The 49,729-nt window shown below is 62.9% G+C and carries 39 protein-coding genes, 5 pseudogenes and 1 riboswitch; of the genes and pseudogenes, 25 read left to right on the forward strand and 19 right to left on the reverse strand.

What is annotated here, in order from left to right:
• Positions 1-432: 432 nt before the first annotated feature.
• From ago to IP86_RS14580, 4 genes are all read left to right on the forward strand, one after another.
• Positions 433-2,739, forward strand: a complete 2,307-nt coding sequence (gene ago, locus IP86_RS14565) for a protein argonaute (protein WP_054163257.1) — start codon at positions 433-435, stop codon at positions 2,737-2,739.
• Positions 2,736-3,935 (forward strand): PD-(D/E)XK nuclease domain-containing protein, encoded by a 1,200-nt coding sequence (locus IP86_RS14570; RefSeq protein ID WP_156332513.1) that lies wholly within the window; start codon positions 2,736-2,738, stop codon positions 3,933-3,935. The genes ago and IP86_RS14570 overlap by 4 nt, the downstream gene beginning before the upstream one ends.
• A gap of 97 nt (positions 3,936-4,032) precedes the next feature.
• Entirely contained in the window at positions 4,033-6,006 is a 1,974-nt protein-coding gene (locus IP86_RS14575) for an ATP-dependent nuclease (RefSeq protein ID WP_054163259.1), read from the forward strand.
• Between the two features lie 2 nt (positions 6,007-6,008).
• The gene (locus IP86_RS14580) at positions 6,009-7,913 is read left to right on the forward strand and encodes a UvrD-helicase domain-containing protein (RefSeq protein WP_054163260.1); all 1,905 of its coding nucleotides are present in this window, start codon (positions 6,009-6,011) and stop codon (positions 7,911-7,913) included.
• A gap of 373 nt (positions 7,914-8,286) precedes the next feature.
• On the opposite strand, the gene IP86_RS28070 is transcribed toward IP86_RS14580, so the two are convergent.
• A complete protein-coding gene (locus IP86_RS28070) occupies positions 8,287-9,450 on the reverse strand; it encodes a DUF6551 family protein (RefSeq protein WP_082364013.1) in 1,164 nt (387 codons plus the stop codon).
• A gap of 399 nt (positions 9,451-9,849) precedes the next feature.
• On the opposite strand from IP86_RS28070, the gene IP86_RS14590 reads away from it, so the two are divergent.
• The 8 genes and pseudogenes from IP86_RS14590 to IP86_RS29385 form a co-directional block, all read left to right on the forward strand.
• Complete coding sequence (locus IP86_RS14590; protein ID WP_054163261.1) at positions 9,850-11,301, forward strand: hypothetical protein; 1,452 nt, start codon at positions 9,850-9,852, stop codon at positions 11,299-11,301.
• Positions 11,288-12,013, forward strand: coding sequence for a hypothetical protein (locus IP86_RS14595; protein WP_054163262.1), 726 nt, complete (start codon positions 11,288-11,290; stop codon positions 12,011-12,013). Before IP86_RS14590 ends, IP86_RS14595 begins: the two co-directional genes overlap by 14 nt.
• Positions 12,006-16,352: a coiled-coil domain-containing protein gene (locus IP86_RS14600; RefSeq protein WP_156332514.1), complete on the forward strand. Its 4,347-nt coding sequence runs from the start codon at positions 12,006-12,008 to the stop codon at positions 16,350-16,352. The genes IP86_RS14595 and IP86_RS14600 overlap by 8 nt, the downstream gene beginning before the upstream one ends.
• Before the next feature lie 127 nt (positions 16,353-16,479).
• Positions 16,480-17,382, forward strand: a complete 903-nt coding sequence (locus IP86_RS14605; protein WP_197279814.1) for a Wadjet anti-phage system protein JetD domain-containing protein — start codon at positions 16,480-16,482, stop codon at positions 17,380-17,382.
• Positions 17,383-17,430: 48 nt separating this feature from the next.
• Positions 17,431-17,550 (forward strand): annotated as a pseudogene (locus IP86_RS28720) (plasmid stabilization protein); the annotation flags it as partial.
• Between the two features lie 108 nt (positions 17,551-17,658).
• The gene (locus tag IP86_RS14615) at positions 17,659-18,330 is read left to right on the forward strand and encodes a DUF1889 family protein (RefSeq protein ID WP_054163266.1); all 672 of its coding nucleotides are present in this window, start codon (positions 17,659-17,661) and stop codon (positions 18,328-18,330) included.
• A 1,025-nt stretch (positions 18,331-19,355) separates the two neighbouring features.
• Positions 19,356-20,303, forward strand: coding sequence for a DUF4365 domain-containing protein (locus tag IP86_RS28080; RefSeq protein WP_197279816.1), 948 nt, complete (start codon positions 19,356-19,358; stop codon positions 20,301-20,303).
• Positions 20,304-20,867: 564 nt separating this feature from the next.
• Positions 20,868-20,996 (forward strand): annotated as a pseudogene (locus IP86_RS29385) (nuclease); the annotation flags it as partial.
• A 69-nt stretch (positions 20,997-21,065) separates the two neighbouring features.
• Here IP86_RS29385 and IP86_RS14630 read toward each other — a convergent pair.
• Positions 21,066-21,980, reverse strand: coding sequence for an AraC family transcriptional regulator (locus IP86_RS14630; RefSeq protein WP_054163269.1), 915 nt, complete (start codon positions 21,978-21,980; stop codon positions 21,066-21,068).
• A 92-nt stretch (positions 21,981-22,072) separates the two neighbouring features.
• Between IP86_RS14630 and IP86_RS14635 the strand changes: the two are divergent.
• Positions 22,073-22,898, forward strand: a pseudogene (locus IP86_RS14635) (oxidoreductase).
• A gap of 341 nt (positions 22,899-23,239) precedes the next feature.
• Positions 23,240-24,304 carry an RlpA-like double-psi beta-barrel domain-containing protein gene (locus tag IP86_RS14640; protein WP_054163291.1) on the forward strand — a complete coding sequence of 355 codons (1,065 nt, stop codon included), beginning with the start codon at positions 23,240-23,242 and terminating at the stop codon, positions 24,302-24,304.
• Here the strand turns inward: IP86_RS14640 and IP86_RS14645 are convergent.
• Entirely contained in the window at positions 24,301-24,843 is a 543-nt protein-coding gene (locus tag IP86_RS14645; RefSeq protein ID WP_054163270.1) for an AAA family ATPase, read from the reverse strand. The two genes, IP86_RS14640 and IP86_RS14645, sit on opposite strands and share 4 nt — an antisense overlap.
• Positions 24,844-24,978: 135 nt before the next feature.
• Between IP86_RS14645 and IP86_RS14650 the strand changes: the two genes are divergently transcribed.
• Positions 24,979-25,500, forward strand: a complete 522-nt coding sequence (locus IP86_RS14650) for a hypothetical protein (protein ID WP_245290628.1) — start codon at positions 24,979-24,981, stop codon at positions 25,498-25,500.
• Positions 25,501-25,610: 110 nt separating this feature from the next.
• On the opposite strand, the gene IP86_RS14655 is transcribed toward IP86_RS14650, so the two are convergent.
• Positions 25,611-26,606, reverse strand: a complete 996-nt coding sequence (locus IP86_RS14655; RefSeq protein ID WP_054163272.1) for a helix-turn-helix transcriptional regulator — start codon at positions 26,604-26,606, stop codon at positions 25,611-25,613.
• Between the two features lie 82 nt (positions 26,607-26,688).
• Between IP86_RS14655 and IP86_RS14660 the strand changes: the two genes are divergently transcribed.
• Together IP86_RS14660 and IP86_RS29390 are read left to right on the forward strand one after the other, a co-directional pair.
• The gene (locus tag IP86_RS14660; RefSeq protein WP_054163292.1) at positions 26,689-27,333 is read left to right on the forward strand and encodes a glutathione S-transferase family protein; all 645 of its coding nucleotides are present in this window, start codon (positions 26,689-26,691) and stop codon (positions 27,331-27,333) included.
• Between the two features lie 39 nt (positions 27,334-27,372).
• A pseudogene (locus IP86_RS29390) lies at positions 27,373-27,515 on the forward strand (NmrA/HSCARG family protein); the annotation flags it as partial.
• A 90-nt stretch (positions 27,516-27,605) separates the two neighbouring features.
• Here IP86_RS29390 and adhP read toward each other — a convergent pair.
• The 7 genes from adhP to IP86_RS14695 all read right to left on the reverse strand — a co-directional run bounded on the left by adhP (position 27,606) and on the right by IP86_RS14695 (position 35,284).
• The gene (gene adhP, locus IP86_RS14665) at positions 27,606-28,634 is read right to left on the reverse strand and encodes an alcohol dehydrogenase AdhP (RefSeq protein WP_054163273.1); all 1,029 of its coding nucleotides are present in this window, start codon (positions 28,632-28,634) and stop codon (positions 27,606-27,608) included.
• A gap of 105 nt (positions 28,635-28,739) precedes the next feature.
• Entirely contained in the window at positions 28,740-30,131 is a 1,392-nt protein-coding gene (locus tag IP86_RS14670) for an NAD-dependent succinate-semialdehyde dehydrogenase (protein WP_054163274.1), read from the reverse strand.
• Positions 30,132-30,825: 694 nt separating this feature from the next.
• A complete protein-coding gene (gene cobA / locus IP86_RS14675; RefSeq protein WP_054163275.1) occupies positions 30,826-31,578 on the reverse strand; it encodes a uroporphyrinogen-III C-methyltransferase in 753 nt (250 codons plus the stop codon).
• Positions 31,575-32,954, reverse strand: a complete 1,380-nt coding sequence (locus IP86_RS14680; protein ID WP_082364016.1) for a cobyrinic acid a,c-diamide synthase CobB — start codon at positions 32,952-32,954, stop codon at positions 31,575-31,577. The genes cobA and IP86_RS14680 overlap by 4 nt, the downstream gene beginning before the upstream one ends.
• Positions 32,896-33,675: a precorrin-4 C(11)-methyltransferase gene (gene cobM, locus IP86_RS14685; protein WP_054163276.1), complete on the reverse strand. Its 780-nt coding sequence runs from the start codon at positions 33,673-33,675 to the stop codon at positions 32,896-32,898. Before cobM ends, IP86_RS14680 begins: the two co-directional genes overlap by 59 nt.
• Positions 33,672-34,064, reverse strand: coding sequence for a cobalamin biosynthesis protein (locus IP86_RS14690; RefSeq protein WP_054163277.1), 393 nt, complete (start codon positions 34,062-34,064; stop codon positions 33,672-33,674). Before IP86_RS14690 ends, cobM begins: the two co-directional genes overlap by 4 nt.
• Complete coding sequence (locus IP86_RS14695) at positions 34,061-35,284, reverse strand: bifunctional cobalt-precorrin-7 (C(5))-methyltransferase/cobalt-precorrin-6B (C(15))-methyltransferase (RefSeq protein WP_054163278.1); 1,224 nt, start codon at positions 35,282-35,284, stop codon at positions 34,061-34,063. Before IP86_RS14695 ends, IP86_RS14690 begins: the two co-directional genes overlap by 4 nt.
• A gap of 31 nt (positions 35,285-35,315) precedes the next feature.
• Here IP86_RS14695 and IP86_RS14700 point away from each other — a divergent pair, with 31 nt between their 5' ends.
• Positions 35,316-36,065, forward strand: a complete 750-nt coding sequence (locus tag IP86_RS14700; protein ID WP_054163294.1) for a cobalt-precorrin-6A reductase — start codon at positions 35,316-35,318, stop codon at positions 36,063-36,065.
• Here the strand turns inward: IP86_RS14700 and cobJ are convergent.
• The 6 genes from cobJ to tcuA all read right to left on the reverse strand — a co-directional run bounded on the left by cobJ (position 36,032) and on the right by tcuA (position 41,559).
• Positions 36,032-36,793: a precorrin-3B C(17)-methyltransferase gene (cobJ, locus tag IP86_RS14705; RefSeq protein ID WP_054163279.1), complete on the reverse strand. Its 762-nt coding sequence runs from the start codon at positions 36,791-36,793 to the stop codon at positions 36,032-36,034. The genes IP86_RS14700 and cobJ overlap by 34 nt on opposite strands.
• Positions 36,790-37,518, reverse strand: coding sequence for a precorrin-2 C(20)-methyltransferase (locus IP86_RS14710; protein ID WP_054163280.1), 729 nt, complete (start codon positions 37,516-37,518; stop codon positions 36,790-36,792). The genes cobJ and IP86_RS14710 overlap by 4 nt, the downstream gene beginning before the upstream one ends.
• Positions 37,515-38,144: a precorrin-8X methylmutase gene (locus tag IP86_RS14715; protein WP_054163281.1), complete on the reverse strand. Its 630-nt coding sequence runs from the start codon at positions 38,142-38,144 to the stop codon at positions 37,515-37,517. Before IP86_RS14715 ends, IP86_RS14710 begins: the two co-directional genes overlap by 4 nt.
• Positions 38,141-38,689, reverse strand: a complete 549-nt coding sequence (locus IP86_RS14720; RefSeq protein WP_054163282.1) for a hypothetical protein — start codon at positions 38,687-38,689, stop codon at positions 38,141-38,143. The genes IP86_RS14715 and IP86_RS14720 overlap by 4 nt, the downstream gene beginning before the upstream one ends.
• Positions 38,690-38,800: 111 nt before the next feature.
• Positions 38,801-39,006: riboswitch (cobalamin riboswitch) on the reverse strand.
• A gap of 119 nt (positions 39,007-39,125) precedes the next feature.
• Positions 39,126-40,250, reverse strand: a complete 1,125-nt coding sequence (gene tcuB / locus IP86_RS14725; RefSeq protein ID WP_054163283.1) for a tricarballylate utilization 4Fe-4S protein TcuB — start codon at positions 40,248-40,250, stop codon at positions 39,126-39,128.
• Complete coding sequence (tcuA, locus tag IP86_RS14730) at positions 40,237-41,559, reverse strand: FAD-dependent tricarballylate dehydrogenase TcuA (RefSeq protein WP_349509533.1); 1,323 nt, start codon at positions 41,557-41,559, stop codon at positions 40,237-40,239. Before tcuA ends, tcuB begins: the two co-directional genes overlap by 14 nt.
• A gap of 540 nt (positions 41,560-42,099) precedes the next feature.
• On the opposite strand from tcuA, the gene fldA reads away from it, so the two are divergent.
• Complete coding sequence (fldA, locus tag IP86_RS14735; protein ID WP_054163284.1) at positions 42,100-42,582, forward strand: flavodoxin FldA; 483 nt, start codon at positions 42,100-42,102, stop codon at positions 42,580-42,582.
• Positions 42,561-42,992, forward strand: a complete 432-nt coding sequence (locus IP86_RS14740; RefSeq protein ID WP_082364019.1) for a DUF2023 family protein — start codon at positions 42,561-42,563, stop codon at positions 42,990-42,992. The genes fldA and IP86_RS14740 overlap by 22 nt, the downstream gene beginning before the upstream one ends.
• 119 nt (positions 42,993-43,111) lie before the next feature.
• On the opposite strand, the gene IP86_RS14745 is transcribed toward IP86_RS14740, so the two are convergent.
• Positions 43,112-44,590, reverse strand: a complete 1,479-nt coding sequence (locus tag IP86_RS14745; RefSeq protein ID WP_054163285.1) for a pyruvate kinase — start codon at positions 44,588-44,590, stop codon at positions 43,112-43,114.
• A gap of 220 nt (positions 44,591-44,810) precedes the next feature.
• On the opposite strand from IP86_RS14745, the gene IP86_RS14750 reads away from it, so the two are divergent.
• The 5 genes from IP86_RS14750 (at position 44,811) to IP86_RS14770 (ending at position 48,740) form a co-directional block, all read left to right on the forward strand.
• On the forward strand, positions 44,811-45,158 hold the full coding sequence (locus IP86_RS14750; RefSeq protein ID WP_082364017.1) for an ArsC family reductase: 348 nt from the start codon (positions 44,811-44,813) through the stop codon (positions 45,156-45,158).
• Between the two features lie 199 nt (positions 45,159-45,357).
• A complete protein-coding gene (locus IP86_RS14755) occupies positions 45,358-46,113 on the forward strand; it encodes an ABC transporter ATP-binding protein (RefSeq protein WP_054163286.1) in 756 nt (251 codons plus the stop codon).
• A complete protein-coding gene (locus IP86_RS14760; RefSeq protein WP_054163287.1) occupies positions 46,106-46,852 on the forward strand; it encodes an ABC transporter ATP-binding protein in 747 nt (248 codons plus the stop codon). The genes IP86_RS14755 and IP86_RS14760 overlap by 8 nt, the downstream gene beginning before the upstream one ends.
• Positions 46,853-46,903: 51 nt before the next feature.
• On the forward strand, positions 46,904-47,767 hold the full coding sequence (locus tag IP86_RS14765) for a branched-chain amino acid ABC transporter permease (RefSeq protein WP_054163297.1): 864 nt from the start codon (positions 46,904-46,906) through the stop codon (positions 47,765-47,767).
• 1 nt (position 47,768) lies between these two features.
• The gene (locus IP86_RS14770) at positions 47,769-48,740 is read left to right on the forward strand and encodes a branched-chain amino acid ABC transporter permease (RefSeq protein ID WP_054163288.1); all 972 of its coding nucleotides are present in this window, start codon (positions 47,769-47,771) and stop codon (positions 48,738-48,740) included.
• Between the two features lie 110 nt (positions 48,741-48,850).
• Here IP86_RS14770 and IP86_RS29110 read toward each other — a convergent pair.
• Positions 48,851-49,729 (reverse strand): annotated as a pseudogene (locus IP86_RS29110) (hypothetical protein); the annotation flags it as partial.

The raw sequence follows: 49,729 nt of genomic DNA on the forward strand, positions 1-49,729 counted from the left end.
GCCGACGGGCATCGTGGATGTCCGACCCAAGCTTACGCAGTGCCCGCCGCACCGCAGCGGGAGGGTTGTGTGGAGTGGGCACTTTGACACCTTCGCACTACAAATTGAGTGAATATGTAGCACGAAGATTACAATTTTTCCAGACCCTCAAGGCTGCGGCCCCAGCAGAGCGAGAAGGTTTTATTTTACCGCCATCGCGGCGGCGTCGACCCGGGAGATTCCGAACGTCGGCGATTGCGGCGACAGTGGCTTTCCGCACACACCGCTAACGCCGTGATTCGCTGGCTTGGCCTGTACGAGCGTCCCGCCAATGGAACTTTGTTGGATCCAAGAAATCCAACCCTGTCAAAGGCTTACTTCTGGTGGAAGAGAGTTCCTTTCCGCCATTGGGGATTGCCGCTAGATTCCAGATTTTGCGTTCTTGAGAAACCAATGGTTCACACGACCCGTCGATCCCGAGCGCTCATCACCAACGGCTTTGTCGTTGAAACCCCGGACCTCATCGAACTCGTAGTCCGTGAAATGCCAAGCCCCTCCGAAGTAAAGGCGGAGCGCGAGCGGCTGCAGGGATTCTGGTTTGTACACTGGGCGGGGGGCAAGCTTTACCATTTGCGTCTGCGCGCCGGCGGCCCGAACGTTGACGGCGAGCAACTGTCAGCTTCAGCTGCGCAGTACGGATGGCTCCTGCGCTCGCGCGTCGAAGATGTCATCGGGGTCGCGCTACCGAAGTATAATCCCATCCGGCGGCGGCCTTTCACATTCCTTGCGCAACACACCGAGCTCATCGAACCAGCCGCCGAAAAAGCACGCATCAACCATCCGCTCATCGATCAGTTCACGGTCACTCCGCGCTTCATACTGAACCCAAAGACCTATGAGCCGGTTGACGGGCAATCGAAGCTCGGCATCTTCATCAACGTTGAAATGCAGTTCGATATTTCGGCACCTTTGAATGAGCTTCAGAAGGCCAATATCGATCTCACGGGGCTCCATGTAGTCCGGCGGCAACACGAGCCGGGCAAGCGCCGTCTCGTCGGCCGTATCGCGCGTGTCGAAGGCAATGTCACTTACCTCTCTGAAAGTACCGACGGCGCGTCGTCGATAGAGACCGAACAGGTCAAGCTGGAAGGGTCGAAGGAAGGCGTTGCACGCTGCCTGACCACTATCCTCGGGCCGGGCCAGTATCGGTCCTTGATGGTCGCGCTCGACGACGAGCAGGCCGGTTACCTGTTGGGGCCTGAGTTCGATGAGGTCGTGGCCAAACTCGGAACGCTGCTTTCCCGAACAAAGCTTCCAATCGCGCTCGGGCAGGAGGCGAAGATCGGTGACCGCATCGTACTCGCCAACAGTGACACGTCGGAGACTGTCTATGTGGCTCCGCCCGTTGATTACGTCTTTGACCGGACGGGAGCGCAGAGCAGCGCGTTTGCCTGGCCGGGGCTTACGCAGTTCGGGCCATTCGACCGGACTACCTTCGCGAATAAGTCGCCGCGCCTTCTGGTCGTATTTCCAGCCTCGACACAGGGGAAGGTGGAGGCGTTCCTGCGCGCGTTCCGCGACGGGCTTGGGGCTAATCACCGCGGCTTCGCTCGGGGTTTCAGGGACCTGTTCGGGCTCGTGAACCTCGAGTTCGTAATGTGCCCGGTTCAGGTTCAAGTATCGGACAGGGCCGGCTCGGAGGCTGCCTATCGCAGCGCCATTGAAAACCGCTTGTCCGCCGTCGAAGATGTGCAGGGCGCGATCGTTGTTCTTTTCGAAGAGCACGCCCACCTGAAGGGACTTCAGAATCCGTATCTGCGAACTAAGGCCCTGCTGTTGACGCTCGGGATTCCTGCGCAAGAGGTCCGCATGCCGACCGTCACGCAGATGCCGGGCAACCTGCAATACACGCTTCAGAATTTTGCGGTCTCCGTTTACGCGAAGCTAAACGGGACCCCATGGACCGTAAACCAGGACAAGGCGATCAGCGACGAACTGGTTGTCGGCATGGGCTTTGCGGAATTTTCCGGAAGCCGCTTCGAAGACCGTCAACGATTCGTCGGTATTACGACCGTCTTCAGCGGGGACGGCACCTATCTTCTCGGCAACGTGTCGAAGGAGTGCAGTTACGCCGACTATCCGAAGATGGTGCGGGAATCCATGCTGTCGGTGCTTCGCGAACTGAAGACGCGGAACAATTGGCGGCCAGGAGACACGGTGCGGGTGATCTTCCACGCCCATCGGCCGCTCAAGCGCGTGGATGTCGGCAAGATCGTCTTTGCCTGCGTGCGCGAGATTGGCGCAGAACAGGTGCTTCAGATGGCATTCGTTGCCGTCTCGCACGATCATCCGTTCATCATCATGGACCGCGCGGAGAAAGGTGAACCGATCAAACGCGACAGCGATATCATGAAGGGCGAGTTCGCCCCGATGCGCGGCACCATCGCGCGCATAGGCAAGTCGACGCGTCTGCTCGCCACCAACTCGCACAAGCTGATCAAGCGGGCCAATTCACCCCTGCCTGCACCATTGCTGATCAGCCTGCACCCGGACTCGACCTTCAAGGATATAGACTACATTGCCGAGCAGACGCTGAAGTTCACGAGTCTGTCATGGCGGTCGACGTTGCCGGCACGCACCCCTGTGACGATCTTTTACTCCGAACGCATCGCCGAACTCCTCGGCCGACTCAAGGATGTGCCGGATTTCTCGACCACGGCGCTATCGGTGAAGCTGAAATGGAGCCGGTGGTTCCTATGAACGGCGTCGTTCTCAGCATCACGGCGGCTGTTCAGGATGAGGCCAACCGCATTTTGCGGGGCTCCGGTTCCTGGCCGACCGCTGCGGCGGGTCTTGCATCCAAGATATTGCAAAGAGACGCGACGCTTTCGGGTGGACCGTTTGATCGCCCGGTGACAAACTCAACTGCAGCGCTGTTGCGCCGAACACCGGAACTGTCGGCATACGGCTATGTCATCGATCTCGCGCCCGCGGAGACGGTCGCGCTCTGGGTAGACGAGATCGAGCATCTGCGGGGCAGGGAGATTTATCCCGCAGACCGCAATTCCTTTATCTTCAATCCCGTGGAAATTCTTGGCGTGAGCTTCGGCCTCTGTTCCGAAAAAGTGCCAACGGAACACCGGGAGTGGCTGGCCGGAATAATCTTGCGTGGATTTTCGCAAGGCCAGTTCAAGACGAACGTGTCACGGTTTGCCGCGCTATCTGCACTGCACCTTCTGGATAAAGAAAAGGCCAAAAGCGTCGTCGTACCGGCAGTCGCCATCAGCGGGTTGCCGACGCATGAGGTCATCGTCGCCGCCTGCATCGATTTCGCCATTGGGCTTCCCGGCGGCGCGGTGGTGGGCGATCTTGAACAAGATCTCCTGAAGCGTCTGCTTTCCGGCGCGGTGAGCATCAACGACGAAGCAGAAGCTGCCGCGCTTCTCATTCTGGTCAACCGGGTATCTGACCGCATCAGTCTCAGCTCGCCCGACAATGCCGTGGACCAGATTGTTGCGCTGTGCCGGCGCTTTCCGCTCTTCGCCGAGCGGTTGCGCAGCCGTCAGCAGCATCGCGCACCGTTTGAGATCAAGGACGAGTACGACGTTCAGGACTTGTTGCACGCCATCCTCAAGCTGCATTTCGATGATGTGAGGCCCGAAGAACATACGCCAAGCTATGCGGGGTCGTCCTCGCGGGTTGATTTCCACCTGCCCAAAGAGCGCGTCGTCGTCGAGGCGAAAATGACGCGCGCGTCTCTCGGGCAAAAGGAAGTCGCAAACCAGCTGATCATCGACGCTAACCGTTATCGGACCGTGCCGGGCGTGGAGACGCTTATCTGCCTGGTGTACGACCCCGAGAAGCGCTGTCAGAATCCGACGGCTCTTGAGCGTGATGTAGAGGCGAGTGGAGCCCAACTGTGCGTAAAAGCAGTTGTATGTCCGCAAGGTCTTTAGCGGCCAGCGGGTTGAGGAGTCTATCCGAAAACAGTTGGCGCCGCAACTCGCGCGGCGGAGAACGAGTAAAAGACAGACGTTTCAACGCCGGGGGGCAGTGCGTATCCAATCAATCTCGATCTCAGGGTTTCGCTCCTTCGGGCCAACGCCCCAGCGCGTGTCCCTGGCAGGCGATCTGACGACCATCGTTGGACCGAATGCATCCGGCAAGACGGCGCTGCTTCAGGCGCTCGCCAAAATGTTCGGCGTAACCCGAGCGCAGCGCACGCTCCACCGATCCGATTTCCATTTGCCAAAAGACGTAGCGCCTGACGATCGGACGACACGGGACCTGTTCATCGACGTTGTCATCACGCTTCCCGAACTGAAAGACGGTTCAGCGACTGCAGAGGCCGTTGCCCCGACGTTTCGGCATCAGCAGCTCGAAGGACCGAAGAAGGTACCTGCTTGCCGCCTGCGGTTGGAAGCTCGCTGGCAGGACGACGGCACGGCGGAAGGAGAGGTTACGCAAGAACTGTTTTGGGTCGATCATCTCAAAGAGAAGGTCGAGGCGGACGACAAACACACTGTCTCACCAGCCGACCGCGGGCTTATCCAGTTCTACTACACGCCGGCCTCGCGCGACGCGGCCACACAAATCCGCGCCACTACCGGCGCGCTTGCCGCTCGCCTCATCAAAGCGATCGAGTGGTCGAAAGGCACGCGTAAAGCTGTCGATGACGCGACAAAGAAGCTCTCTGATGCCTTCGGCGGCGAAGCCGCCATCGATGCGATAAGCAAAGCGCTCAACGTGCGATGGAAGGAATTGCACGACGAGGAGACGGACACCGATCCAGGCCTCACACTCGTCAGCAAACGGTTCGAAGAGGTCGTTGCGCATATACAAGTGATGTTTCAGCACGGGCCAGCAAAGATCGAGCGCGGCCTGGATGTGCTGAGCGACGGTCAACAATCACTCTTCTATTTCGCTCTCGCCGCCGCGGTCTTCGATTTAGAGCGCGATGCTGTGGCCACCAAGATCGAGGGATTCCGCGCGGAAGAGTTGCGCATTCCTGCTTTGAGCATCTTCGGCCTCGAGGAGCCGGAGAACCACCTATCACCATACTACCTTTCACGCATCGTCAAGCAGGTCCGCTCCATAGTCGGCGGAAATGCGGCGCAGGCGCTCATTACAAGCCATTCACCATCGGTGCTCAGCCGTATTGAACCGACAGAGGTCCGCTATTGCCGATGTGATCAAGATACGCGTGCTTCAACTTTGCGCACGATCGAGCTTCCCTCCGGCGCGACTGAGGCGGCTAAATTCATCCGGGGAGCGCTCTTAGCGTTTCCGGAACTCTACTTCGCGCGCTTCGTCGTCCTCGTCGAAGGTGATTCCGAACGCATCGTCATTCCCCGGCTCGCGCAGGCGGAAGGGCTCACGCTCGACCCTTCCTTTGTGGCCATCGTGCCCATCGGCGGCCGCCATGTTCAGTATTTCTGGAAGTTATTGAACAATTTATCGATTCCCCATGCGACGCTCCTTGATCTCGATCTGGGCCGTAAGGACGGTGGCTACGGGCGGGTGTCGAACTCGCTAAAGGAGCTCGTCGCTCGCGGAGAAGACCAAGATACGTTGCTGAAGGGAAAGGATTTTGTTGTCGATCCAGATAAGATGAAGGGCTGGGACTCGTCTGATTGGAGCACGCTGAAAACCTGGGTGAATTTCTTGGAGCCATACGGAGTCTTCTACTCCGCTCCGCTCGATCTCGACATGGAGATGCTCTCGGCGTTCCCGGACGCGTACAAGGCAATCATCGCCAAAGGGGGCGGCCCCTCACTTACGCCGGACGAGGCGGTGGAAGTGGTGCTCGGCAAGGGCGGAAACGGGATCGCAGAGTACAAGGCGGCCGAATTTGCTGGCTACAAAGCCCACATGCCCGCATACCGGTATCACTTTCTGACACGCAGCAAGCCCGCAACGCACATCGAAGTTCTGGCACATCTTGACGATAAGGCACTCAAGAAAGGAATGCCGGACGTCTACCGACGGCTCATCAAACACATCGACGAAAACCTGAACCGGGACTAGTCATGACGCTCGTCAGCCGCCGGGTGCAGCCCGACCAATGGAAGCCGATCGACGTCGATGCGCTCGAACTGAATGCGCTCGACGTTGTTCACTCAACCGATAATCGGTGCGTTATTGCCGGACCGGGCTCAGGCAAGACAGAACTTTTGGCTCAGCGGGCATCATACTTGCTCCAGTGCGGCATCGCACCACCGCCGAAGCGAATTCTTGCCATCAGCTATAAGCGCGACGCCGCCTCCAATCTGGCAGCGCGCGTGAAGAGCCGCTGCCATCCCGATCACGCCTATCGCTTCGACTCGTTGACCTTTGACGCTTTCGCAAAAAGTCTCATCGACCGGTTCGGACAGGCGCTGCCCGAGCGATGGCGACCGTGCCCCGATTACAAGGTTGTCGTCGATGCGTATGATCGGACGTTCGACGAGTTCCTGCGCTTTTTGTCGCCGCCGCCAAAGGCGATCGGGAGCCGGGCCGATGTCATGGCGATCCACTCGAAGGACTTCCAGCGTCGCTGGCTATTCGGGACGCCTCTGCCCGAGGGCGCCCCGACCATCACATCTCCCGGAGAATGGGCTGCCGACCAATTCTGGCAGTCATGGCTACACGATCCAGGCGGATCGTCGCTGACTTTCCCGATGCTCAGCCGATTGGCGGGACTGCTGATTTCGAGCAATCCTATGGTCGGTCACGCCTTGCAGCTGACCTATTCTCATCTCTTCATGGACGAATTTCAGGATACGACCCAATCGCAGTACGACCTCGCGAAGGCGATCTTTCTAGGCTCCGATACCGTGGTCACAGCGGTCGGAGATAACAAGCAGCAGATCATGCGGTGGGCCTTGGCGATGGACGACCCGTTCACGCCATTCGAGACCGAATTCAAGGCAAAGCGCACGCCGCTGCTCAACAACTACCGTTCCTCGCCGGACCTCGTCGCTATTCAGGACGTGCTTGCGAAAGCGCTTGACGCCAAGTCGTCAACGCCGGTGTCGAAGACAAAAGGGACGGTGTCTGGCGACAGCTGCGCCGTTTGGGACTTCTCTACACCGGCCGTGGAGGCTGATCGCCTTGCAGAGTTTGTGGGCAAACAGATGGCGGAGCACAAGCTAACGCCCCGCGACTTCTGCATTCTCATTCGTCAGAAGGCCGGCGACTATATGAAGGTGCTGGAGCCAGCTTTCGCGAAGAAAAAGCTGCCACTTCGAAACGAGGTCGAACAGGTCGGCGAGGTGACGATGCAGGAACTGCTCGTCGAAGACCTCTCCGAATTCCTCATCGTGCTTCTGCGCCTGTTTACCACGGTGCGCGCGGGGCGGCATTGGACGGCTTGCCTCGACATGATGTGTACGCTCAACGGCCTCGCGCTCGATGATGATGCGGGACGAGCTAAGTTGGTCAAACGGCTTAATGCCTTCGAAGCGGACTTCAGGAAGACCTATCCGGTCCCGGTGACTAGCCAGGCTGACGCAAAGAAGATTGTTCAGTCGCTGATCGCCTTCATCGGGAGGGCGAACATCCTTGCCGCGTCTCCCGCATATCGTCAGGGAGATTGGTTCGACAAAGTCAGCGATGCAGCGGCACTGCATTTGGAGGCAAGTTCAAGTTCCGCCGCGAACTGGACCGAAGCTCTCGATGAATACGAAGGCGTGCACACTGTGCCGCTGATGACGATCCACAAGAGCAAAGGCTTGGAGTATCACACGGTCATTTTCGTTGGTCTTGATGACCAGGCGTGGTGGAGCTTCGCGAACGACAAGATCGAGGCCACGGCAGGGTTTTTCGTAGCGTTCACCCGAGCGAAGCAACGTGTGCTGTTTTCATATTGTGCGCAGCGCGGCGACCGCAGTAAGATAGCTGTCCTGTATCAGCTTTTAAGCAAGGCCGGCGTTAAGACAATTAAGGTCGCTTAGCGATGTGAAGCCGGCACGCGTATTGGGCGACAGGCACATCCGGATCGTCTTGCGCCGTCGCCATCAGATATGACTGAGCGTCATTCGCGATCGGGGATGATGGGTAAACTACGCTGACATGCAAAAATGCACGCTGAGGGCCATACGTTGTGTTCGCCGGCGAGTGTCAATGCAGATGCGTTATCGATGCTGATGGTCTTTTTTTGGTTGCTTTCGCGTGATCGGATTCACCGTCGCACGGCCAGTTTTTTCAGTCGAATCTTAAAGCGCCCGACTTGGTATCGCCAACGGGTACCGTGATGTCGCGAGCGCTTCGGCGTTAACCGAAGCGCTCCTGTTGCGCAGATAGTTATTCTAAGAGGTCTACTTTATTTTATGCTTCTACGTCCGAGCTTTCTTTATCGTAGGCACTCATTATGGCCTCGCGGAGGGCCATGGCCCGCGTATCACCGCCCTTTAACCCGACGACATAGGCTCCCCACTCATCGGCTGATTTTGTTTGAAGGGCTTTCACGAGACGATCAGGATCGAAGTCAGGCTCGGGACGCGACATAATCCGAACGAGCCCGCCGAAAATCGCGCCGCCATGGCGCAGCTTCTGCTCTGGGAAAGCCACAGCCATATTCGTGAGTACAGCTGAGGTAATCGCTGGTCCAAATTTTCGGATCGAGGTTGCAATGGCCGCAGTGAAAGCGATCTCGCCTGAGGCCCAGGCGGCTGATGACGTATTTCGCGCCACCCGCAACCCAGCGTCCACAACGAGCTGCTGAATTTCCAGAGCGTCCTCATCTGCTGCGGCAAGAGCTGCGAAATAGTCATCCAGGCGGTTCATGGGTTTCCTCGCTCTGTTGGCGAGTATGAACATCCGCGCCTCCTCTTCGATGCTTTCGTATCTGAAGACGCAGCAGGGAAGCTGCGGAATATCACTTCTTCTGGAGGCAGCCATCCATCGGTGTTGACCGTCAATAATCGTAAGTGTGTCGTCGGTACGTCGGGAAACGACCAGGGGGCCACACAGGCGCCAATCGAATTTGGCTGCGATGCTCGCAATCAGCCTCCGCGAGGCTTCGTTGTCAGTAGACCTTTGGTAAACTTCGTCTACCGAGAGACGGTTCAGGTGAATCCACTCGATGGACGGTTGGGAACCGATGGGAGGCAAATAACGTGGGTGGTGGTCTACTGCCTTGGAAGCAGTCTTCGTTGTTTTGCTTTTTGTACGACCGCCTGCTCCAAACTGGCGCGCCTTCCCAGGGCCGACATTCGCGATTGGTGGCTCTGTATCTATCTTGAGCTCATCTACAAAGTCGGAGGCCTCTTCAGTCGGGCGGACCCATACGACACCGTAACGTTCTATGATGACGTTTCCGGGATGGACACGAGCGCGACCGAGCTCTGTTGTGAGCATAAACGTTCCGTTCGGCTCGATTCCTCCCACCATATGCTGTGGTATCCAGTCCGGTAAGGGAAGTTCTCCATACGTCCAAATCCTTATGTTTGAATGGTTCTGTGCGGTCGAAAGCTGCTGAGTGTACGTCATCGTTGGTCTCCATGGTTGGCCGGTCGCAAATTGCAGACCGGGAGAAGGACGATGACCTGGGGGGCGGACTACCTGATGAAGGCCCAAAAGGATAAGTAACCGAATTTGCTAGTGGCCGGAGGAAAGCTATCGCGCCAATGGGCTGAATGCCCGCCTCCGGAGAAGCGGTGCATTTGCGCCGTTCGAGGGGAACGACCGCCACGGCCCGCGGCGGCTGTCCCGTTGCATTTGTTCTCTAATTGTTCCATATTTTGGGTTCCGGGGACAAGCCAGAACGCCTGATTTCGTGCGGGTAGACCCCGCCTCAATCTTAGTGTGTGCTCACTGGGGGAAAAGCGCATTAAAAGTTGCACTCCGTAATGCCTGCAGGGGCAATCCACAGACAAATCGATTGCGTCCATGTCCGACCAGCGTTTCATGTCCGCCGATGCTGCACCGCGCCTGACCAGCCATCTGCGCGCGCTGTCTTTGATTGCGCCCCTGCAGCGGGCCGAAGACAACAAGGGAATGCTGCACGTCTCCGCCAAGGCGGCGGAGCGCGTAGACATGCGCTATCTGGCGCTTGCCGCCATCGAATTGCTGATCGACCGGATGGGCGCCGGCGGCACGGCGGGCCGCGCAGAACTGATTGAATATCTTGCGGATTTGGCGCGGCTTCAGTCGCGAAATCTCTCTGACTCGGATGCCACCGCGCTGGCAGAGCATGTGTTCGACGGCTTGACCAACGCTCGCGACCGCCGCGCGCGCTTCAAGGTCCGTTTGTTTGATCCAGATCAGCCTGATGGGTTTTTTTTCGAATTCGCATTGCTGCGGGCTGAGCCGCTCCCGGACGGGACGGTGGGTTACCGGCTGACCCAGGAAGCGATTGAAATCCATCTCAGCTTGTTGGCGCACGATCCACTGACCGCGACGCAGGTCAGCGAGATCATCGTTGGAGAGTTTCTCAAGCGGGGCCTCTACGATCATGCGGTGTCCGCAGCCGAACGGACCAGAACCAACAGCATTCGTCTTGCCGAAGCGATCCGGTTGCTTATGGCGGAAGCACGCCGCGCCATCCTCAAGGTGATGTGGCACGAGGAACTTGGCCCGAAGATGGAGGAGGCGCGCAGTCTGCTGGATGCGTCCATCATGCGCGAGGGCGCCATGCTCGCCCAACTGAGTGACACGGTGGCTGACGTGACGGACGAGACGGATCGCCGCCACCTCTCGCGTATCCGCACGCTATTGCTCGATGTGCAAACGCGTCACCGCAAGCTCATCGTCGTGGTGCAGAAGACGGCCGAAGAATATTTGCACCTCCAGGCTGACACCCTCAAGCTGCGGCCCTTGGCGCGATTGCCAGATCTCGAAAATGAGATTCTCGATCCTTTGTTGCGGGCTCCGGCGAACTTCTTGATTGAGAATACATCCGGTGTCTTTGGCGCGATTTCCGGGACGCTGCCGCCGCTTGTCCTCGACATCGCAGCCGCGATCGCCGCATTCGAGCCGGACGTTGAAGAGGCGGACGTCTTCGATCCGACCGTTGAATTTGATGATCCCACCGTGGGGCTGGAATTGCCATTCGACGAGGCAACCATCGCGCGAGCTGAGCAATTTGCACGCGCGACCATTCTCGCAACGGGAGCTATCACTCTCGGTGAGATTTTGTCGCAGGCGTCGTTGGACCGCCCTGATGATGCGGCCTTTCAACGCTGTCTTTTTCTTATCCTGGAACAGGCAATCGATCCGCGCACGACAGACGTTGCCGGCGGCGCGTCGATTCTGAGCACGCGTTTCGATGCGGGGTTCGTTGAGGGCACCGATGTGAGATTCTCGCGCGCCACGGGCGGAGGAGTCCATGCTTCCGAATGACGTGAAAGACGCCTCGAGGCTTGTCGAGTGGGGCTTGCATCCGCGTGCGCTGCCCGAAGCGCACCCAGAATACCGCGATCTGGTCCGCCGTTGGATGGATGACGGAGGCTTCAAAGCCATTGTCGCGTCCGTCGCCGAAGGTCTGAAGCTGCGGGTGGTCGGTGTGAGCGCGCGCACGGGCATTGTGCTGGGCACGGAAATGGAATCCGTCTTCGCTTATACGATCTCGCGCTTCCGCCGGAACGTCTCCAATGATGACGCTGCGGTCGTGGCGCTCGTGTTAGTGGCTGCGTGCGCGACCTTTTATCCGGCACAAGATGTGCTCGACAGCGATGAGATCATGTCGCCTAGCGCGACGTTATCGGAGATCAGAGATCGTCTGACCAAGCTATGTCAGGCGTTGGAATCGCAGGATCGCAACGGCGATGCGGCAGCCGCACGCTGGCGCAAGGGCTGGCAATATATCCGGGCATTACCCGAGATCGTCGAGGATGCGCGACGGACGGCACGCAGCCACCTGCATGGGCTCGTCGGGCTGGTCCTCAATCATCTGTTTGAAACGGGATTCGTGGCGGTCGATGAGCGTCAAGACGGAAACCATCTTTACGTTGCCACGCCGCGTTTTCGGATGATGCTCGCAGAGCATGCCGCTGTGCCGCTTCTCGATCTGGCCCGTGGCGCCAGTGAGGCGAGGGAGAATGCTCATGCTTAAGATCAGTCGCGCATATCTGGACGCCTGCGGTTATGTCGATGGCGTGTTTGAGGAGCTTCTGATCAAGCCGACAGATGCCACCGGTTCGGCACTGCATCACGTTATTCACGCGCCCAACGGCGTCGGAAAAACCACCATCCTCGCGCTCCTGTTCAGTATTTTTGAGCCGGATCGTCGCAAGTTTCTGCGCACGGAAATCAACCGCCAACACAGGATCGAGCATTATTTCATGCCGGGACGACTTGGCGTGGTCGCGCTCGAGCTGATCAAACCCGGCGTGAACAACAAACCGGTGCGTCATGTCATCGGCCAGGTATTTTGGCTCACGCCCGCCTCCAAGGGGGATGACGGAGAACCGGGACACCGGCGGTTCTTCGCTTTACAAGCCGACGCTGACACCTCATTGGATACGTTGCCTTTCCGCGGGCTGTCGGGTGATACGCCATTGCGCTCGCTCGATGACTTCACGCGTTGGGCGCGCGACATGCGCAGCAAGCCGACATTCTTCTCCACCGACTCGCTCACTGCGTGGCGCAAGCATTTGACCTCCGAACTCGGGGTGGAGCTGAAAGTCATCGAAGTGCAACGTCGCTTCTGTGGCACTGAGGGCGGCATCGGCGCGGCATTCCTCGATTTCAAGTCCGAGCAGCAGTTTCTCGAAAAGATTTTTGCTTTCATGATTCCGGCGGATGCTGCCGACAGTGTCGTGCAGGCCTTGGAGACCGGACTCGCGAAAATCCGCGGCCTGCCGCAGCGAAAGGACCAGCTCAAGGTTCTCACGCAGCTTGCAGACGGCTTCACGCCGTTCATTTCCGCCGCCGGGGCTCTGGAAACCGCCGAAGCCGAACGTGCCGACGACTTCAAGCGGCTAGGCCGTCTGTTCTCCCGCTTCAAGATCGATCAGACCAAGCTGGAAGTGGAATGGGAGATCGTCGGCGGTGAATTGGCTATCAAGGGGCAGGGTGTTGAAGACGCTCGCGCCCGCGAGCGCAAACTCCAAGGGGAGGTTCTCTTTCTGGAGAGGGCGGCTGCCGACCGGCGATTTAGCGATGCCAAGGCGGCAGTGGAACGGGCAAAAGACAGCTCAGCAGCTGCAGGTCGTAAACTCCAATCGGCGCGCGCCACCGATATCGGTCGCAAATTATCGTCGGCGCAGGGACAGCGGGAAGCCTTCGAGGCGGAGTTGGACCGCATCGATCGGGATCTTGCTCCTGACCGCGCACTCCTTGCGCGCGCCGGAGCGAATCTTCACGCCTTGCTGGATCAGCTGGCTGCCGAAGCCGAGCGCGATGCCGATATCTACGAACAGCGCTCCCGTGACGCAAATCAGCTGGCTGAAGCGCACGCCGAGGAGGATCGTGCGGCGAGCGGCCGCGCACAGGAGCTGAAGGCCGAAGTCGAACGCCTCGCCGCGAGGGTGGCGGAGCATGACCGCGAGCGCAAGGAGCTTGAGCGCCAGGGTGCCATTCGCGCGGCAGAAAGTCCTGCCGCAGCGGTGGCGCGCATCGATAGCGAGTTAAAGGTTCAAGGCGATGCTGTCGCCGATACCGAATTGCAAGACGAGCAGCGAGAAAAGGAAGCGCGCGATCTCGAAGGCGTCCGCACTGCGGCGCTTGCGGACTCGCGCCGTTGTGCAGAGGAGGCTGTGCGTCTCGCAAAGCTCGGCGAGGCCGGCCGGAGCTTGGAGCAGGCCATTCTTGGCAGCGCGGCGCTTGCCGCAATATTGGCTGGCGAATCCAAAGACCCGTATCGACCGGATTTGCCGGAGCGTGCGCGCGCCGCGCGGGCGTTATCCGAAGAAATGCACCGCAAGCTTGCGACCGAGCGCGAGGCGATCGCAGGCGAGCTTAGTTTTCTCGACGCCGAAGGGGTATCGTCCGTGCCGGCCGATGTCGCTCTGGTGGCCCGAGCTCTTAAGGAGGCCGGTATTTCCGATGCGCAGCCGGCAGAACACTATCTGGCGCAGTTCAAGCCGGATGCCGATGAAGCATTGGCGCTGTTACGCGATGATCCGGCATGCTTTGGCGGCGTGTTCGTTGCGCGCCTTGACCGCAAGCGCCTGTCGACGCTGGCAAGTGATAGCCGTCTGAAGCTCAAGGGCCCGGTGGTCGTCTCAGAGGCGACGCTGCAGACCACGGCCACGTCTGCCACGGAAACGGGAATCGTCTTTGGTCCCTTCAGCGCCGCGCGCGTTAACAAACAGGCGGCTGCAGAAGAAAAGTCTCGGCTTGCAGATGCTTTGTCAGCCAAGGAAGCGGAGCTTGTGTCCTGTGTGGCACAGATCGAGGCGATTGGCACGCTCGTCGATCAGCTCCGCGAGCTTCACAAGAACTACCGCGATGACCGCCCTGACGACATATTGCGCCGCTGCGAGCAGTTTAAGTCCGATAAGGAGCGTGCGGATCAGCAGGTCAAGGATGCCATCGCCCGGCAAAAGGCGATTGCGCAGGAGCGTGCGCAATTCCGCGACCGTCTGCATGAGCTTGCCGATGTAATCAGCCGGCTGAAAATGGCGAAACAGGCTGTCGATCAGTTCAAACGCCGGTATGTCGATATCTCCGAAATGTCTGCGCGCATTCCGGTGGCAACTGCTGAACAGCAGCAAGAACAGGATGCCGCGCTGAAATCTCGCGCCGCTGCCGTGAAAGCGCGTGCGGCGGCGACCGACTACGGGGGGCGTGCGGTAGCGCTTCGCGCCGATGCAAACGCACGACGATCCGACAAGGCACACTACCCGGAAACGGACGGTGCGGCCGCCGATCGAATGGGCACGTTTGACGATTTGCGCAGCCAATACAAAACGGCTGAACATGCCCTCGCCAGCAAGCGGGACGCGCAACAGGCGACGGTTTCGCTCCAGCTCTCGGCAGTGAAAGAGAGCATTTTCAAACTTGAACAGGAATACGCGCAGGCCAGCCAAGGATTGGAGCCCGCTGATCTTGAGCCGTTTAGCGCCGTTGCCGATCTTGCGCGTGCGATCAAGGAAGCGGATCAGAATGAGCAGGAATGCCGTGCGGCTGTCGTCCAGGTAGACGCGGCGCTAACGTCGGCGCAATCGGCGCTTGGTCCTGTCAGCGGGAAGATCGAGCGTGCTGAAAAGAAAAGCGGTCTGAAACCCATTCCGGTTCCGGAATTCGCGCAAGCGCCAGCCGAAACGTGCGCCAATGAAGCTGCTCTGCGTGAGCAACAGGGAGAGGCGCTCGAAATCGAAATTCGCAACATGGAACGCGAGCATTCGGGTTTGCGCACGCGCCATGCTGACATCAAGGGCAAGCTGAGCGGCATCCAGGCGCTCGCCAAACGGGCTGAGGGACACCTCCCTGAAGCGAGCCGGGAAGAATTGCCAGACCTAAGCCTGAATCATGATGAGCTCGAGCCTGCGCTCGATCAGGTTATCAGCCGGATCGGGGAGGCCCGTGCCACAATCAGCCGGCTGGACGACGAGGCCGAAGCATGTTTCGAGCAAATTCGCCAACTGATCGAAGGCGAAAGCTTCCGCCGCCTTGAACCTCAAGTGGCCGATCACCTGCGCCGTTACTCGCACCGTTCGGCCGGAACGGAGCGCGAGACGCTTCAAGCGCGTATTATCGAGCGCATCGGAATTGTCCGCAGCGAAATAGAAAACCAGATGCGGGATCAAAATGCGTGTCTGGAACAGCTTCGGCTCCATGTCATCCACGCCGATGATCTCCTGCTGCGCGCCGCTCGCTGTTCGAAGATTCCCGACCACATTGCCTTCTACGGCGGCGAGCGCATTTTGAAGATCAAGCGGCGCCTGCGTGACGTGCCAGTCGAAATGGTACGCAACCAGCTCTCGATCTGGTTGGACGAGCAGGTACAGACCGGACGTGTTCCCTCAGATGGTGCCGTTCTGGCTGCCGAATTGCTGAACCGTGTACACGCTGGTCGCGCGCTTGAGATCGAAATCCTCAAGCCCAAGCGGGATGCAATCCAGCCGTATATGCGCGTGGACCGTATGGGCCTGTCGGGCGGTGAGGGCGTAACCGTTGCGATGATGCTCTATACCGTGATCCAGAAGCTGGCGATGGATGAGCGTACAGACGGAAAGAACGCAGCCTCGGGCGGTTTCTTGATGCTCGACAATACGTACGGCATGTCCAACATGATGGAGCACATTGTTCTGCAGAAAACGATGGCGGACCTGTTGGACATTCAGCTATTCGTGACGACGTGCAGCGAGGACAAGCACGTCCTCAACATGTTTCCCGCGATTACGCGCTTGGTGCAGGGCGAGCGCGTCCTGTTGGATGGGCAGCCGAAATACATCCGCGTGCGCTCCGGCGACTATCTGCTGAAGGGGGGCGAACGTGCCGCCTGAGGCAGCGCGCCGCCTTGTGCGCGCTCTCAAGAAAACGGGACGAAGGCGTATCCCGCTAGACATGCTCCGCCGGGAATTCGCCGCGGCATGCCCCGAACTTGCGGAGCAACCGGATCGGCGCACCCGCTTGGCTGAGGCGCTACTCAATGCTGCGGACACGGGTGAGATACTTCTTCCCAAGCAAAGACGAAGCTGGGACCGCGCCGGCGGTGCGGCCCTGCCGGGATTTGTTATGCTTGTCGGTCAACGACAACCCCGACCACCCGTCATTATTGCCGGCTATGCTTGGCATCCATTGCTTAGTTTTGCAGCAGGAGAGCGCAACCGGTTGCGGCTAGAATCGGCTAAGCGCATCAACGAATGGCTCAAAAGTGATCCCGATTTGAGCCTCATCGTGCCGATCAAGGAACGTTCGTTAGAGATTTTCGGCGACGAAAAGCGGCTCGATCAACTACGCGGCGGTACAACCAATCTTTTCGGGCAAGTCAGTCTCAGTTCACTCGGTTGCCGTCTATGCCCCATTCCTTTGCCATTCGAGGCGGGACCCGCAGCTGCACGCGGCCAGCCGATCCTCATTGTTGAGAACAACGACACATGGGCCTCGTTTTCCGCCTGGAACCGCGGTGTGGGACGCTACGCCGCCGTTGCCTATGCCGGCGGCGGTCACGGCAAGAGTCTGGCCTACGATGAAATGTTTATCGACGAATTGATCAGTCGGTTCCAGTCCGAAGGACTTTTCTACTTTGGCGATCTCGACCCCGCGGGGCTGCGCATTGCGAGCCGGGCAGCGGAGCGCCGTGCGCTTCGGGGCAGCCTGGCGCTTCAACCTGCTGCGGCGCTCTACGCTTGGCTTCTCGACCGCGGTACGCGAACAAGTCTACAGCGCACTGAAAAGGCAACAGTAGCCGACCTCGTTTGGCTTCCGGAATACTTGCGCGATCCCGTCGAAGCTCTCTTCGCCAAAGGACACCGTATTCCTCAAGAATCCCTGGGTACGCGCGCGCTCGCAGTCGGCGACATTCATTTTTGACCGGCAATGATCGTGCGGCAGATCGAGCGGTCCGCCACAATCAGCCGGCTGGCGCACGCCGTCAAACTCGACATGGTCGAAGCCAGCTGGCGACCGGACAGCTATCTCGGCCGTGTCACCAAAAGCCGGATCCTCGAGGCGGTGCGCGAAGCGAAGGGAGACTCAAACCATGCGCCCAATCATCCAGCTTATCCGGGAAATCTGCTTTTTCTGGTCGACGCTAGTTGCCTTTCGCATATTGTTGCGTCCTGAGTCCCGAAGGGGAGGAAGAATAAATTGTCCATCGTACGGTATGTAGTTGAGCGGTCGCCGGACCAAGTCCGGCTCGCTTTCAAGAGCGTCCTCGAAATTTGCAAAGCGAAGAATATCGCCAGTGTGACGTTGGTCGTGCCGCAGAAGGGAGGCTTCGATCGAACGATTGTGGCCGAGTTCCTGGGAACAAACGCCGTGAACGCACTGGTAAAGGGGCAAGCCGTTCTGATTGACCAAGGCATCCAGATGAAACTGGAAAGTGCTCAGACCTTCCGGGGAAGCTCGTCCGAAGGGCTTCTAATTGGCGCACACATCTCAGATAAAGACATGAACAAGCTCGACGATTCAATCGGAGCGCAAGCGATTGTCTATCTTCCGTGGAACGACACGGAGGGCAAGGAGTGGCAAGCAACGTGGGAAGCTCAGATAGTAGGAACGACCGCTGGAGCAGCGCCGGTCAGTAGTTTGTCCAGCCCCGTGGAGGAAGCGCTGCAGCGATTGACCCAAGCCATCAACTTGAGCACCGGACTCAATCATCCCTCAGACAAGAAACATGCAGAGCGCACAATCGCGCGGCTTCGTCAGGAAGGCCACTCATTCGACCCTGTTGAAATTCGCCGGTGGGCTCAGCGGAACGGCTGGACGTCCAGCGCGGCTGCCGACCTGGAAGCGGTGGCTCGCAAATCGACCAGATAGTGCGCGGAATGACTGCACATATCGGACGTCAGGCTCCACGTGACGTTGATGTTGACGGTCTTTTTTGCCCGGTCTACGGAATGGCGTTCACGCTATCGCGCGTCGGTTCTTGTGTTCGACGCGTCGATAAATCTCTCGATCGTTGCCGATAGATTCGGAAACGACGTTCAACGCAAGATCGTGATTTTCTGCTGGAAAATCAGTAGCAAAAATTTTTGACGGATCGCCTATCGGATTCAGTAATCCCGGCAGGAAAAATTATGTCGAAAAATCAACGCGCTACCCTGACAAAGAATAATCGAGTGGGAGTGATTTGATGTGGCTGCCATACAGGAAAGGTATGTGCTTTACCGAACGCCGGAGGAGCACAGCGAGGATTGCGGACGCTTTCCCTTCGAGCAAATCCCGAAAAGAGTGTTCTTGGATACAAACGTAATAAATGTACTTGTGAAGTATTGTGAGGCTATTTTCGATCACGCACCGATCCCGCGAGAAATAGACGCTACGTTGGCAGAAGACATTGAGGCGCTTGTGCACGTGTTTTATGTCGGCGCGCGGGCAGACTGGGACATTGTAGGATCGCAGAAGACGCTCGATGAATTGTCGTGCACGAAAGACAACTCCCTGCGAGGCAATTTCTCGATTACGCAATTGGAATTGTAAACCAGAACCTCGATGACGATGATCGCAGATATTCCAACGAACTCGGACGCAAGCTGATCGAAGCACCTTTTGTCGCTGCTCTACCAGATGCGGCCGACCGCGAGTTAATTGGGAATGCAATTGGACTCGGTTGCGACGCTTTCTGTAGTTGCGACAGAGCGACAATCGTGAAGAAGCGAGATCGGTTGCGGCAAATACCTTTGCGGATATTGACGCCAGCAGAGTGGTGGGCGCGCATAAAGCCTTGGGCGGCTCTATGGCGCTAGTCCGCGTTAAGTCGCAAAAGGGGTGGGTATACTTATGAGATTGGTTCGGCATGTCCAATGAGAACTCGCGGAAACCTCATTACTGAGCGATCTGGGGTGAACTATGTGCGCGACGTCGTGGAGAAAGCGGGCTGCCTGTTAAAGGAAATCAATCTGCAACATGATTTTGGGCATGACGCCACGATGATGTTGGTTGTGGATGGTGAAGTTCGCCCACGTGAAGTCGCGGTTCAAATCAAGTCTGGTGTTAGCTATATTTCTCGTACGACCTGCAGATTACCCGCGACGGCTTCGCACATCCATTTCTGGGCTGAACATGACCTTGTAACTCTAGGTGTGGTCTATGATCCTGCGGAAAATTTAGCTTGGTGGATAGATTTGCAAACTGCTGCGCGGCAATTTCGAGTGGCCAATACCAAGGTTGGAGCCACATTCAATTTTGAAAAGAGACTTTGGAATCGGTTTGACCAATCAGATTTTTCATCAATTTTGGTTCCGACTCTTCTCGGCGAAGCGCCGAACGTTTCTCTCGAACGATTGTCCACGTGGGTCATGGACGCGGACATTGAGACGCACGATCTTGGTGTTCGTACGATTCGATCGCGCTACTATCGCGAGGCGGCGGCATGGGATTGTTTGATCAAGGCGTTTAAGTCGAGGCCAGCCAATCAACTGACACTCAACCTCCCCATTGCACTAGCAAAGCTGCTAGGGCATGACGATATAGGTTATTATTCCAACGAGATTCCCAACGATATTCGTGCTTCAGCGATTGCGGAGGTTCTGACTTTCGACGTTGACGAAATCGCCAAGCTAATTTCGATGTTGCCGGACGATGAGGACTTCCAGCGGCCGAGCGTCAGTTACAGTTTAATGCCGCTCTTCGGTCAGAGTTCAGAGAGTGCGCGAGTTCTTTCCGCTATTCGCGACAGCGACAAGTTTGCACCCTCAGTACGCCAAGTTGCAAGGGGGCTGTTCGAGTGGTGCCAGCGTGATCCAATTCGGTGGCGCTTCTGGCGTCGAGATTCGGGCAAAATTCTTTGAAGAGGCTGAGGTGCGCGTAGCGTAAGGTAGTTGTGATTCATTGAATGTCGATGCGATTGGGTAGTAACGGCTTTGTGCACCTTTTGCTTCTCCGATTCGCATGAAGCCGACGCGCGCATTCTCTCAAACGTGTTGCTGCTGGCGCGCTCTCCACGCAGCGGTGCTGCATTGCACCGTAAAGGCAGCCGGCTTCAAGGCCGCGACCCCGCCCATCTGAAGTCACCAGAAAGTTAATGTCGCGCAGGCGGGTTGCGGTCCCGTGCGCGGCCTGTCGCCCGTATAACCGGCAGCGACACAGCTCTTCCTTAGTGTCCCGCCCTTCATTTCCCCGGCGACTGGGTTATGCGAAGCCCCTTGTGAGGCGATGGACTGATGCGGAGCATTTCGAAGAGGGCGGCTGGCGGCGTGGTCGCGATACTGGTCGCGCTCGCGACTTAGAGTGCCGATGCGGGCGGTTGGGACGCCGTGGACAGGTTCGTGCATCGGACCGGCAATTGCGGGCCAGGCAAGGAGGTTCTCGCCTCGCTGTACGCGATCGGAACGCGGACCAGCGGCGGGGAGCCGATGCGCCGCGACAGCCTCGCGGCGGCGTCTCTCGACTACCCGCTCGGGACGAGCGTCACGGTCGTCAATCCGGTGAACGGCCGCACCTGCCAGATCCGCATCAACGATCGCGGACCGTACGGCAAGTCGCGCGACACGGGCGTCAGGATCGACTTCGCGCCCGGCGCGGCGAAGTGCCTGGGCATGCGGGGAACATTGCTAGATGAACTCACCCAGGTGCTGGCGCATCCATTGGGCTTCCTGCGACGCCGTGCGCTTGAAATGTCGTTTGAAGTCTCGGCTGAACTGAGCCGGACTTGCGTAGCCGACGCTGGCGGCGATGTCGGCGATCGACCGGTCCTGGCGTGCAATCATGAGCCGCGCCTCGTGGAGCCGCATCGACTTTACGTATTGGATCGGGCTGCTTCCCGTCAGCGCCTTGAAGTGCACATGGTAGGACGGGATGCTCATGCCCGCTTCATTCGCCAGCGCCGCAACGGTGATGTTGGACCCATAACTCTCGCGTAGCCGGACAAGGCTCCGAACGATTCGGCCGGATGAGCCCTGCTGGCGCAAAGCCGCAATCATCGCCGCGCCCTGCGGGCCGACCAGGACGCGGTAGTGCAACTCGCGCAGAAGGCCCGCGCCGAGAACGTCGGCTTCGAGTGGATCGCTGAGCGCGCGCAACAGACGCCGCACGACATCCGAGATCTCGGGCGTCATTCTGCTGGATGTCAGGCTTCGCACCCTGGCCGCATCGGCCCCCTCCTGCCGCCCCGCGAGCATCGCGGCGAGTTCGGCAGCCAACGTCATGTCGAAATCGACATAGACCGCGATCAAGGGATGCGCGCGGCTGGCGTCGGATTCCATGCGGAACGGCACCGGCACGGACACCGCCAGATAGTGCCGTGCATCGTACCGGTAGACCTCGCCGTCCAGCAGCCCCTGCTTGCGGCCCTGCAACACGAACACCACACCCGGCTTGTAGAGCACAGGCACGTCGCGAAGCACGGCCTCGCTTTTCAGAATCCTGACATTTCGGAGCCGGGTCGGATTGTATCCCTGGCTCGGCGCAAGGGGAGCGGCGAGCTCCGCCAACGACCGGTCGTCGAGGCGGTCGTCGACGGAGATCATAGGAATAGGCAATTCTTTCACAGAAATCCCGATCGATTTCGAGCCGCGTAATATTATTGGTCATGGGCATGAAGCCAACAAGAGAGGCGCGCATGCCCCAGAAGACATTTTTCATCACCGGCGCCAATTCCGGCTTCGGCCTGGCGATCGCGACGGCGGCGAGCCGTCAGGGCCACCGGGTCGTCGGCACCGTCCGATCGGACGACGCCAAAGCCGTCCTGAACGAGCACGTGCCGGACGTGCGATCCGCTGCTCGACGTCACGGAGTTCGACCAGATCGAAGACGTCGTGCGCGAGGTCGAAGACGACCACGGGCCCGTCGATGTGTTGATCAACAACGCGGGCTATGGGCATGAAGGCGTTCTGGAAGAGTCGCCGCTTGAGGACATGCGGCGGCAGTTCGACGTGAACGTTGTCGGCGCCGTCGCTGTCGCCAAGGCCTTTCTGCCGCGGTTTCGCGAAAGGCGCCGCGGGTTCATCGTGAACGTCACGTCCATGGGCGGCATGATCACCATGCCGGGCATCGCTTATTACTGCGGGAGCAAGTTCGCACTTCAGGGAATATCGGGCGTGATGCGCGCCGAGATGGCGCCGTTCGGTGTGCATGTGACGACACTTTGTCCGGGCTCTTTCCGAACCGATTGGGCGGGGCGCTCGATGGTCCGAACGGAGCGTTCGATCGCGGACTACGATGCTCTGTTCGACCCGATCCGAGCGGCGCGGAAAGCCAAGAGCGGCCATCAACTCGGTGATCCTGAAAAGCTTGCAGCCGCGGTGCTGACGTTGATCGATTCCGACAATCCGCCGCCGCAGCTTCTGCTCGGAAGCGATGCCGTTGAATTGGTGTCGCGACGGATCGAAGCACTGAAAAAGGAAATCGAAGCGTGGAAAGCGATCAGCCTTTCAACAGACGGCTGAGTGATTGTCTGCTTATTTCAGAAACCGCATCATAAGCCATCGGAGCAGCTCGCTCAGTCGGTCGGGCTGCTGTGAAGTCGCCGTCGTCCCCTGACGAATGGTGCTGTTCGACATCGCCAACGCCGACCCACCGGTGGTGCGAGCTCGCGCCGCAGACACTCTGTGCAATCCCACCACCACATTGCGGCCACTCCGGGGCGATCGACCCCCGAATCTCGATTGATCGTCCACTCCGCTGTGAAACTGCCGGCATCCGAACGGCGCCGACCTGCCGTCAGCACGCGCCACTTCATTTCCGCAAAGACTGTGTTAAGCGAAGCGTTTTGCAAGGCGAAGGTCTGATGCGGAGTATCTCGAAGGGAGCGATTTGCAGCGCGGTCGCGATGGTGGTCGTGCTCGCAAGCAATGCTGCCAACGCGGGTGGCTGGGACACCGTGCACAGGTTCGTGCATCGGACCGGCAATTGCGGTTCCGGCAAAGAGGTACTCGCCTCGCTGTACACGATCGGAACGCGGACCAGCAGTGGCGAACCGATGAGGCACGACAGCCTCACGGCTGCGTCTCACGAATATCCACTGGGGACCAGTGTCACGGTCACCAATCCCACGAACGGACGCACCTGTAATATTCGGATCAACGATCGCGGACCGTATGGAAAATCGCGCGATACCGGTGTCAAGATCGACTTCACACTCGGCGCGGCCCGCTGCTTGGGCATGCGGGGAACGCAGTACGTCTGCCTGCCCGGTGACGACGCTATCGAAGTCGCGGGTGTCCCGCAGATTGTCGACGGCGGCACGATCGAGATCAAAGGCACAAAGATCCGGTTGCAGGGCATTGACGTGCCGGAGAACGATCAGGTGTGCGTCGACGAAAAGGGCACGGGGTGGACGTGCGGCCTTGCGGCGCGCGACGAACTGATCAAGCGGTTCGGCGATAAATCATGGACCTGTCAGGTGGCCGGCCGCGACAAATTTGGCAGGTCGCTCGGGAGTTGTGCAGTCGGCACGGAGAGTGTCGAAGAGTGGATCGTGCGCTCCGGGTGGGCCTTATCGCTGGCGGGGTCGCGCGCCTATGAAGCGTCGGAGGCGACCGCCCGCGAGGCACAGGCCGGCCTCTGGTCGGGCGCGTTCATCCCGCCTTCGGCCTGGCGCAATCGAAACCGTCAGACCAAGATTGTCGGAGCGGACAGGGCGCCGGGCTCGGCGACAGAGATCCTGCTCGGCACCGCGGCCACCGCCGACCCGCCATCCCCGGAATGCACCATCAAGGGTAGTTTCAGCCGGGGTGGCCAGTGCACCTACCAGCGACCGGGGGGCCGCTCTTACGCCAAGCTCAAGATGGGGCCGGGCCAGCGCTGGTTCTGCAGCATTCAGGAAGCCGAGGCGGTGGGCTGCCGGCCTTAGTGATCGCGCTCCGCAAGGGCAGACAGCACGAAATCAGCGCGGGCCACGCTGCTTGTCTTTGGCAGGAGCACGACGTCGTAGCTCAGCGCCGGATAGGTCGTGGCGAGCCGTTGATACTCCGCAACGGCCGGCTCGAAGCCGTGCCGGCGATCCGTATCGGTGACGTAGATCTCCGCCCAGGGCGGCACCATGAACATTTGCCGGTGATAGCGGTGCGCCGTGCACAGCGGATGCAGGACCTGCTCGCCGGTCAGTTCCTGAAGCGCCGAAGCCGCATCGACGAGGCCGCGATCGAAGAACGTCCAGCCGGCGCTGCCTGCGGCTGCCGCATGATCCGCGATCGCCATGGCGATCGCCCGTCGCAGAAACGCGGCGAGATCGCGCCACGGCAGCGCGTTGCCGCGATTCGCCGTTTCCTCGGCGATGATGCGTCGGCCGGGCTCTTCAACCACGCGATGTCCTCTGGCTTTCAGTTCGGCGAGCAGGCTGGATTTTCCTCCGCCGGAGCAGCCGGAGATCACCACGAGACCTTCGTTCAAACGTTCTCTCCCTGATTGATAGCGCAGCGCTTACCGGGCTTTCCGCGATCGTCGCGGCGCGGCAAAGATCGACCGGCACCCGGCAAGAGTTTCCTGCTTGCTGCCGGATGTGATGCGCGCGACGTGTAACTTGCCTTGGAAACAAAGAGAAACATCGCGGTTCCCGATGGCACGGTGGTTGCTTCGAGTCTCGTCGAACGGTCGGATCGAAGGCGCGCCATGAGCATTTCCGGAATCGGGTCGTATGCGGCCCAGATGATCAACCCCTGGACCAGCAGCGCCAAGGTTGCGACGGCCTCGGCGTCTGGCGATACGTCAGCAGCGCGTCAACCCAACAGCGGCGGCGTGCAGAAGACCGACTTCACCCAGATGACGCGTCAGCAGCTGTTCGACTGGATCAACAGCAAGATCTCCAGTGGCGAGATGACGTTCGACGAAAGCTCCACCTTCGTCAGCATGACCGTGAGCTTTCGGCCCGACGGTACGTCCCCCGGACTCGACGATACGCAGAAGGTCGATTTCATGCAGTCGGTCCGCAATGGCATGGCGCGGGCACAGAATACGAACGACTCCGATCGGTTCACCCGCCTGCAAACAGCGCTCAACACGATGCAGCGCTATCAGGGCGAAGTCCGTGGCGTGAACATCACCGCCTGATCGCTTTCATCTGCGGGTCGCCGAGTTGAGCGAAATGCGTTCGCGGCCGCGCGCTTTGGAGCATGATGGCGAACAACAAGCGTCGATCATCGGCGATGTGCAACTGTGCCTCACCTCGGAGAGACAGACTTCCGACGTGACGACCCATACCGCTCCGCCATCGCCCGTGTCATCTCTGCGATCGTCTCTCGTAGCTCCGCCGGCTCCAGTACCTCGGCCTCCGGTCCCAGCCGCAGCAACTCGGCGGCCGCATGCCAGACCGTTGTGCCGACCGGAATTCTCGCCACGCGCCAGCCATCAGCATCGGCCACGTCGTCGAATTGGGTTCGTGCCTTGACGTAAGGCTGGCTCAGCGCATTCAGCAGCTTGACGCCGAGCGGGGACAGCCGGGCGGTGGCGACGTTTGGATGCAGTTCGGCTTCCATGCGCAGCGTCGCGCTTTGCCAGTAGCCGGCGAGATCAAAATCGGCCGGGCGTGGAAAGCGGTCGTCGAGCGGCGTGCAGTCGAGCACGCGGGCGATGCGATAGGTTCGAACGTTGCCATCAAACTGTCCGGCCAGATACCAGCTGCCGCCTTTCAGCACCAGTCCGAGCGGCGCGATGCGGCGCTGCTTCTGCGCGCGCCAGCTCTGGTAGCGGATGTCGACCCAGGTGCCGCGCAGCACGGCGCCGGCGATGGCCCGCAGGTGCGCGGGCTCGTCGGCTTCGTTGAACCAGCCCGGCGCATCGAGGTGGAAGCGCTCCTGCATGCGGCCGGCATCTTCGCGCACATTCGCCGGCAGCGCGGCCATCAGCTTGTTCTGGCCGGCGATCATCGCGGCATCGAGCCCGAGCGCCGCGGCGGGGCCGGGCAGGCCGGCGAGGAACAGCGCGCCCGCCTCACTCTGCGACAGGCCGTTCAACCGCACCCGATAGCCGTCGAGCAGCCGATAGCCGCCGTCGGCGCCGCGGTCGGCATAGACCGGCACGCCGGACGCGGCGAGGGCGTCGATGTCGCGATAGATCGTGCGCACCGACACCTCGCAGGCCTCGGCCAGTTCAGGCGCGGTGGCCCGGCCTTTGGCCTGCAGGGTGGTGAGGATCGACAGCATCCGGCTCGCGCGCATGATTCATTGAACCATACCTGACACAAGATGTCAGGTATGGGCAGATATGAAGGTCGCTCGCAGCTGGCCGATGGAGAGCGCCGTGACCGATCCGAACCGACTGACCCTGTTCTATTCGCCGCAAGCCCGGGCGACCGGCACGCGCGTGCTGCTCGAGGAGCTCGGCGCGCCCTACGACCTGCATGTGCTGAACATGAAGGCCGGCGAGCAGCGTCAGCCCGGCTATCTCGCGGTCAATCCGCTCGGCAAGGTGCCGGCGATCCGCCGCGGCGACGCGCTGGTCACCGAACAGGTCGCGATCACGATCTATCTCGCCGACCTGTTTCCGCAGGCGGGCCTCGCGCCGGCGCTGGACGATCCGCTGCGCGGACCGTATCTGCGCTGGATCGCGTATTACGGCTCATCGTTCGAGCCGGCGGTGGTCGACAAGTTCATGCAGCGCGAGCCGGCGCCGGTGGCGATGTCGCCCTATGCGGACTACGACACCATGCTCCGAGCACTCGAAGCGCAACTCGCAAACGGGCCGTATCTGCTCGGCGAGCGCTTCACAGCCGCGGACGTGCTGTGGGGCATGGCCCTGAGTTGGACGATGAGCTTCGGGCTGGTGCCGAAGACCGAAATGTTCGTGGGCTACGCCGATCGTGTGACCGCGCGGCCCGCATTCCAGCGCGTCAACGCGGCGGATGTGGAGATGGCGGCACAGCACGCCGCCGCGGCTGGTCACTAACCGGCTTCGCCGTTGCAGCGCAGCGTTGGCGGGGCGTGTTATGCCGGCAGGCTGATGGCCGAGCCTATGTCAGCGACGGCATGGTGCCGGAGCGCGGCGACGTCCAGCGCCTGACCAGAATGCTGGGCCGCCCGCTGCATTCCTATCGGGAGTTCGTGACCGCGCTGGCCGGAAAGGCCTGACCGCGCGTCACTCGCCATTCAGCGAACGCAGCGGCATCGGACGGAGAAACCGGATGCCGCTGCGTTGCTGGAGGTTCGTAGATCTCAGCGCTACGACTCGAAGTCGATGACGATGCGGCCCTGAATCTCGCCCTGGTGCATCCGCGCGAAGATCTGGTTGATGTTCTCCAGCCTGTCGGTCGCGATGGTCGCCTTCACCTTGCCGTCGCCGGCGAAATCGAGTGCTTCCTGCAGGTCCAGCCGGGTGCCGACGATCGAGCCGCGAACCGTGATGCCGTTCAGCACGGTGTCGAAGATCGAGAGCGGGAAATCACCCGGCGGAAGGCCGTTCAGCGACACCGTTCCGCCGCGGTCGACCATCGCCAGGGCCTGTTCGAAGGCCTTCGGCGAAACCGCGGTGACAAGGACGCCTTGAGCGCCGCCGACGGCTTTCTTCACGAAGGCCGCGGGATCCTCGTGCCGGGCGTTCACCCCCAAGGTGGCGCCGAGCCGGCGTGCGAGGTCGAGCTTGGCGTCGTCGATATCGACCGCGATGACGTTCAGTCCCATCACCTTGGCGTACTGCACCGCCAGGTGCCCGAGGCCGCCGATGCCGGAGACCACCACCCAGTCGCCGGGCTTGGTATCTGTGACTTTCAGGCCCTTGTAGACGGTGACGCCGGCACACAGGATCGGCGCGATATCGACGAAGGAAACGTGGTCCGGCAGATGGCCGACGTAGTTCGGATCGGCGACGACGTATTCGGCGAAGCTTCCGTTCACCGAATAGCCCGTGTTCTGCTGCTCCTCGCACAGCGTCTCCCAGCCGCCGAGACAGTGCTTGCAATGGCCGCAGGCGGTGTAGAGCCAGGGCACGCCGACCCGGTCGCCTTCCTTGACGTGCTTGACGTTCGCGCCGACCGCCGCGACATAGCCGACGCCCTCATGTCCGGGAATGAAGGGCGGCTTCGGCTTGACCGGCCAGTCGCCGTCGGCGGCGTGCAGATCGGTGTGGCACACGCCGGTCGCGGCAATCTTGACGAGGATCTGGCCGGCGCCGGGCGTCGGTACGGTTACTTCTTCGATCACCAGTGGCTTGCCGAATTCGCGGACCACCGCGGCTTTCATCGTTTTGACCATGTCGGTCCCCTAGAGTTTGCAGAGGTGATACGCGGCGCCTCTAGCAATGCGCCGCGCGAAACATCGCGTCGCCGCCGGACCGCGAGGCCGGCGGTCGTGGTGCGGCTAGAACCTGGCGTCGATATCGACGACGTCGATCAGCTTGTGGTTCACGAATTCCTTGAGGCCGAGACCGAGCAGTTCACGGCCGTAGCCGGAGCGGCGGATGCCGCCGAACGGCAGGTCCGCTTCCACCTTGGTCGGATGATTGACGAACACCATCCCGGTCGAGACTCGCCGTGCGACTTCGACGCCGTGCTTCGGATTTGAGGTGAACACCGAGCCGCCCAGTCCGTACGGCGAGTCGTTGGCGATGCGCACCGCATCGTTCTCGTCGGCGGCGCGAAACAGCATCGACACCGGGCCGAAGAACTCCCAATAGCGCGCCGGATTGTCTTCGCCGAGGTCGGTCAGAATCGTCGGCTGGACGAAGGCGCCCTGATTGGGCACGGTCGGCCCGACTTCCTCGGCCTTCGCGCCATGCGCGACAGCCTGACGAATACGGTCCTTGATCTCGTCGGCTGCGCCCTGCGACGACAGCGGCGCCAGCGTCGTCGCCGCATCGAACGGATCGCCGGCTCGCAGTTCGGCCACGCCCTTGCGATAGCGCGCCAGGAACTCGTCATAGATCTCATCGACGATAATCATGCGCTTGGACGACACGCACACCTGACCGCCATTCCAGTGCCGGCCGAACACCGCCCATTTGACCGTCTTGTCGAGATCGGCATCGGCCAGCACGATGAAGGCGTCGGCGCCGCCGAGTTCCATGGTCGACTTCTTGAGCGCCTTGCCGGCCTGGCTCGCAATGATCGCACCGGCGTCTTCCGATCCGGTGAGGGCGACGCCGTGCACCCGCGGGTCGTTGATGATCGTCTCGACCTGTGAACGCGTCGCGTAGAGGTTGACGAACGCGCCGTGCGGGAGCCCGGCCTCGCGCATCAGCCGCTCGAATGCCGCCGCGCTCTGCGGAACGTTGGAGGCGTGCTTCAGCAGCATCGTGTTGCCGGCCGACAGCTGCGGCGCGATGATGCGCGCGATCTGATAGTAAGGAAAATTCCAGGGTTCGATGGCGAGCAGCACGCCGAGCGGCTCGCAGACGATCACGGCCTCGCCCTCGGCCGGATCGGCGACCGGCAAATGCTCGGGCTGCAGCAGGCGTTCGGCGTTGTGAACGTAGTACTCGAAGATCCTGGCGGAAAGCTCGACCTCGGCCTTGGCTTCGACGAACAGCTTGCCCATCTCCAGCGTCAGCAACTTGGCGTAGTCGTCGGCGTTCCGTCGCAACAGGTCGGCGGCCTTCTGCAGAACGGCTCCCCGCGCTTCGAACGACACGTCGCGCCAGGTGAGGAAGGCATTGTGCGCGGCGTCGATCGCCTCCGCGACCTCCTGATCGGTGGCGTTTGGAAAGGTCTTCAGGGTCTCGCCCGTGTAGGGAAATGTCGTGGCGTAGGTCATTCTCGGCTCCTGTCGGCGGACAACAAGTGATCAGGACGTTGCTTCACTCGCCTGGTGCGTCGCGTCGCCCTTCGCCTCTTCGGGGCGGAGGTCAGCGGAGGCACACGGTTGCGGCGATCGAGTTAGTTATTCGGCGAGTGCGATCGCGAGTAACATGTCCGTCTCGGAAGCTGCGCGATGTTGACTTGCGTCAAGGTCGTGCAGGTCGCCGCTTCTTTTGAGTTTCTGATTGTTGTCGAGTGGCGCGATCGCCTTGAATGCACTCGGATGAGTTGAGTTGCTACATCATCGATGAGTAATCGTTGATGTTTGATACCCTTGTGCCTCATTTCGCGAGAAGCGATGACCCGACTCGGTCACCTACGTGTGGCTCGCGCGCCACGATGCGCGCGTGCTGCGGCGCTTCGATAAGTACAAATTCGATACCAGCACGGATCTGTGCAACCGCCGGAGGGGAAGAGTGACGATGAAGATGTCGGCGCTGTGACGGAGTGGGCCGCGCGACTCCCGGACACGATCGCGTGAGAGGCACCGGACGACGGCGCCGCGGCCTGTCGTCCGGCTGCTGCGGCGGCCGGCTTCACGCGAGAATCGATCTGATCACGAGACGGCTGATCGATCGATCTGGGTTTGCGGCTCCAACCGAAGAACCGCGCGGCCGAGCGGGCTTCGATGTCGTCTCGCTGGGCCGCTGTCAGGACGCCGCCAGAGCAAATCCATAGAGGATCATGCAGGCTCCCTGCGGACGATCCGTCGTGAGTTGCGCGGCGATCTCGACGATCGTGCCGTGGAGCATACGCGTCTCCGGCGAGCCGAGGCTCTCGACGATTGCGGCCGGGGTCGCCGGATCGAGGCCATGCGCGAGCAGGCGCTGCACCAGCGCCGGGAAGGTCGCCTTGCCCATATAGATGCAGGTGGTCGCGGCCGGATCGGCCAGCGCGGCGATGTCGAGATCGCCTGGCAGTCGGCCATCGACATCGTGGCCAGTGACCAGCTGCACGCGGCGCGCGACGCCGCGTTTTGTCAGCGACGCGCCGAGTGCAGCCGCGGCCGCCATCGCGGTGGTGATGCCGGGCACGATCTCGACCGCGATGCCGGCCTCGCGCAGCGCGCGAAGCTCTTCGTCCGATCGCGCGAACACGGTCGGATCGCCGGCCTTGAGCCGTACGACGCGCTTGCCGCTGCGTGCATAGGCGACGAGCAGCCGGCTGACTTCGTCCTGCTTTGGCGACGGATGGCCGGCGCGCTTGCCGACGGCGACGAGTTCGGCATTGGGGCCGACGAACGACATGAAGTCCTCGCCGGCGAGATCGTCATACAGCACGACGTCGGCCACCTGCAGCCGCTGGATCGCCCGCAGCGTCAGCAGGTCGGCATCGCCGGGGCCGGCGCCGACCAGCGCGACGCTGCCGGGCGGGAAGGAGGAAGTTGGAGCGGCCGGGATCATGCGGCAGGCTCCTGTGAACTGTCGATCATATGGAAGAAGGTGCCGGTGACGTGGCCGCGGCGGCTGCCGGTCTCCGCCGTCGCTACCCCGGAGGCATCGTGGATGTCGGCCAGCGGCTCGTCGGATACCGAGAGCACGCGCGCGTAGTGATACTCGTGGCCGCGTAGCACTGTGCCGGCGGGATGGCCGGCGGCAGGCGCATGCAATGTGGCGACGCGATAGCCGAGATGCAGCTTGCGCTGGGCGAAGTCGGTTTCCAGCCCGAGCAGTCCGGTCATGGCGTGGCGTGCGCCGTCGGCGTCGATCAGTCCGGCACCGAGCGTCATGTAGCCGCCGCACTCGCCATGGACCGGGCGCGTTTCGGCGAAGGCGCGTAGTCCAGAGATGAATCGCGACGACGCGGCGAGCCGGCCGGCGTGTAGTTCGGGGTAGCCGCCCGGGAGCCACGCCGCGTCACAACTGTCGTCGGGCGTTTCGTCGGCGAGCGGCGAGAACGGCACGATCTCGGCGCCGGCGGCGCGCCAGCCCGCGAGGAGGTGCGGATAGATAAACGAGAACGCATCGTCGCTGGCGAGCGCGATGCGCTGGCCGGGCGGGGCGAAGGCCGGCGTCGCCGGCGTGTCGAACCGGGACGGCTGCGCCAGTTGCTTGAGCGCGGCAAGGTCGATGCCTTGCTCGGCGAGCGTCGCCAGCGCGTCGAGCCGTTCAGTGAGTTGCGCGTGCTCGCGCGCTTGCACCAGCCCGAGGTGACGGTTCTTGATCGACTGGCTGGCGTGGCGCACCAACGTGCCGAGCACGGGGATTGGATGCGCCGCGAAGCCGGCTCGCACCAGCGCTTCGTGCCGCGCGCTGGCGACGTTGTTGAGGATGACGCCGGCGACGGTGACGTCGGCTCGATAGCGCGCGAAGCCGAGCGCGACCGCGGCGGCGGATTGCGACTGCCCGGCGACGTCGATCACCAGCACCACCGGCCAGCCGGTTGCGGCGGCGATATCGGCGGTGGCGCCGTGGCCCCACGCGCCGGCATGGCTGCCGCCGTCGAACAAACCCATCACGCCTTCGGCGATGCTGAGATCAGCGCCGACCGCGGCCTCCAGCAGCGCGGCGACGCGGCCGCGGTTGAACGCCCAGGAGTCGAGATTGTAGCAGGGCCGACCGGCCGCCGCCGCGTGGAATGCCGGGTCGATATAGTCTGGCCCGCATTTGTACGGCTGCACGACACGGCCGCGCCGGCGCAGCGCCGCGATCATTGCCAGCGTCACGGTGGTCTTGCCGCTGTTCGTCGATGGGGCGGCGACGATGAGTCCGCGGGGGTGATTAGTCACGCGTGCGCTCGTCCTGCGCGGAGCGCCGGTAGCGCCGGTCGTAGCCCGCATCGTACAACGCGCTGTCGCGAAAATCCGTTGCGGCCAGCGATGGCCCGACCAGGATCAGCGCGGTGCGATCGATCCCCGCTGCGGCGACCTGCGCGGCGATCGTCGTCAGCGTACCGCGGATGATCTGCTCCTCCGGCCAGCTCGCGCGCACCACCACCGCGACCGCGCAGTCGTCGCCGTAATGCGGCCGTAGCGTCGCGACGACTTTGTCCAGCACATGCACCGATAGATGGATCGCAAGCGTCGCGCCGGTCGCCGCATAGGCGTCCAGCGTTTCGCGCGGCGGCATCGCGGAGGCGCGGCCCGAGGTGCGCGTCAGCACCACGGTCTGCGCGACTTCGGGCAGCGTGAGCTCGCGGCCGAGTGCCGCGGCTGCTGCCGCGAAGGACGGCACGCCGGGCGTCACCGTGTAGGCGATGCCGTGCGCTTCGAGCCGGCGGATCTGTTCGCCCATCGCGCTCCACACCGACAGGTCGCCGGAGTGCAGCCGCGCGACGTCGTGGCCGGCCGCGTCGGCGGAGACGAACTCCGCCGTAATGGCATCGAGATCGAGCGGTGCGGTGTCGACGATGCGGGCATTCGGCGGGCATTGCGCGATAATCTCGCGCGGCACCAGCGACCCGGCATAAAGGCAGACCGGGCAGCGCCGCACCAGATCTTGCCCGCGCACGGTGATCAGGTCGGGCGCGCCGGGGCCGGCGCCGATGAAGTGGACGGTCATCGATTGGTGTCCTCGATCGCGACCGCGGCGGTGGCCTGGCGGTCGCGCGACAGCATGCGAGATACGATAAGGCGTGCGTTCGGCCCGGCGGCTGCCAGCGCAGCAGCTTCGCAGACGCTGCCGACGCCGCGGGCGCGTGCGACGCGCGCCGAATGCGTGGTGATCCGCGCCGAGGCCTGCCGCAGCGATGGCTCGTCGATGGCGAGGCAGGGCAGGGCAGCCGCTTTGGCTGCAGCGATCAGCGGCGGATAGATGCTCTTGTCGGCCGGCGTTGCCAGCAGCGTCGGCCAAGCCGGCGCCGCAGCGTTGCGCGCGGCGTCGATCACTTCGGCGATCGACGCCTGCGGCGCCGCCGCGCGAAACCCGAGGCCGATCACCACGCGCGTCATTTGCGGACGCTCCATTGCACCACCGGCATTGCGGCGCGCCATGCGGTGAGACCCCCGACCGGCGCCGCGCGTTCGACGCCGAGCCGCAGCAACTCGCCGCCGTGGCGCGCGTGCCAGGCGATCAGCAGCGCTTCGCTCTCCAGCGTCACCGAGTTGACGACCAGCCGACTACCTTGGGGCAACGCTTGCCAGGCTGCCTCGAGCACTCCGGGCCGGCCAGCGCCGCCGCCGACGAACACCGCGTCCGGCGTCGGCAAGTCAGCCAACGCCTCCGGAGCCTGGCCGAGCCGCAGATCGAACTGCGGCACGCCGAGCGCCTCGGCATTGGCGCGCGCGTTCGCCAGCCGATCGGCGCGCGCCTCGATGCCGATCGCCCGATTACTTCGCGCCGCCAGCAGCCATTCGATGCCGATCGAACCCGAGCCGGCGCCGATGTCCCACAAGAGCTCGCCGCCGGTCGGCGCCAGGCTCGACAGCGTCACCGCACGGATCTCGCGCTTGGTGAGTTGGCCGTCGCTTTGGAACAGCGCATCGCGCAGACCCGCCGTGACGGGAATGATCGCGGCGTTCGGCTCGGCTGCGACCGCAATGCCGAGCGCGACCGGCGCGCTGATATCGGTGAAGGCGAGGGCGGAGGCGATCGACTGCCGAACGCGCTCGCGCGGTCCGCCGAGCGCCTCGAGCACGGTGAGCTGTGAGCCGCCGAATTTCGACGTCGTTAGATAGGCCGCTATCTGTGCGACCGCGGAGCCGTCGCGCACCAGCACGATCAGCTGCGCCCTCGGCCGCAGATAGGATCGCATCGCTGCGATCGGCTGCGCGTGCAGGCCGAGTGTGATCGTGTGTTCCAGCCGCCATCCGAGCCGCGCCGCGGCCCAGGAGAATGTCGACGGGGCCGGGAGCGCGGTCCATTCGTCTGGCGCGAGATGACCGGCGAGCACCGCGCCGGCGCCGTACCAGAACGGATCTCCCGAGCACAGCACCACGACGCGGCGCCCGCGTTCCGCCAGCACGTCCGGCAGCGAGTCCGCGAACGGCACGCGCCAGGGCAACGCCGGCTTGCCGAGCGCACTGACCATCGCCAGATGGCGGTCGCCGCCGATCACCAGCTCGGCCCGCGTCAGCAGCGCGCGCGCTTGCTCGGAGAGGCCATCAACTCCGTCCTCGCCGATTCCGACGATGGACAGCCACGGCGTGGTCGTGTCATCGCTGAGGGCCATGACACCTCGCTCCGACCAGTCTTTGCGTCTCTTGATCCTCGGCGGCACCGCCGATGCGAACCGTCTTGCCGCGGCCGTGGCGGCCGAGTCGCGGATCGCCGCGGTGCTGTCGTTCGCCGGGCGTACCGAAACGCCGAAGCTGCCGCCGATCCCGTCGCGCATCGGCGGCTTTGGCGGCGTCGCAGGCCTGATGGATTACTTGCGCGCGGAGCGCATCGACCGCGTCGTCGATGCGACGCATCCGTTCGCGGCGCAGATAAGCCGTAATGCGGTAGAAGCCTGCGCTGGCGTCGGCATCCCGCTGCTCGCGCTCGAACGCGCGCCCTGGCAGGCACAAAGCGGCGATCGCTGGATCGAGGCCGATGATTTGCCGGCGGCGGCGGTCGCGCTCGGCGCGGCGCCGCGGCGTGTCTTTCTCGGTATCGGACGGCAGAACCTCGATCTGTTCGCCAATCATCCGCAGCACGCCTATCTGGTGCGGCTGGTCGATCCGCCGCGCGGGCCGCTGCCACTGGCAAACGTCGAGGTCGTCGTCGCACGCGGGCCGTTCGACCGAGCCAGCGATCGCGCTCTGCTCGAAGCACACCGCATCGAGATCGTCGTCGCCAAGAATGCCGGCGGCGACGCCGCGGTGGCGAAGATCGAGGCCGCGCGCGATCTCGGGCTGCCGGTGGTGATGGTGCGCCGTCCCGCGATCCCGGCGCGCCGCACGGTCGCGAGCGTTGCCGACGTGATGGATTGGCTGGCTCACGACAGCACCCCGACCGAGCGCGGCGTGTAGACGAAGCGCGTGCCGTCGCCGCGGTCGATGATGCGGGTTTGCGATGAGCCGATGAGCACCACGGTGCGCATATTGGCGCGCTCCGGCTGCGCCTCGCCGAGCGGCACGACGTCGATCCGCTGCTGCGGCGCGCTGACCGCGGTGGCAAAGATCACCGGGACAGACGCAGGGTGAATACCCCGCAGCAGAGTGAAGGCCGCTTCAAGCTGCCACTGCCGCGCTTTCGAGATCGGGTTGTACAGCGCGATGACGAAGTCGGCCTCGGCCGCGGCGCGCAGCCGCTTCTCGACGGTCTCCCAGGGCCTGAGATTGTCCGACAAATTGATGGCGCAGAAGTCGTGGCCGAGCGGCGCACCGATCCGCGCCGCGGCGGCGAACATCGCGCTGACGCCGGGGAGCACGCGGATGTCGAGATCGCGCCATGCCGGCTCGCCGGCCTCGACCGCCTCGAACAACGCCGCCGCCATCGCGAACACGCCGGGATCGCCTGAGGAGACGATGACGACGCGGCGGCCCTCTGCGGCGAGCTTGAGGGCGAACGCAGCGCGGTCGATCTCCTCGCGATTGTCCGACGCATGGCGGCGCACGTCCGGTGCCGCGTCGACGCGCGCCACATAGGGCGCGTAGCCGACCAGGTCGGTCGCCGCGGCGAGCGCGGCGGTGACTTCCGGCGTGATCAGCTCCGGTGCGCCAGGGCCGAGGCCGACGACGATCAGCGAACCGCTCATGGCCGTCGCCCCTGGCCGTGAACGAGGATCATCGAGAAATACGGCGCGTCGTCGGTCGGCTTGTCGGCGAGGCGCAGCACGGTTTCTCCGGCCATCGCGCCGCGCTCGACATAGATCGCGCGGTGGAGCAGGCCGACGTCCTGCAGGATGCGCCGCACCTTCGGCAAGTTGCGGCCGAGCTTCATGATCACCACGGCGTCGCCGGTGCGCACCACCTCGGCGAGCCGGTCGGCGCGCAGCGTCGCCGGCACCACGCACAGCACGTCGTCGCCGTAAGTAATCGGCGTGCCGCTGGCGGTCCAGCATGCCGCCATGCCGGAAATGCCCGGCACCACCACGACCGGCACCGCGCCGACCAGCCGGTCGTAGAGGTGCATGAAAGAGCCGTAGAGAAACGGATCGCCTTCGCACAACACGACGACATCTCGGCCATCCGCGACATGCGCCGACAGCCGCGCGACGCATTCCTCGTAGAAGCTGCGCAGTGTCGCCGCATAGGCGGGATCGTCGAGCGGAATCTCGGTCGTGACCGGATAGTCGAGCGGCTCTTCGATGACGTCGCTTGCGAGCAGGCCGTTGACGATGGTGCGCGCGTGGCCGGCGCGGCCGGCCTTGCGGAAGTACGCGACGACCTTGGCGGCGCCGACCAGCCGCGCGGCGCGCACACTCATCAGGTCCGGATCGCCGGGGCCGACGCCCACGCCGTAGACGGTCGGCTTGCTCATTCGCGTTCGCTCGCCAATGCGTTGATCGCCGCTGCCGCCATCGCGCTGCCGCCGCGGCGGCCGCGCACCACGACGCACGGCGCGGGCGCTGCTTCCAGCAGCGCTTCCTTGGATTCCGCGGCACCGACGAAGCCGACCGGAATGCCGATGATCGCGGCGGGCTTCGGCACGCCGGGCTCGGCAAGCATTTCGAGCAGGCGGAACAGCGCGGTCGGCGCATTGCCGATTGCCACCACGGCGCCGTCCAGCCGCTCGCGCCATAGTTCGAGTGCCGCAGCCGAGCGTGTGGTGCTCATCTGTTCGGCGAGCGCCGCAACGCGCGGGTCGCTCAGCGTGCAGATCACCTCGTTGTCGGCGGGCAAGCGTTTGCGGGTCACGCCATTCGCGACCATCTGCGCATCGCACAGGATCGGCGCGCCGGCCCGCAACGCGGCGCGGCCGGCTGCGACGAAGTCACCGCTGAATACAATATCGTCCGCGACATCGACCATGCCGCTGGCATGAATGATCCGCACCGCGACGATCTCGGCATCGGGCGCGAAGCGTTGCAGTTTGGCCTCGGCGCGGATGATGGCGAAGGACTGGCGATAGATCGCGTCGCCGTTCGCCTCGTAGACGTAGTTCATCGCGCTTCTCCGCGGATCGGTTCGGGGACCGCGGCCGCAGGCTCGTCGAGCCACGGCTCGATCGACAGGCCAGCGGACAGCGACAATTGGGTGAGCACCGCGCGGGCCGAGCGTGCATCCGGACGCCGGCAGAGCGCGGCGAGCCGGCGCAGCGTGGTGCGCGGCATGTTGGACAAGGCGGCGAGCGCCGGGTCGGCCTGGTCCGCAATGCCGACGACCGCCAGGGCGATGTTCCGCGACCGGGCCAGCTCCGCCATCGCGGTGATGTCGCTTCGCCGGTCGTCGATGTCCGGCGGCAGATGGATCAGGAGACCGCGAGCACCGGCTATCGCGGTGTTGAGCTGCTCGATTTGATTGGGCGTGAGCCGCCGCAGGTTTGCCATATGCAAGGCGGGCAGGTCGCGGCCGGCACCGTGCCACGCCTGCGCGTAGCGGGCGAGCTCGGAATCGGACCCGGCGATCACCACGAGATCGGCAGGGCGCGCGGTCGCGCGCGACGGATCGCATCCGTCGCGCCCGTCCGAGCTGACAATCGAGAGCGGCATCGCGCCGTGTCCGTCGGTTGATCATCGCCCCTGGGGACGATGCGAAACCGGCGAACGGACCTGCACTCCGAACGGCCGAACTTCACCCCGGAACACCCCGCCCGGAATGGCGTCAATCAGCAGGCGACGGCAGGTCTCCTGGCTCACGGGTCGTCGCCAGCGCAGCCTTCCCGGAACAATCCAGTGGCATGTTGCGATGACTCGCCGCTCACAGTTGCGGGGGCAGCTTCGGCACGTCGCATCCGATCAGGATGCCGGCTTCCGATATTCCCTCTTCGTCCCGTCCGAAGACAGGAACCGTCGGCGGAGCGATGTTTGATCGGAAAACAGCGGGGTGTCAATCGAACTCACCGGCCAGCTGGCCGGCGGCTCGGCACTATAATTTGGCTCGGTCTTGAGATGGATCAAGACGGTCCGCCGCAGACGGGCCGGCAAGTCAGTCGCCGCGTTTGCGAGCCAGCGGTTTCGCTTCTTCAGCTTCGGCCGCGGCGCGCAGCAGCGCGGCCGCCCGGAACGGCGCGTGGATCGCCTTGGTGAAGGGCAACGCCAGGAAGAAGCCGAACACCAACCCGAGATGCAGGATCAGCAACAGGCCCATCGCCGCCGTCTCACGCAGCGCCAAGACGGCCAGACCGCTCAGCGTGACCAGCGCCAGCAGGATCAGGAAAGCGAGGTTGAGCTGCACCTCGTGTGGGTCCGACGGCTGCTGGTCGGCGCGGCGCTCGATCGTCAGCAGGCCGCCGATGCCGGCCAGCATGGCGACGCCGCCGACGCCGCCGAGCAAGACCGGCAGGCTCGTCAGCGGGTAGGGCGCGAGCCAGCCGAAGGCGTGATGATAGATCGCGGCGGTGAGGGTTGAGAGAACGGTGCCGAGGAAGCCGGCCACCATGACGTGGTGTGCGATCCGGCGTTGATGCGAGGGGCGCTCGTCGACGTCGTTGCAGCCCGGTCCGCCGCCGCCGAGATGGCGCAGCGTGATGATATCGCGCAGCGCCGGACGCAAAGCGCGCAGGAGTGCGCCCGCCGGCAGCGGCGGTGCGATCGCGCGCCAGTAGCGCAGCGTCGCCAGCGCGATGCACAGCACCGCCCACAGCAGCGACGCGCCAGCGGCCCCGGCCATCAGCGGCCATGGCAGCACGCGATAGAACGCGCCCGCGCTCCGATCGCTGCCGAGCAATACAGCGGGCGAGGCCGATAGCAAAACGGCGGCCAGCGTGAACAGCAGGGCGACGCCGACGACGAGCGCAATGCTCAGCATCGGCCGGCGGAAGGCGCGGCCCAGCGCAGTCGGCCATAGATACTCTGCGTAGGATCGCTGTCGCACCGCCGCCAGCATCGCCGGCAGATTGATGGCGAAAGGATGCGGCGGCGTGTACTGGCAGGCGCTCCAGCAGCCCCGGCAGTTGTGGCAGAGGTTGGACAGATAGTTGATATCCGTCAGCTCGAAGCGATGCTGATTGTCGATCGCCGGGAACACCGGACACAGGCCGTCGCAATACATGCAGGCCGTGCAGATCCGCAGCTGGCGCTCGGCTTCCGCGGTGAGATCAGCGGACGACATGGCGCGCCGCCTCCTCGCCGGCGAGACGGCCGAACACGGCCGCCAGCGTGAGACCGAGGCCGGCGAGATAACCGCGGCGCAGCACATTGGCGGCCATGATCATGCCGGCGGCGAACAGCGTGTCATTGGTGCGACCATCGGTCCACACAACGCGCAGCCGATCGTCCACCGCGACGCCGTGATGCACGAAGGTAATGCCGGCGCGCATCGGATAGGCGGCGAACGGCGCGCATTTCAGCGGACGCGCGCCAGTGGGCGGCGTTGCGTTGAACGAGGCTACGGCCGTTTCGAGCGCCGCCGATTCCAAGCCAAGCGTTGCGGCGAGGGCGGAGACCGAAGCCGCTTCGATTGGCGCAAATGCCTGAGGCGCGGCGCGTTGCAGCCCGTCGGCGTCGAGGATGAGGTAGGCGGTCTGTCGTTCGCACGCCGCGATCCGCGGACCCCAGCGGGCATAGTGCGTCGGCTCCTGGCCAGCGCCGACGGCATCGATCCGTGCGCCGGAGGCGTCCACCACCATGCCGTAGGGGATCGCGGTGATGCGGGTGACGATGCCGCCGTCGAACCGCGGACCGCGCGCGTCGACCGCCACCATGTGGCACGCGGTGGGATCGCCGACGGCGCTCGCGCCCATCGCGAACAACTGCTCCAGCAAACGGCCGTCGGCGTAGGGCGTGCCGCGGATCATGAGGCCGTCCCCCGCCGCGCCATGATGCCTGTGCAGCCATGCCGGATCGGCACCGGGACTGCCGGCGCAGATGATCACGGTGCGGGCTTTGATCGCAGAGGTTTCGTCATCGGGTGCGCCGATTTCGACAGTCCAGCCGCTTGTGCATTCGCGGAGCGCGGAGACATTGGCGTCGTTGCTGACCGCGATCCCCAGCGCGGCTGCGGTTCGATACAGGGCGTTGATCATCGCTTTGCCGCCGCCGAGCGGAAACACGGTGCGGCGCGAATAGGGAACGACGCCGAGCGACGGCGGCTGCATGGCCACGCCGTTCGCCATCAGCCACGGCACCAGCGTTTCCGAGCCGGCGACCAGGCGCTCGGCCAACGTAGGGTCGCTGCCGCCGCCGGTGACGCCGTCGAGTTCGGCGAGAAATTCGGCGGCTTGATAGCTATCGGGCGCGAACTGCGTCGGCTCTGAATGCACCACGCGAAAATTCCGGGCGTGGCGCGCGTTGCCGCCGCGCAGAGCGGCAGGCGAATTATCCAGCAGGTGCACTGACGCCCCGAGGTGCCTTGCTGCGATCGCCGCACACAGCCCGGCGATGCCGCCCCCGACGACTACGATCTGGTTCTCAGAAATCACCGCGCCTTCAGATGCCCCATTGAGCTACGCATCGCTGGCGGGCCGCCGGACAAGGTTCCGCGGCAAACTGATGCTGAATGTCGTCTTAGGGCGCGCTTTCGCCGACTTGTCAATCCGTGAAGGTAATCAGATCTTTCGTCCGAAGGTGGATCGCGGGGCCGGCAGTCCGCTTTCCTGCGAGCTTTGAAGAATGGCGACCGCCGCGAAATTGCTGCCGCTCGACAGCTGTCGATCTGCAATTTCGTTGAGATCGGTGGCCGCCGGTGAACCCGACTCCGTGCCGCTATAGAAATCTACGTTGCTGGTATCAACGTATGCCGCCTGAAGTTGGGGGGGCGAGAAATGGTACGTCTGTGTGGTGGGCCAGGGTAGTTTTGAATTAGTCAATCACTAAGCTGATTATTATTTGCGCAGATGATAGTTATTTGAGTTTGAGGTGCTCAGGGCGCGACACTAGCGTTCGATTACTTCATCACGAACAGGTGGCGAAGCAGCCATGCCTATGCCAGCCGTCGTATTTTCTGCGAGCACCAGAGACCCATGAGCGTCAATGTTATTTTCGGTTCCGATGCCGGAGCCACCAAGGCGGTCGCGAGCCGCATCGCAAAACACACCAATGGCCGTGCCATCGACATCAAGGCGGCGAGTGCTGCAGATTTCGAAAATTGTTCGCTGCTGATCCTCGGGACGCCGACCTACGGCGCCGGCGATCTGCAGGCGGATTGGGAAGCGCATCTCGATAAGCTCACCGGGGCCCGGCTGAGCGGGAAGAAGGTGGCGCTGTTCGGCACCGGCGATCAGGTGAGCTATCCCGATTGTTTTGTCGATGCGATGGGCGTGCTTTACGATTTGGTCGTCGAGCAAGGAGCCACGGTCGTCGGCTTCACCCCAACGTCCGGCTACGATCACACGGGGTCGAAGGCGGAGCGCGATGGCCAGTTCGTCGGCTTGCCGCTGGATCAGGACAATCAGTCATCAAAAACCGAAAAGAGGATCACGGCATGGGTCAGCGGGCTGATCTGAGCAGCCCTGAGCTGCAGATCTTCAATCACCATCTCTACGAGCTTTCGAAAGGGATGCGCCCGCTCGCGTTGATGACGATGACCCTCGAGGCGGCGTCGCCAGTGATTGCCCGCCTGCAGAGCCGCGGCATCGCCCACCATATCCATGAGGCATGCCCGGACCGCGTCAATGTCGTGTTCGGAAGCCCATTGGCGGTCCAGGCGGTGAGCAGCTTCATGGTTGGACCATTATGCGGCTTGTCCGCCGAGCATGATTTTATGCTCGGCGTTCTGCTCGGCTATGATCGGGAGATGCAGTGCGTGCGATTTCTCGAGCGGCGAGGGGACGTGGTTCAGCCGGAACCGGTTTCCCTGCCGCCGCTCGCGCAGACGTTCACCGTGGTCGAGGAGCCGAGGAGACTAGCGCTCTGAGGTGGTGGGGTTGCGGCCGCCGCTGTTCAAACCGCGCCGCACCTCCGACTCTGCCGCCAGATACAATCGATACCAGGCTTCCATTGGGCGAGTGGCGTCCGGCTCTGCGGCGGCAGCTATCAGCCCCAGCTCTGCAGCTTGCGCAGTTGAGGTGTCTTCTTGTGCTGATGGACGGCCATGCGGCCCAGCAAGTTGTCGAGTTCGGTGATCGCCTTGAACAGGTAGGGCCCCTTGTTGAGCATCACGCATTCGGCGCGCGCCGCCATCGCCGCGTCGGTCATCTCGCCGCGTGAGGGCGTGCCTTTCTTGACCAGTTGCTCCAGCACCTGCGTGGCCCAGATCACCGGGACGTGCGCGGCTTCGCCGATCCACAGGATCTCCTCCTGCATTTCGGCCAGACGGGCGAAGCCGATTTCCACGGCGAGATCGCCGCGGGCGATCATCACTGCGGTCGGCTGCCGGCCGGCCGCCTGCACCAGAATGTCCGGCAGATTGGCGACCGCTTCGGGCGTTTCGATCTTCAGCACCAGCGACAGCCGCCGCCAGTCCTCCGGGCGGCGCTCGGCAAGGGCGGCCTGCAGCGTCTCCACGTCGGCGACGGACTGCACGAAGGAAAACTCGATGCCGTCGGCATGTTCGGCGACGAAGTCGAGATCGTCGCGGTCTTTCGCGGTAAGCGCCGGAATGTCGAGCAGCGTGTCCGGGAAGTTGAGGCCTTTCTCCGGCTTCAGCCGCAGACCTTTGTCGGACGTCGAGGTGACCCGGCCGACTAGGCCCCAAGAGGTCTTGCGTTCGATCCGGATGCAGAGCTTGCCGTCGTCGACGAATACCCGCGCGCCGACCGCGCTGTTGATCAACGGATCGCTCAGCGTGCATTCGATCGCGAAATGATCCTCGGCGAGATCGATGCGGTGAAACGCGCCCTCGGCCACGATCGCGATCAGGTCGCCGGTCAGGATGCGCTCGCGGCCCTCTGGAGCACGTGCGGCACCGGTGCGGATCTTCGGGCCGGCGATGTCCATCAGGATCTTCATCCGGTGGCCGGTGGTCTCCTCGGCGACGTGCAGATGATTGATCATGCGCTGCCATGCGGCCGCGTCGTCATGCGCACAATTGATCCGCACCGCCTCGACCTTGCGCTCGGCGAGCCGGAGCATGAACGACGGGTCATCCGCGGCCTCGCTTGGGCAGGTGACCAGCAGGGCGGTCGCGCGGCCGCTCGACGCAGCCCCGAACATCTCCTCGCTGCGCTGCGCGAGCTCGTGTTCGCCGGCAAAGAACTGGTGGAGGGACGGCCGAACGGATCGTGGTTCGCCGCAAAGCTCGGCGAGCGTCGCTCGGACCGCCAGCAATGTCGGCATCACCCGACTTTCCAGACGGCCCAGTGAGGACAGCCCGAGCGCCGCAAGCGCCCGCTGCAGCGGCCGCAGATCGTGGCGGCGCAGCGCCAGATAATGCGCCAGATTGGCAGCACTCGGGGCGAAGCCCTTTCGCTCGATCTTGTCGGCCCAGGCCTCGACGCGCGGGCGGCTGTCGGCCTCGATATCGGCGATCAGCCGGTCGAGTTTCTGCTTCAGGCGCTCGATTTCGGTCGACATGGCGTGGCTCGCTTGATCAGGCGCGGCCGGAACGGACCGCGTCAGCCCGCTCTAGGAGCCGTCGATGTAACTCCTGTGACAGCGAGAGCGCTCCGCTCTGCGACCTTATGCTCATCCCGGCATGGTCGCGGCGCCGGGCTCCAGCGATTCGGTCGCAGCGCTTGACGGAGCGGGGGCGCTCGGCCTGAATATGCCGTTGCTGCGAACCTGAGGTTTCCGCTTGTCCGTCACCATCTTCGGCATCAAGAACTGCGACACCATGAAGAAGGCCCGGGCCTGGCTCGACGGCCATGGCGTCGCCTACGACTTCCACGACTACAAGGCTGCGGGCATCGACCACGCGCACCTCGCGCGCTGGGCCAAGCAGGCGGGCTGGGAGACGCTGCTCAACCGCGCCGGCACCACCTTCCGCAAGCTGCCCGATGCCGACAAGGAAGGGCTGACCGAATTCAAGGCGATCGCACTGATGCTGGCGCAGCCGTCGATGATCAAACGGCCGGTGCTGGAACATGGCAAGACGCTGCTGGTCGGGTTTCGGCCGGAGGCTTATGAAGAGGCGTTCTCCTGACGGACCGGGCTTGTTGTCCACACGGATCGCTCACTAACGCTGGCCTGCATTGCATCTTGCGCACGGCTGGCGAATAGCGGCATAGTCCGGCCCAGAAAGACGGGTCGGACCGCCTGCCAGGGCGCGCGACACCGGACAGCAACAAGAATTCGGCCGCGGATGTGCCTCCGCCGCGGGACCGGGCAGGGGGAAGCTCTCATTGGCCGATGACATCATTCTCGAAACGCACGGGCTGACGAAGGAGTTCGCGGGCTTCTTTGCGGTTCGCGACGTCAATCTGCGCGTGCGCCGCGGACATATCCATGCGCTCATCGGCCCGAACGGCGCCGGCAAGACCACCTGTTTCAATTTGCTCACGAAGTTCCTGCATCCGTCGGCAGGCAAGATTCTCTACAAAGGCCAGGACATCACCGCGACGGCACCGGCCGATGTGGCGCGTCTCGGTCTGGTGCGGTCGTTCCAGATCTCGGCGGTGTTCCCGCATCTGACGGCGCTGGAAAACGTGCGCGTCGCGCTGCAGCGCCAGCACGGTCATTCGTTCGATTTCTGGCGCTCCAAGAGCGTGCTCGACCGCTACAACCAGCGGGCGCGTGAATTGCTCGACGATGTCGGGCTCAGCGAATTCGCCGAGATTCCGGCGGTCGAAATGCCGTACGGCCGCAAGCGCGCGCTGGAGATCGCCACCACGCTGGCGCTCGATCCGGAGATGATGCTGCTCGACGAGCCGATGGCCGGCATGGGGCACGAGGACATCGACAAGATCGCCGCGCTGATCAAGCGGATCTCGGCGAAGTACACCATCCTGATGGTCGAACATAATCTCAGCGTCGTCGCCAATCTGTCCGACGTCATCACCGTGCTGACGCGCGGCCAGGTGCTGGCCGAAGGGAACTACAAGGACCTGACCCAGGATGCTCGGGTGAAGGAAGCCTATCTCGGAGCGGGTCATGGTTGAGGCGACGACTTTGGACCGGACAGCGCTCGCGGCCGGCGGCAATGCGCTGCTCAACGTGCGCGATCTGCAGGCGTGGTACGGCGAGTCCCACATTCTGCACGGCATGAATTTCGAGGTGCGCACCGGGGAAGTGGTGACGCTGCTCGGCCGCAACGGCGCCGGCAAGACCACGACGCTGAAGTCGGTGATGGGCATCATCGGCAAGCGCACCGGCACCGTCACCTTCGACGGCCACGACATCAGCCGGGCGTCATCCGACAAGATCGCTAAGCGCGGCATCGCATTCTGTCCTGAAGAACGCGGCATCTTCGCCAGCCTCGACGTGCGCGAGAATCTGATGCTGCCGCCGCAGGTGCGGCCGGGCGGATTGTCGCTCGAGCAGATCTTCGAGCTGTTCCCGAACCTCCGCGAACGGCTGAAGAGCCAGGGCACCAAGCTGTCGGGCGGCGAGCAGCAGATGCTGGCGATCGCCCGCATCCTGCGGACCGGCGCGCGCTTTCTGATGCTGGACGAGCCGACCGAAGGTCTGGCACCAGTGATCATCCAGCAGATCGGCCACACCATCGCGCGACTGAAGAAGGAAGGCTTCACGATCCTGCTGGTGGAGCAGAACTTCCGCTTCGCCTCCACGGTGGCCGACCGCTACTACGTGGTCGAGCACGGCAAGATCATCGACGGCTTCGCCAATTCGGAACTCGAAGCCAACATGGACAAGCTGCACACCTATCTCGGCGTCTGACGCCGCTGACGTGACTTCTCGCTGAGAGCTGGAAACCCTATGTCGATCAATATCCAGGCCTTGTTGGCGCAGCTTCTGGTCGGGCTGATCAACGGCTCGTTCTATGCGCTGCTGAGTCTCGGCCTTGCCGTGATCTTCGGCATGCTGAACATCATCAACTTCGCCCACGGCGCGCTGTATATGATGGGCGCGTTCTGCGCCTATTTCCTGCTGAACCTGTTCGGCATCGGCTATTGGTGGGCGTTGATCCTGGCGCCGCTGATCGTCGGCGCGTTCGGCATGCTGATGGAGCGGACGCTGCTGCAATGGCTGTCCGGGCTCGATCATTTGTACGGATTGCTACTGACCTTCGGTGTCGCGCTGATCATTCAGGGGCTGTTCCAGAACTATTTCGGCTCGTCCGGTCTGCCTTACGCGATCCCCGAGGAATTGCGCGGCGGCATGAATCTCGGCTTCATGTTCCTGCCGATCTATCGCGGCTGGGTCGTGGTGTTCTCACTCGTGGTCTGCCTGCTCACCTGGTACCTGATCGAGCGGACGCAACTCGGCGCCTATCTGCGCGCCGCGACTGAAAATCCGACGCTGGTGCGTGCCTTCGGCATCAACGTGCCGCGGATGATCACGCTGACCTACGGGCTCGGGGTCGGGCTCGCGGCGCTCGCGGGCGTGCTGTCGGCGCCGATCAATCAGGTCCGGCCGCTGATGGGCGCCGACCTGATCATCGTGGTGTTCGCCGTGGTGGTGATCGGCGGCATGGGGTCGATCATGGGCTCGATCATCACCGGCTTCGCACTCGGCGTGATCGAAGGCCTGACCAAGTATTTCTACCCCGAGGCGTCCAACACCGTGGTGTTCGTGCTGATGGTGCTGGTGCTGCTGGTGAAACCCTCGGGGCTGACGGGACGGGCAACCTGACATGACGACGATGACACAGACTTCCGTTCCCGCCACCACCCGCCGCCCGGTGCGCGACGAGATGATCGCCTTCGGGCTGATGACGGCCGTGCTGGTGATCGTGCCGTTCACCGGGGTGTATCCATTCTTCGTGATGCAGGGGCTGTGCTTCGCGCTGCTGGCCTGCGCCTTCAACCTGCTGATCGGCTATGGCGGCCTGCTGTCGTTCGGCCACGCGATGTTTCTCGGCACCGCGGGCTATGTCAGCGCCCATGCGCTCAAGGTGTGGGACCTGTCGCCGGAACTGGCGATCGTGGTCGGCACCGCAGCGGCGTTCGGGTTGTCGGTCATCACAGGCCTAATCGCGATCCGCCGACAGGGCATCTATTTCGCGATGATCACGCTGGCGCTGTCGCAGTTGCTCTACTTCATCTATCTGCAGGCGCCGTTCACGCACGGCGAAGACGGCATCCAGGGCATCCCGCAAGGCAAGATGTTCAAGGTCATCGACCTGCAGAACGCCACCACGCTGTATTTCGTGATCCTGGCGGGCTTCCTGCTCGGGTTCCTGATCATCTACCGGGCCATCAACTCGCCGTTCGGTGAGGTGCTCAAGGCGATCCGCGAGAACGAGCCGCGCGCGATCTCGCTCGGCTACAAGACCGACCAGTACAAGCTGCTGGCCTTCATCCTGTCCGGCACGCTGGCCGGCTTTGCCGGCGCGCTGAAAGTGTTCGTGGCGCAGAACGCCTCGCTGACCGACGTGCACTGGTCGATGTCGGGTGAAATCGTGCTGATGACGCTGGTCGGCGGGCTCGGCACCATTTTCGGACCCGTGGTCGGCGCTTTCGTAATCATCGCCATGCAGCAATATCTCGCCGGCTTCGGGCAGTGGGTGACGGTGATCCAGGGCGTGATCTTCGTCGCCTGTGTGCTGACCTTCCGCCGCGGCATCGTCGGCGAGATCGGCCACTACTTCAAACGGTCGCTGTAAAGTCGGCTTGGGTCGATCCGGCGGCTAGTCGGCCAACAGGCAAAAAGACAAAGCCGCCGCGCAATGGCCTTGCGCGGCGGCTTTTTGTTGGTCGTGCCCGGCGGTGTGCCCTAAGCCTTCGGGGAGGGCCCGTAGACCACTGGCTCGAGCGGAAGCTCTGCCGCGGTGGCGTGCTGGACCGCAGCGGGGGCTTCGCGCCGCGCGCGCTGCGGTCTCTTCCGGGGCTTGGTAAGCTCGACGGCCTCGCTCATCAGCTTCTCGACGTCGGCGGTGTAATTCGGGGACGAACTGCCCGCAGTGTCGGGGAGACTGACCTCAGCAGGAGACACAGGCGGCTCCCGCCGCTCGGCGGCAGTCAATGGTTGCTCTATTGAAGTCTCGGAAGCGACGACTTTGCCGGAGATCTGCTCCGGCTTCTGCTCGGGCTCGGGCAGCTGCGGCTCGGCAACAGCCGGGCTGACAGGAGTTCCCGAAGGCACGATCGCCTGATCGTTCGCCGCCGGCCTTACGGTCTGGCTCGGTACGTGGGCCGTGTCGGCCGAGTCCAGCTCGACGGTCGGGACTGACGCCGCCTCGGATCGAACGGCGTTCGACGAAGCCGCGCGGCGGGGGGGCATCGGCGGCAGATCGGCCGGGGGCTCTGTGACCGTCAACGCTTCTCGGACGAGTTCGTTGACCTCAGCATCGGCCATGGCCGCCGGGGATTGAGCCATCATATCCGGCGCAACCTGTTCGACGGCAGGCCGAGCCGCCGGCGCGCTGTTCCGTGCGATGACGTCTTCGCGTGTCTCCGCATCGTGCAGCATCGCCGCGCGACGGGGCGCGCTGCGTCGCGGCCGGATCAGGGTGCGGACGTCGAGATCGTTGGGGACGTAGTCGGGTTGGTCGTGATCGGGCTGGGCATCGTCGACCGCGTAGCCGCGCGCGGCCAACGGCGCGGCGCGGCCGCGAGCCGGTTCATAGCGCGGCGAAGCCTCGCCATCGGCGGG

The sequence above is a fragment of the Rhodopseudomonas sp. AAP120 genome (assembly GCF_001295845.1).
Lineage (GTDB): Bacteria > Pseudomonadota > Alphaproteobacteria > Rhizobiales > Xanthobacteraceae > Rhodopseudomonas.

What these genes read in the sequence shown, in the direction of transcription:
- IP86_RS14740 (WP_082364019.1), top strand. Translation starts at nt 42,561, where the DNA reads ATGGGTCAGCGGGCTGATCTGAGCAGCCCTGAGCTGCAGATCTTCAAT.
- IP86_RS14590 (WP_054163261.1), top strand. Translation starts at nt 9,850, where the DNA reads ATGTCCGACCAGCGTTTCATGTCCGCCGATGCTGCACCGCGCCTGACC.
- IP86_RS14570 (WP_156332513.1), top strand. Translation starts at nt 2,736, where the DNA reads ATGAACGGCGTCGTTCTCAGCATCACGGCGGCTGTTCAGGATGAGGCC.
- cobJ (WP_054163279.1), bottom strand. Translation starts at nt 36,793, where the DNA reads ATGAGCGGTTCGCTGATCGTCGTCGGCCTCGGCCCTGGCGCACCGGAG.
- IP86_RS14695 (WP_054163278.1), bottom strand. Translation starts at nt 35,284, where the DNA reads ATGGCCCTCAGCGATGACACGACCACGCCGTGGCTGTCCATCGTCGGA.
- cobM (WP_054163276.1), bottom strand. Translation starts at nt 33,675, where the DNA reads ATGACCGTCCACTTCATCGGCGCCGGCCCCGGCGCGCCCGACCTGATC.
- IP86_RS14760 (WP_054163287.1), top strand. Translation starts at nt 46,106, where the DNA reads ATGGTTGAGGCGACGACTTTGGACCGGACAGCGCTCGCGGCCGGCGGC.
- tcuB (WP_054163283.1), bottom strand. Translation starts at nt 40,250, where the DNA reads ATGTCGTCCGCTGATCTCACCGCGGAAGCCGAGCGCCAGCTGCGGATC.
- IP86_RS14580 (WP_054163260.1), top strand. Translation starts at nt 6,009, where the DNA reads ATGACGCTCGTCAGCCGCCGGGTGCAGCCCGACCAATGGAAGCCGATC.
- IP86_RS14715 (WP_054163281.1), bottom strand. Translation starts at nt 38,144, where the DNA reads ATGAACTACGTCTACGAGGCGAACGGCGACGCGATCTATCGCCAGTCC.
- fldA (WP_054163284.1), top strand. Translation starts at nt 42,100, where the DNA reads ATGAGCGTCAATGTTATTTTCGGTTCCGATGCCGGAGCCACCAAGGCG.
- IP86_RS14670 (WP_054163274.1), bottom strand. Translation starts at nt 30,131, where the DNA reads ATGACCTACGCCACGACATTTCCCTACACGGGCGAGACCCTGAAGACC.
- IP86_RS14720 (WP_054163282.1), bottom strand. Translation starts at nt 38,689, where the DNA reads ATGCCGCTCTCGATTGTCAGCTCGGACGGGCGCGACGGATGCGATCCG.
- IP86_RS14630 (WP_054163269.1), bottom strand. Translation starts at nt 21,980, where the DNA reads ATGATCTCCGTCGACGACCGCCTCGACGACCGGTCGTTGGCGGAGCTC.
- IP86_RS14600 (WP_156332514.1), top strand. Translation starts at nt 12,006, where the DNA reads ATGCTTAAGATCAGTCGCGCATATCTGGACGCCTGCGGTTATGTCGAT.
- cobA (WP_054163275.1), bottom strand. Translation starts at nt 31,578, where the DNA reads ATGATCCCGGCCGCTCCAACTTCCTCCTTCCCGCCCGGCAGCGTCGCG.
- adhP (WP_054163273.1), bottom strand. Translation starts at nt 28,634, where the DNA reads ATGGTCAAAACGATGAAAGCCGCGGTGGTCCGCGAATTCGGCAAGCCA.
- IP86_RS14655 (WP_054163272.1), bottom strand. Translation starts at nt 26,606, where the DNA reads ATGCGCGCGAGCCGGATGCTGTCGATCCTCACCACCCTGCAGGCCAAA.
- ago (WP_054163257.1), top strand. Translation starts at nt 433, where the DNA reads ATGGTTCACACGACCCGTCGATCCCGAGCGCTCATCACCAACGGCTTT.
- IP86_RS14595 (WP_054163262.1), top strand. Translation starts at nt 11,288, where the DNA reads ATGCTTCCGAATGACGTGAAAGACGCCTCGAGGCTTGTCGAGTGGGGC.
- IP86_RS14690 (WP_054163277.1), bottom strand. Translation starts at nt 34,064, where the DNA reads ATGACGCGCGTGGTGATCGGCCTCGGGTTTCGCGCGGCGGCGCCGCAG.
- IP86_RS28070 (WP_082364013.1), bottom strand. Translation starts at nt 9,450, where the DNA reads ATGACGTACACTCAGCAGCTTTCGACCGCACAGAACCATTCAAACATA.
- IP86_RS14770 (WP_054163288.1), top strand. Translation starts at nt 47,769, where the DNA reads ATGACGACGATGACACAGACTTCCGTTCCCGCCACCACCCGCCGCCCG.
- IP86_RS14680 (WP_082364016.1), bottom strand. Translation starts at nt 32,954, where the DNA reads ATGCGGGCTACGACCGGCGCTACCGGCGCTCCGCGCAGGACGAGCGCA.
- IP86_RS14640 (WP_054163291.1), top strand. Translation starts at nt 23,240, where the DNA reads ATGCGGAGTATCTCGAAGGGAGCGATTTGCAGCGCGGTCGCGATGGTG.
- IP86_RS14710 (WP_054163280.1), bottom strand. Translation starts at nt 37,518, where the DNA reads ATGAGCAAGCCGACCGTCTACGGCGTGGGCGTCGGCCCCGGCGATCCG.
- IP86_RS14745 (WP_054163285.1), bottom strand. Translation starts at nt 44,590, where the DNA reads ATGTCGACCGAAATCGAGCGCCTGAAGCAGAAACTCGACCGGCTGATC.